This window comes from Paraburkholderia strydomiana (assembly GCF_046030495.1).
In the GTDB taxonomy this organism is placed as follows: Bacteria; Pseudomonadota; Gammaproteobacteria; order Burkholderiales; family Burkholderiaceae; genus Paraburkholderia; species Paraburkholderia strydomiana_A.
In genome coordinates this window covers 1-56,620 of sequence record NZ_JAQQCJ010000029.1, presented here as the reverse complement: position 1 = coordinate 56,620, position 56,620 = coordinate 1, and the positions used below count along the sequence as shown (strand labels likewise).

Annotated in this window: 52 protein-coding genes and 2 pseudogenes (1 of these 54 cut by a window edge); 22 read left to right on the top strand and 32 right to left on the bottom strand. The window is 64.6% G+C overall.

The features are described from left to right. Positions 1-623: the 3' portion of an aspartate/glutamate racemase family protein gene (locus tag PQQ53_RS29320; protein ID WP_408328061.1), read on the top strand. It extends 49 nt beyond the left edge of the window; 623 of the gene's 672 nt are visible here — the last part of the coding sequence; the start codon falls outside the window, past its left edge; its stop codon occupies positions 621-623. Between the two features lie 55 nt (positions 624-678). Here PQQ53_RS29320 and PQQ53_RS29315 read toward each other — a convergent pair whose 3' ends face one another. Together PQQ53_RS29315 and pdxR are read right to left on the bottom strand one after the other, a co-directional pair. Further along, positions 679-1,011, bottom strand: coding sequence for a hypothetical protein (locus tag PQQ53_RS29315; protein WP_121323754.1), 333 nt, complete (start codon positions 1,009-1,011; stop codon positions 679-681). Positions 1,012-1,285: 274 nt separating this feature from the next. Then, complete coding sequence (gene pdxR, locus PQQ53_RS29310) at positions 1,286-2,803, bottom strand: MocR-like pyridoxine biosynthesis transcription factor PdxR (RefSeq protein WP_408328058.1); 1,518 nt, start codon at positions 2,801-2,803, stop codon at positions 1,286-1,288. Between the two features lie 118 nt (positions 2,804-2,921). Between pdxR and PQQ53_RS29305 the strand changes: the two genes are divergently transcribed. Both PQQ53_RS29305 and PQQ53_RS29300 read left to right on the top strand, forming a co-directional pair. Further along, positions 2,922-3,650: a GNAT family N-acetyltransferase gene (locus PQQ53_RS29305; RefSeq protein ID WP_408149645.1), complete on the top strand. Its 729-nt coding sequence runs from the start codon at positions 2,922-2,924 to the stop codon at positions 3,648-3,650. A 164-nt stretch (positions 3,651-3,814) separates the two neighbouring features. Beyond that, on the top strand, positions 3,815-4,477 hold the full coding sequence (locus tag PQQ53_RS29300) for a VC0807 family protein (protein ID WP_408328055.1): 663 nt from the start codon (positions 3,815-3,817) through the stop codon (positions 4,475-4,477). 9 nt (positions 4,478-4,486) lie between these two features. Here the strand turns inward: PQQ53_RS29300 and PQQ53_RS29295 are convergent, their stop codons facing one another. Then, a complete protein-coding gene (locus tag PQQ53_RS29295; RefSeq protein ID WP_408328051.1) occupies positions 4,487-5,353 on the bottom strand; it encodes a LysR family transcriptional regulator in 867 nt (288 codons plus the stop codon). 124 nt (positions 5,354-5,477) lie between these two features. On the opposite strand from PQQ53_RS29295, the gene PQQ53_RS29290 reads away from it, so the two are divergent. The 6 genes from PQQ53_RS29290 (at position 5,478) to PQQ53_RS29265 (ending at position 10,245) form a co-directional block, all read left to right on the top strand. After that, the gene (locus tag PQQ53_RS29290; RefSeq protein ID WP_408154236.1) at positions 5,478-6,431 is read left to right on the top strand and encodes an AEC family transporter; all 954 of its coding nucleotides are present in this window, start codon (positions 5,478-5,480) and stop codon (positions 6,429-6,431) included. A gap of 243 nt (positions 6,432-6,674) precedes the next feature. Beyond that, on the top strand, positions 6,675-7,505 hold the full coding sequence (locus PQQ53_RS29285) for a helix-turn-helix domain-containing protein (protein ID WP_408328048.1): 831 nt from the start codon (positions 6,675-6,677) through the stop codon (positions 7,503-7,505). A gap of 161 nt (positions 7,506-7,666) precedes the next feature. Further along, positions 7,667-8,632, top strand: coding sequence for a quinone oxidoreductase family protein (locus PQQ53_RS29280; protein ID WP_408328045.1), 966 nt, complete (start codon positions 7,667-7,669; stop codon positions 8,630-8,632). 39 nt (positions 8,633-8,671) lie between these two features. Next, positions 8,672-8,848: a DUF1427 family protein gene (locus PQQ53_RS29275; protein ID WP_408142064.1), complete on the top strand. Its 177-nt coding sequence runs from the start codon at positions 8,672-8,674 to the stop codon at positions 8,846-8,848. A 123-nt stretch (positions 8,849-8,971) separates the two neighbouring features. Further along, a complete protein-coding gene (locus PQQ53_RS29270; protein WP_408142062.1) occupies positions 8,972-9,550 on the top strand; it encodes a DUF4337 domain-containing protein in 579 nt (192 codons plus the stop codon). A 77-nt stretch (positions 9,551-9,627) separates the two neighbouring features. Next, a complete protein-coding gene (locus tag PQQ53_RS29265; protein WP_408328042.1) occupies positions 9,628-10,245 on the top strand; it encodes a LysE family translocator in 618 nt (205 codons plus the stop codon). Positions 10,246-10,283: 38 nt separating this feature from the next. Here the strand turns inward: PQQ53_RS29265 and PQQ53_RS29260 are convergent, their stop codons facing one another. The 7 genes from PQQ53_RS29260 to PQQ53_RS29230 all read right to left on the bottom strand — a co-directional run bounded on the left by PQQ53_RS29260 (position 10,284) and on the right by PQQ53_RS29230 (position 15,712). Further along, positions 10,284-11,558 carry an RNA polymerase sigma factor gene (locus tag PQQ53_RS29260; protein WP_408328040.1) on the bottom strand — a complete coding sequence of 425 codons (1,275 nt, stop codon included), beginning with the start codon at positions 11,556-11,558 and terminating at the stop codon, positions 10,284-10,286. A gap of 4 nt (positions 11,559-11,562) precedes the next feature. Next, positions 11,563-11,970, bottom strand: a complete 408-nt coding sequence (locus tag PQQ53_RS29255) for a VOC family protein (protein ID WP_408142056.1) — start codon at positions 11,968-11,970, stop codon at positions 11,563-11,565. A gap of 68 nt (positions 11,971-12,038) precedes the next feature. Next, complete coding sequence (locus PQQ53_RS29250; protein WP_408328037.1) at positions 12,039-12,566, bottom strand: SRPBCC family protein; 528 nt, start codon at positions 12,564-12,566, stop codon at positions 12,039-12,041. Between the two features lie 87 nt (positions 12,567-12,653). Next, a complete protein-coding gene (locus tag PQQ53_RS29245; RefSeq protein ID WP_408142052.1) occupies positions 12,654-13,067 on the bottom strand; it encodes a YciI family protein in 414 nt (137 codons plus the stop codon). A 144-nt stretch (positions 13,068-13,211) separates the two neighbouring features. Next, a complete protein-coding gene (locus PQQ53_RS29240) occupies positions 13,212-13,565 on the bottom strand; it encodes a YciI family protein (RefSeq protein ID WP_408142051.1) in 354 nt (117 codons plus the stop codon). A 338-nt stretch (positions 13,566-13,903) separates the two neighbouring features. Further along, the gene (locus PQQ53_RS29235; RefSeq protein ID WP_408328034.1) at positions 13,904-14,386 is read right to left on the bottom strand and encodes a hypothetical protein; all 483 of its coding nucleotides are present in this window, start codon (positions 14,384-14,386) and stop codon (positions 13,904-13,906) included. A 1,053-nt stretch (positions 14,387-15,439) separates the two neighbouring features. Beyond that, entirely contained in the window at positions 15,440-15,712 is a 273-nt protein-coding gene (locus PQQ53_RS29230; protein ID WP_121319559.1) for a DUF1488 family protein, read from the bottom strand. A gap of 749 nt (positions 15,713-16,461) precedes the next feature. On the opposite strand from PQQ53_RS29230, the gene PQQ53_RS29225 reads away from it, so the two are divergent. Then, positions 16,462-16,935 (top strand): GNAT family N-acetyltransferase, encoded by a 474-nt coding sequence (locus tag PQQ53_RS29225; RefSeq protein ID WP_408142047.1) that lies wholly within the window; start codon positions 16,462-16,464, stop codon positions 16,933-16,935. Positions 16,936-16,990: 55 nt separating this feature from the next. Beyond that, on the top strand, positions 16,991-17,341 hold the full coding sequence (locus PQQ53_RS29220; protein ID WP_408154218.1) for a DOPA 4,5-dioxygenase family protein: 351 nt from the start codon (positions 16,991-16,993) through the stop codon (positions 17,339-17,341). Between the two features lie 32 nt (positions 17,342-17,373). Here PQQ53_RS29220 and PQQ53_RS29215 read toward each other — a convergent pair whose 3' ends face one another. From PQQ53_RS29215 to PQQ53_RS29190, 6 genes are all read right to left on the bottom strand, one after another. Further along, a complete protein-coding gene (locus PQQ53_RS29215) occupies positions 17,374-17,685 on the bottom strand; it encodes a high-potential iron-sulfur protein (RefSeq protein ID WP_408142043.1) in 312 nt (103 codons plus the stop codon). A gap of 50 nt (positions 17,686-17,735) precedes the next feature. Continuing rightward, complete coding sequence (locus PQQ53_RS29210; protein ID WP_408142041.1) at positions 17,736-18,425, bottom strand: nitroreductase; 690 nt, start codon at positions 18,423-18,425, stop codon at positions 17,736-17,738. Between the two features lie 129 nt (positions 18,426-18,554). Next, positions 18,555-23,477: a response regulator gene (locus PQQ53_RS29205; RefSeq protein ID WP_408328031.1), complete on the bottom strand. Its 4,923-nt coding sequence runs from the start codon at positions 23,475-23,477 to the stop codon at positions 18,555-18,557. A 384-nt stretch (positions 23,478-23,861) separates the two neighbouring features. Beyond that, complete coding sequence (locus PQQ53_RS29200) at positions 23,862-24,584, bottom strand: PepSY-associated TM helix domain-containing protein (RefSeq protein WP_408328028.1); 723 nt, start codon at positions 24,582-24,584, stop codon at positions 23,862-23,864. Then, positions 24,581-25,264, bottom strand: coding sequence for a Fe2+-dependent dioxygenase (locus tag PQQ53_RS29195; protein WP_408142036.1), 684 nt, complete (start codon positions 25,262-25,264; stop codon positions 24,581-24,583). Before PQQ53_RS29195 ends, PQQ53_RS29200 begins: the two co-directional genes overlap by 4 nt. Before the next feature lie 71 nt (positions 25,265-25,335). Beyond that, a complete protein-coding gene (locus PQQ53_RS29190) occupies positions 25,336-27,552 on the bottom strand; it encodes a TonB-dependent receptor (protein WP_408328025.1) in 2,217 nt (738 codons plus the stop codon). 461 nt (positions 27,553-28,013) lie between these two features. Here PQQ53_RS29190 and PQQ53_RS29185 point away from each other — a divergent pair, with 461 nt between their 5' ends. Then, the gene (locus PQQ53_RS29185) at positions 28,014-29,009 is read left to right on the top strand and encodes an aldo/keto reductase (protein ID WP_408154208.1); all 996 of its coding nucleotides are present in this window, start codon (positions 28,014-28,016) and stop codon (positions 29,007-29,009) included. 77 nt (positions 29,010-29,086) lie between these two features. Here PQQ53_RS29185 and PQQ53_RS29180 read toward each other — a convergent pair whose 3' ends face one another. The 5 genes from PQQ53_RS29180 to PQQ53_RS29160 form a co-directional block, all read right to left on the bottom strand. Further along, positions 29,087-29,647 carry a YbhB/YbcL family Raf kinase inhibitor-like protein gene (locus PQQ53_RS29180; RefSeq protein ID WP_408328022.1) on the bottom strand — a complete coding sequence of 187 codons (561 nt, stop codon included), beginning with the start codon at positions 29,645-29,647 and terminating at the stop codon, positions 29,087-29,089. 37 nt (positions 29,648-29,684) lie between these two features. Next, positions 29,685-30,464: an ROK family protein gene (locus PQQ53_RS29175; protein ID WP_408328119.1), complete on the bottom strand. Its 780-nt coding sequence runs from the start codon at positions 30,462-30,464 to the stop codon at positions 29,685-29,687. 115 nt (positions 30,465-30,579) lie between these two features. After that, positions 30,580-32,196 (bottom strand): glucose-6-phosphate dehydrogenase, encoded by a 1,617-nt coding sequence (zwf, locus tag PQQ53_RS29170; protein WP_408142027.1) that lies wholly within the window; start codon positions 32,194-32,196, stop codon positions 30,580-30,582. 162 nt (positions 32,197-32,358) lie between these two features. Beyond that, positions 32,359-35,202: an MGH1-like glycoside hydrolase domain-containing protein gene (locus tag PQQ53_RS29165; protein ID WP_408328019.1), complete on the bottom strand. Its 2,844-nt coding sequence runs from the start codon at positions 35,200-35,202 to the stop codon at positions 32,359-32,361. 51 nt (positions 35,203-35,253) lie between these two features. Continuing rightward, positions 35,254-37,230 (bottom strand): amylo-alpha-1,6-glucosidase, encoded by a 1,977-nt coding sequence (locus PQQ53_RS29160; RefSeq protein WP_408328016.1) that lies wholly within the window; start codon positions 37,228-37,230, stop codon positions 35,254-35,256. Between the two features lie 211 nt (positions 37,231-37,441). On the opposite strand from PQQ53_RS29160, the gene PQQ53_RS29155 reads away from it, so the two are divergent. Then, the gene (locus PQQ53_RS29155; protein WP_408142021.1) at positions 37,442-37,750 is read left to right on the top strand and encodes a hypothetical protein; all 309 of its coding nucleotides are present in this window, start codon (positions 37,442-37,444) and stop codon (positions 37,748-37,750) included. A 60-nt stretch (positions 37,751-37,810) separates the two neighbouring features. Continuing rightward, entirely contained in the window at positions 37,811-39,955 is a 2,145-nt protein-coding gene (locus tag PQQ53_RS29150) for a phosphocholine-specific phospholipase C (RefSeq protein ID WP_408142019.1), read from the top strand. A gap of 324 nt (positions 39,956-40,279) precedes the next feature. On the opposite strand, the gene PQQ53_RS29145 is transcribed toward PQQ53_RS29150, so the two are convergent. Then, complete coding sequence (locus PQQ53_RS29145) at positions 40,280-40,507, bottom strand: hypothetical protein (RefSeq protein ID WP_408142017.1); 228 nt, start codon at positions 40,505-40,507, stop codon at positions 40,280-40,282. Positions 40,508-40,743: 236 nt separating this feature from the next. Between PQQ53_RS29145 and PQQ53_RS29140 the strand changes: the two genes are divergently transcribed. Next, the gene (locus PQQ53_RS29140) at positions 40,744-41,007 is read left to right on the top strand and encodes a cupin domain-containing protein (protein ID WP_408142015.1); all 264 of its coding nucleotides are present in this window, start codon (positions 40,744-40,746) and stop codon (positions 41,005-41,007) included. 76 nt (positions 41,008-41,083) lie between these two features. Here PQQ53_RS29140 and PQQ53_RS29135 read toward each other — a convergent pair whose 3' ends face one another. Both PQQ53_RS29135 and PQQ53_RS29130 read right to left on the bottom strand, forming a co-directional pair. Next, positions 41,084-42,199 (bottom strand): succinylglutamate desuccinylase/aspartoacylase family protein, encoded by a 1,116-nt coding sequence (locus tag PQQ53_RS29135; protein ID WP_408328013.1) that lies wholly within the window; start codon positions 42,197-42,199, stop codon positions 41,084-41,086. 40 nt (positions 42,200-42,239) lie between these two features. Continuing rightward, positions 42,240-43,007, bottom strand: a complete 768-nt coding sequence (locus PQQ53_RS29130; RefSeq protein WP_408142011.1) for a transporter substrate-binding domain-containing protein — start codon at positions 43,005-43,007, stop codon at positions 42,240-42,242. Between the two features lie 128 nt (positions 43,008-43,135). Here PQQ53_RS29130 and PQQ53_RS29125 point away from each other — a divergent pair, with 128 nt between their 5' ends. Then, positions 43,136-44,044 (top strand): LysR family transcriptional regulator, encoded by a 909-nt coding sequence (locus PQQ53_RS29125; protein ID WP_408328009.1) that lies wholly within the window; start codon positions 43,136-43,138, stop codon positions 44,042-44,044. A gap of 25 nt (positions 44,045-44,069) precedes the next feature. On the opposite strand, the gene lysA is transcribed toward PQQ53_RS29125, so the two are convergent. After that, positions 44,070-45,308 carry a diaminopimelate decarboxylase gene (gene lysA / locus PQQ53_RS29120; RefSeq protein ID WP_408328006.1) on the bottom strand — a complete coding sequence of 413 codons (1,239 nt, stop codon included), beginning with the start codon at positions 45,306-45,308 and terminating at the stop codon, positions 44,070-44,072. Positions 45,309-45,418: 110 nt separating this feature from the next. Between lysA and PQQ53_RS29115 the strand changes: the two genes are divergently transcribed. Beyond that, positions 45,419-46,348 (top strand): LysR family transcriptional regulator, encoded by a 930-nt coding sequence (locus PQQ53_RS29115; RefSeq protein WP_408328003.1) that lies wholly within the window; start codon positions 45,419-45,421, stop codon positions 46,346-46,348. Positions 46,349-46,526: 178 nt separating this feature from the next. Then, the gene (locus PQQ53_RS29110; RefSeq protein WP_408154186.1) at positions 46,527-47,381 is read left to right on the top strand and encodes an oxidoreductase; all 855 of its coding nucleotides are present in this window, start codon (positions 46,527-46,529) and stop codon (positions 47,379-47,381) included. Between the two features lie 88 nt (positions 47,382-47,469). On the opposite strand, the gene PQQ53_RS29105 is transcribed toward PQQ53_RS29110, so the two are convergent. The 7 genes and pseudogenes from PQQ53_RS29105 to PQQ53_RS29075 all read right to left on the bottom strand — a co-directional run. Then, entirely contained in the window at positions 47,470-47,883 is a 414-nt protein-coding gene (locus tag PQQ53_RS29105; protein WP_408142077.1) for a rubredoxin, read from the bottom strand. Between the two features lie 74 nt (positions 47,884-47,957). After that, positions 47,958-48,170 (bottom strand): hypothetical protein, encoded by a 213-nt coding sequence (locus PQQ53_RS29100; RefSeq protein ID WP_408328000.1) that lies wholly within the window; start codon positions 48,168-48,170, stop codon positions 47,958-47,960. A gap of 255 nt (positions 48,171-48,425) precedes the next feature. Continuing rightward, the gene (locus tag PQQ53_RS29095; RefSeq protein WP_408327997.1) at positions 48,426-49,676 is read right to left on the bottom strand and encodes a Rieske 2Fe-2S domain-containing protein; all 1,251 of its coding nucleotides are present in this window, start codon (positions 49,674-49,676) and stop codon (positions 48,426-48,428) included. A gap of 197 nt (positions 49,677-49,873) precedes the next feature. After that, complete coding sequence (locus PQQ53_RS29090) at positions 49,874-51,325, bottom strand: glycosyltransferase family 2 protein (protein WP_408327995.1); 1,452 nt, start codon at positions 51,323-51,325, stop codon at positions 49,874-49,876. 79 nt (positions 51,326-51,404) lie between these two features. After that, complete coding sequence (locus PQQ53_RS29085) at positions 51,405-52,004, bottom strand: cytochrome b (protein WP_408327992.1); 600 nt, start codon at positions 52,002-52,004, stop codon at positions 51,405-51,407. A 253-nt stretch (positions 52,005-52,257) separates the two neighbouring features. Beyond that, positions 52,258-53,061, bottom strand: coding sequence for a class I SAM-dependent methyltransferase (locus PQQ53_RS29080; protein WP_408141997.1), 804 nt, complete (start codon positions 53,059-53,061; stop codon positions 52,258-52,260). Positions 53,062-53,368: 307 nt separating this feature from the next. Continuing rightward, positions 53,369-53,701: pseudogene (locus PQQ53_RS29075) on the bottom strand (SAM-dependent methyltransferase); the annotation flags it as partial. Between PQQ53_RS29075 and PQQ53_RS29070 the strand changes: the two are divergent. The 4 genes and pseudogenes from PQQ53_RS29070 to PQQ53_RS29055 form a co-directional block, all read left to right on the top strand. Next, positions 53,696-53,830: pseudogene (locus PQQ53_RS29070) on the top strand (LysR family transcriptional regulator); the annotation flags it as partial. The pseudogenes PQQ53_RS29075 and PQQ53_RS29070 overlap by 6 nt on opposite strands. A gap of 195 nt (positions 53,831-54,025) precedes the next feature. Next, positions 54,026-54,229 carry a DUF3562 domain-containing protein gene (locus tag PQQ53_RS29065; RefSeq protein ID WP_408141996.1) on the top strand — a complete coding sequence of 68 codons (204 nt, stop codon included), beginning with the start codon at positions 54,026-54,028 and terminating at the stop codon, positions 54,227-54,229. Positions 54,230-54,397: 168 nt separating this feature from the next. After that, on the top strand, positions 54,398-55,501 hold the full coding sequence (locus PQQ53_RS29060; RefSeq protein WP_408327989.1) for an NAD(P)/FAD-dependent oxidoreductase: 1,104 nt from the start codon (positions 54,398-54,400) through the stop codon (positions 55,499-55,501). Between the two features lie 489 nt (positions 55,502-55,990). Continuing rightward, the gene (locus tag PQQ53_RS29055) at positions 55,991-56,452 is read left to right on the top strand and encodes a GNAT family N-acetyltransferase (protein WP_408154180.1); all 462 of its coding nucleotides are present in this window, start codon (positions 55,991-55,993) and stop codon (positions 56,450-56,452) included. Positions 56,453-56,620: the final 168 nt, after the last annotated feature.

The window sequence follows — 56,620 nt, the reverse complement described above, 5'->3', positions numbered from 1 at the left end:
ACGCGGCCGCGCGCGCCGTCTCGCCCAGGCTCGAATTGACGCATGAGGTCCGCGCGGACCTGCTCGCAGCCGCCGAGCAAGCCGGCGGCCTCACCGAAGCCATCGCGATGCAAACACGGGCATCGCTGCTCGCACTGCGCGGCGGCTCGCACGCCGTCTTGCTCACCTGCTCGACGCTCGGTCCAGCCGTGAATGATGCGCTCGCCAAACACTGCGCGCCGGTGCCCGTTTTACGAACCGATGCGGCCCTCGCGCAGCGCGCGGCCGCACACGGCGGCAAAGTCGTCGTGCTATGCACGGCACCGGCCACGCTCCACCCCACTGCGAGCCTTTTTCTCGAGGCCGCAAAGCGTACCGCCGCGAAGGTCGACGTTCGCCTGATAAGCGGTGCCTGGGGGCTCTTCAAGGAAGGAGATTTGCCGGCGTATTTCTCGGCGATCGCCGCCGCAGCGGACGCCGCTTACGCAGACGGCGCGGATGTCGTCGCGCTGGCACAAGCATCGATGACAGGTGCGGCGCAGCGCGTCACCCGCGGCGCGATACCGCTCACCAGTCCGCAATCGGGCCTCGCCGCCGCCGTCGCAGCAGCCGCGCTTGCCGCCCAAGCAGTCGAACGGAAGTAAAGACAAGCCAAACCGCTCAGGACGGCAGCCTGCGAGCCGCCGCCCCGCGCGTTCATCAATGCGGCGCTTTCCCGTTGGGCACGGCGTCCAGCGGTTTGTGCTGTTCTTCGCCGAGTCCCGGGAAGAACGCGTTCCATGCGGCACGCACGCCTTGGGCCGCCGTGGCTTCGGCGGCGATCGATTCGGTCTCGCCCTCGGCGGCGCCCGATGGGTCCGCGGACAAGCCGCGCCAGTGCGTAAACACCAGCAGCGGCTTTTCTGTCCACGTGCCTTCGCCAAATTTCGCAAACGCCGTGTCCCCGCTCGTCAACTGAACCTCGTACCAGCCATCACGGACGGGTGCGTGGGCGGCAAGCTCAAACCACGGGGTCGGTTCGATTTCCTTCATGTCGTCTCCGGTCAGATGAATCGTCAAAGATAACCCACAACAACAATAGCTTTCTTCATGCCCGGGCCTGACGGCGGCCCGCGACGCGCCTCTCGCGCGATGGTGCAGTGCGGCGCACCAGGCATGCGCTGCGGGCGATCCGCCAAGTCCGGCAGTATCGGACGCATCGAAATCGCCGCGCATAAACGACACGATAGCGCGACATGGGGCGCGCGGACAAACCTAAAAACTTACTCGCGCGACACGGCGGCCGGCGCGACCGTCGAGAGGCCCGTCAGGTGGCTTTCGACACGGCTTTCGGACCGCGTCGCGCCTCGCCCTCCAGCTCGCGGGCGAGTGCGGCCAACGTGTCGACAGCGGGCGCCAGCCGCTCCGCGGCCGTGTTGCCGTAGCCGATCACCAGTCCGTTTGTTTCAGCCCGCTGCTGCAACGCGAAACCGGATAGGGCGCGCGGATTGAGCCCCCTGGCGAGCGCGTGTTCGACGAGGATTCGATCGGCCACCTGCGCAGGCAAGCGCAACGTCAGATGCATGCCGCAATCGCCGCCCAGAATCCGTGCCGGCGCGAAGTGCGCGGTGAGCGCATCGCGCAGCGCCTGCTGACGCTCGCGGTACAGACGCCGCATGCGCCCGAGATGGCGCCCGAACTCGCCGCTGTCGATGAAATGCGCGAGCGCCAACTGCTCCAGCCGATGCCCGCCGCGCAGCATCTCCTGCAACGCGACGGCGGTGTGCTCGGCAATCGCCCGCGGCAAGACGACGAAGCCGATGCGCAGCGCCGGAAACATCGTCTTGCTGAACGAGCCGACGTACAACACCGGCGCGTCATCGACGAGCCCTTGCATGCTGGCGATCGGCTCGCCGGTGTGGCGGAATTCGCCGTCGTAGTCGTCCTCGATCAGCCACGCGCCGCAGCGCCGCGCCTGCGCGATCAACTCCAGACGGCGCGCCACCGACAACACCGCCCCTGTCGGATACTGATGCGCGGGCGACGTGTAGATCAGCTTCGGCGGCTGCGCGAGCCACGCGTCGGCAGGCGCGGCCATGCCTTCGGCGTCGACCGGCATCGGCAGCGTGCGCAGATCGCCGAGATTGAACGCGGCCTTGGCGCCGCGATAGCCGGGGTCCTCGACCCACGCGAGGTCACCGGGATTGGCGAAGAGCCGCACGCACAGGTTCAGCGCTTCCTGCGCGCCCTCGGTGATCACCACCTGTGCGCCGTCGCAGCGCACGCCGCGCGCCATGCGCAGATGCGCGGCGATCGCGTCGCGCAACGCCGGTTCGCCGGCCGGCGTGCCGTAGCCGAGGGCGAGCGGCAATGCGCGCTCCATCGAACGTTCGAGCGCGCGCCGCCACGCGCCCAGCGGGAAGCGGTCCAGCGCGGGCGTGCCGGGCGTCAGCGGAAAAGTGTTGTCGGCATGGGTCTGGGTCGCCGCGAACTGCGCAACGCGCGCCGCGTAGGCCACTTCGGGCGCGGCCGATCGAACCGGCACTTCGCCGCGCGCGGCCGGGCTGGAAAGCGGGCTCACGCGGGTGCCCTTCCTGTCCGCGATCACGTAGCCGACGGCGGCCAGATGCTCGTAAGCGATCACTACCGTGTTGCGCGACACGCCCATTTCCGCGGCGAGCAAGCGCGACGAAGGCAGCAGCGAGCCGGCGGGCAAGCGCCCCGTGAGGATCGCCTGCTGCAAACGCTCGATCAACTGCTTTTGCAGCGGCGCGGGCTTCGTCGCACCGCCGTCGGCGGTGCCTGCTTCGAGCGGGTGAGCAAGCGGGCCTATGATCTCGATCATCGCGGGCTGGATCTATCGAATAGGGTTGTCCTGGATCTTTTGAACATACCACGTTTGCCGTATCGTTCATGATCATTGACGCGCATTCACGAACCTTCACGAACCACGGAGAGCAGACATGGAACCCAGACGTAACGCGTTCGACCAACCGATCGGCACGCCCGTGCCGAACTGGAACGGCGCCCAGGCGCCCGGCCGCGAACCGCTGGTGGGCCGCTATTGCCGGATCGAACCGGTGGACGTCGAGCGTCATGCCGAAGATCTGTACGACGCGTACAGTTCGGCCGCCGATGGCCGCGACTGGACCTACCTCGCGGTGGGTCCGTTCGACAGTCTCGCCGCGTACCGCGAGCATCTGACGCGCGCCGCCGCGTCGACGGACCCGCTGCATTACGCGGTCATCGACCTCGCGACCGGCAAGGCGGTCGGCACGCTGGCGCTGATGCGCATCGACCGGGCGAACGGCGTGATCGAAGTCGGCCACGTCACGTATTCGCCGCGCCTGAAGCGCACGCGCATTGCCACCGAAGCGATGTTCCTGCTGATGAACCACGTGTTCGACGCGCTCGGCTACCGGCGCTTCGAATGGAAATGCGATTCGCTGAACGAGCCGTCGCGCGCCGCCGCGCTGCGCTACGGCTTCACGTTCGAGGGGATCTTTCGCCAGGCGATCGTGTATCGCGAACGCAATCGCGATACCGCGTGGTTCTCGATCATCGATGGTGAATGGCCCGCGCTGCGTGCCAGCTATACGCGTTGGCTCGACGCGGGTAATTTCGATGCGCAGGGGCGGCAAGCCGAGCGGTTGGTGGATCTCATCGGGCGGGAAAGGGCGGCGGGTGGCTGAGCGTTGAGGCACGCGGTGGTCATGCCGGCGTGACAGGCGGCGCACGCTGCACGCGGCAAAGCATGACAGGCGAACAGACTTCGCCCTACACTGCGCTGATACGTTTGCACGAGTTTGCATGAGTGCGCCTCCCGCATCCTTGCCACCCCGTCACCACCCAGCCGATGAAACCCCGCCTGCGCTACCTCAGCGCACTGCTCATCAACGTCGCCCTGCCCTGGCTCGCCTACCGGCTCGCGCTCCCGCACTGGGGCCAGCTCGGTGCGCTGAGCGCGTCGGCGCTGCCGCTGATCGCCTGGATGAGCGTAGACCTGCTGCGCTACCGCCATTTCGACGCGCTCAGCGCGCTCGTGCTGGTGGGCATCGCGATGTCCCTGCTGGTGCGGCTCGTCGGCGGGGATGCGCGCATGCAGTTGATCGAAGACCCGATGGTGTCGGGACTCGTCGGCGCGTCGTTCCTCGCATCGCTCGCATTGCGGCGGCCGCTGGTGTTCTATCTGGCCCGCTCGACGATGTCGCGCGAAGACCATCGCAGCGCCGAGAGCTTCGAGCGGCACTGGCGCGAGCGCCCGACGCTCGCCGCCTATATCCACCTGATGACACTCGTGTGGGGCATCGGCATGGTCGGCGAGAACCTCTTGCGCAGTGCCATCGTCTGGCACTCGCCGAACGACCCGCGCTCAGCGCTCGCCTCCAACCTGCTGCGCTACGGTGTCTATGCCGCGCTGACGCTGTGGACCTTCTGGCTGCGCCGCCGCATCAAGCAGGACGCGCTGCGCTATCCGAGCGATAACGAAGCCCCCGCCAACCCGCTCGCCAGCCCTTGAGCTTTTCCATCACGCCAGTTCAAGAAACCGCGCGAGACAAGGATTGCGATTCGCGGGCGACCACGCCAACACCTGTTCGATGAGCGGCGCGTCGGCCAGCGGCCTGAACACCACGCCCGCAAGTTGCGCCTTGCGCATCGACGACGGCACCAGTGCGACGCCCACCCCTTCATCGACGAGACTCAGCACCGTCTGCTGCAATTGCACCTCGAAGCGGATATCCGGCTCGAAGCCGCCCGAGCGGCAATGGTCGAGGATCGTCGCACGCAGACTCGGCGCGACATCCTCGGACGCGAGCACGAACGGCTCGCCCGCCAGTTGCCCGATCTTCAGACGCCGCGCGCGGGCGCGCGGATGGCTGCGCGACAGCGCGACGCACAGCGGCTCGCTGAGAATCGTGCGGGTGGCGAGGCCCTTGTCGGGCACGTTCGGGAACATGATGGCCGCGTCGATCTGACCGGCGAGCACCTGCGCGGCGAGATCGTTCGACACGACTTCGCGCAGATTCAACGTCACCTCAGGATACGCGACGCCGAAGACCCGCGCATAGCCGGGCACGACGCTATACGCGGAACACATCGTGAAGCCGATCGAGAGCTTGCCGGCGTCGCCGTGCGCGGCGGCCTGCGCATTGCTGACCGCCTGCTCCACCGACGCGAGAATCGCCTTCGCGTCGGCATAAAAGCGCTCGCCGGCCGCGGTCAGCGTGACGCTGCGCGGGCTGCGCTCGATCAACGTGACGCCGAGGTTCGCCTCCAGCGCCGCCAGTTGCCGGCTCAACGGCGGCTGCGACAGGTTCAGACGCGCCGCCGCACGGCCGAAATGGCGCGTCTCGGCCAGCGTCACGAAATAGCGCAGCGGCTTGATATCGATCACGATGCACTCCCGCCGGATGGACGATGCAAAAAAGGTATTATCGAAGCCAAAAAACAGTATTGGATTGTATCAACGCAAGCCACTACGCTGGCGGGTTGTCTGTCCGCTCACACTTTTCCCACCGATGTTAGCCACCCTCGAGATTCTGCTTCCCGTCTTCGGCCTGATTTTCGCGGGCTTTGCGTGCCGCCGCAGCGGCGTGCTCGGACCGAACTCCGCGTCGGAACTGAATCGCTTCGTGGTCTGGCTCGCGCTGCCCGCCCTGCTATTCGACACGATGGCGCACGCCACCTGGCGGCAGTTGTATCAGCCCGCGTTCGTCGCGACCTTTTCGATTGCGTGCGTCAGCGTGTTCGTGCTGATTCTCACGACACGGCTGCTGAGCGGCCAGCATCTCGCCGACGCCAGCGTCGATGCGATTGCGGCGTCGTATCCGAACACCGGCTACATCGGCTTTCCGCTCGGCATGATCGCGTTCGGCCAGGCGAGCCTGACGCCGACCACGATCGCGACGATTCTCGTCGCCTGTGTGCTGTTCGCGTTGGCGATCGTGCTGATCGAAGTCGGCTTGCAGACCGAACGCACGCCGCACAAGCTCGGCCTGAAAGTGCTGGGCTCGCTCGCGCGCAATCCGCTGATCGTGTCGCCGATCGCGGGCGTGCTGTTTGCGAGCCTGCACGTCCCGATGCCGGCGAGCGCGGAGACGTTTCTGAAACTGCTGGCAGGCGCGGCGAGTCCGTGCGCGCTGGTGAGCCTCGGCCTGTTCCTCGCGGAGAAGCGACCGTCGGGTGCAGGTGCTGGTAGTGCTGGTGGCGTTTCGCTGCTGCTGACCGGCGTCAAGCTGCTGGTGCAGCCCGCGCTGACATGGTGGCTCGCCGCGCGCGTGTTCGGCCTCGCGCCGATGCTCGTGGAAATGGCAGTCGTGCTGGCCGCGCTGCCGACCGGCACGGGACCTTTCATGCTCGCGGAGTTTTACCGGCGTGAAGCGCACATCACGTCGCGGACCATCTTGCTGTCGACGGTAGGGTCGGTGGTGACGTTGTCGTTGCTGCTGTTGTTGATGGGCCATCGCACCTGAGCCGCAGCGTACGGCGCGTGAATCTTGATCGCCGTGAATCGAGGCACGGCTAGATCCGATATGCAGGTCGGCGGCACGCGCCTTTAAGCACACCGCCGATTCTATCGTCCTCGCGCTCCCGCCGGCACACGCCGCGCGGCGCCTGCGACGACACACGCCTGCCCCCACCTCGCGCTATGCTTCGCAAACGGGCCGGTCAGGCCCGCGATCCCGACATACGAAGCGAGACCACCCCGACCCGCCGTGCCCAAAGCCCGCCCACCCGAACTTCACGACGACGCCGACGCCCGCTCGCTCGCGCGTCGCTATCCGCGCGGCCTGCGCATCGACCCGCACTCGCACACATGGGCACAAGTGCTGTATGCGGTATCCGGCGTGATGTGGGTCGAAGCCGGCCGCGAAGCGCTCGTCGTGCCGCCGCAGCGCGCGGTCTGGTTGCCGGCCGGCACGCTCCACTCGATCCACATGATGAGCGACGTGGAGATGCGCAATCTCTATCTGCATGAGCGCAATGTCGGTCATCTGAGCCGGCGCAGCGACGTGTTCGAGGTCAACGGCCTGCTGCGCGAACTGATCACGTCGATTGCCGAACATGAGCGCACCCGCGCGCGCGATCAAACCTATCTCGATGCCGCCTACCGTCTCGCCATGCTGGAACTCACGCACGCGCCGCGCTCGTCGCTGCGCATCGCGCTGCCCGATGCGTCGGACCGGCGGCTCGAAGCGCTATGCCGCGCGGTGATCGACAATCCGTCGATCGCAATCAGCTTCGAGCAGCACGCGGCATCGGTGGGCGCGAGCGGGCGCACGCTCGCGCGGCTCTTCATGCGTGAACTCGGCGTAGGCTTTGCGCAATGGCGACGCCAGGTGCAGCTGGCGGTGGCCGTGTCGGGGCTCGCCGAGGGACGCCCGGTCAGCAGCATCGCGCGCTCGCTTGGATTCCAGCCGAGCAGCTTCAGCGACATGTTCCGGCGGGAACTGGGCGCGCCGCCGACCGGCTTCGATCCTGGCGGGACGCTGAGCGAGGCGGCGGCCGATGAACCGCGGGAAGCGACGGGTAATAGCAGGCGTTGAAGAGGCCGCGCCCTGCACACAGCCACAGCCACAGCCACAGCCACAGCCACCCATTGTCCGAAATTCGAAAGCTCTTGTCCTGACGCCCGCATGCCAGTCACCTAGACTACGCTCATCCCGCCACACGGCGCAGCACAAGAATCCACCTGGAGCGACTCACGATGAAAGCGATTCAGTTCAAGTCTTTTGGCAACCCCGAGGTGCTCGAGTACATCGACCTGCCGACGCCGCAGGCCGACGCAGGCAGCGCCGTCGTGCGCATCATGGCGGCCTCGGTGAATCCGAGCGACGTCAAGAACGTGTCCGGACATTTCGAGCACACGGTCCTGCCGCGCACGCCGGGGCGCGACTTCAGCGGTGTGGTGGTCGACGGTCCGCCGGCGTGGCTCGGCGCCGACGTGTGGGGCACCGGCGGCGACATCGGCTTCACGCGCGACGGCACGCACGCGGAGTTCATCCGCATCCCGCTCGCCGGGCTGTCGCGCAAACCGGCCACGCTGACTCATGCCGAAGCGTCCGCGATCGGCGTGAACTTCGTGGTCGCATGGCTCGGCACCGTCGAGTACGCGCAACTGCGGGCCGGCGAAACCATTGCTGTGATCGGCGCGGGCGGCGGCGTCGGCGGCGCGGTGGCACAGATCGCGAAGGCGCGCGGCGCGCGCGTGATCGCCGTCGATCGCCATCCGCTCGATCCGAACACGCCGGCAGGCCGCCTGACCGACGACTACGTGCCGTTCGACGAACACGTCACCGAGCGCCTGCGTGAATTGACCGGCGGCGCGGGCGCGGACGTGGTCTACGACACGGTCGGCGGCGTCGCGTTCGAGACCGCGCTGAGCCTCGTCAAACGGCGCGGCCGGGTGCTCGAAATCAGCGGGACGGGCAAGCGTCGCGTCGAGTTCGATCTGATCGACTTCTATCACAACGAGACCCAATTGCTCGGCGTGGACAGCGCGAAGCTGGGTGTCGCGGAATCGGCGCCGTTGATGACGGCGCTGGTCGAAGGCTTCGAAAGCGGCAAGCTGAGCGGGCCGGCCATCGCGCAGGAGTTTCCGCTCGAACGGGCGCGCGAAGCCTATCAGGCAGTGGCCGGCGGCACGCGCGGCCGCGTCGTCATCCGCATGTGAGTGCCATTGAGGCCCGCCTCCCACAGAAGGACAACGGACATGAAAGCCTATTTGCTCTCGCTTGCCGCCGGGGTGGTGGTCGGGCTGCTCTACAGCGTGATGGAAGTGAAGTCGCCCGCGCCGCCGGCCGTCGCGCTGGTCGGGCTGCTCGGCATGCTCGGCGGCGAACATGTGCTTCCACTCGTGCGCACGTGGCTCGCGTCGGGCATTCACTGAAGCGCCTGCGGCTCTGCTGACACCCGTCCCTTTTCCGTCGCCGCGCGCCACACGTTAAGATTGAGCCCCTCGCGCCGGCGCACGGCCCGGTGACGAAGAAGAAGCATTGCCTCGGAGAATTGGATGTCATCAGAATATGAAGTGCATGGTCCGCACGACCATGCCGTCGAACACGCCGGCCGCCACGACGCGGACCCGTTTGCAAGCCGCATGGCCGTGATGACCGCGATCCTCGCGACAATCGGCGCGCTGTGTGCGTACCAGAGCGGCAACAGCGAAAACCTCGCCCTGTTCTACAAGAACGAAGCCGCGATCAAAAAGACCGAAGCGTCGAACCAGTGGAATTACTACCAGGCGAAGGGCGAGAAACAGAACCTCGCCGAACTCGGCGCGGCGCTGTCCGCGGGCAATAGCGACGCCCACGCGAAATTCCTCGCCGACGTCGACAAATACAAGCAGCAGAAAGCGCCGATCCGCGAGAAGGCCGAAGCAATCGAAAAGGAAGTCGTGGACAATGACAGCCGCAGCGAAACGCTGCTGCACGGCCATCATCGCTGGGCGCAGGCTACCCTGCTGATCCAGGTGGCGATTGCGCTGTCCGCGATCACCTTGCTGACGCGCAAGAACTGGCTGCGCAATCTGTCGTTCGCCGTGGCGGCGGCGGGTGTGGTGACTGCGGGCGTCGCGTTTCTGGCGGCTTGAATTTCACACGGGCATCCGCCGCGCGCGCGTTGTTCGCTCACCGCGCCGTGCCGCAGATGCGCAATCGGGAGTGTCGTATGGTTGATGGCTCCGCCGTTCTCGGCGTTTTCTCGGTGTACATCGCCGGCGTGGTGATTCCCGGCCCGAACTTCGTCGCGGTCGCGCACAAGGCCGCATCGGCGACGCGTCTCGAAGCGCTTGCGGTGGTCGCCGGCATCGTGCTGGTGAATCTGTTCTGGGCGACTTGCGCGATCCTCGGCGTCGGCATCGTGTTCGCCGCGTTCCCGTGGCTCGCGCTCGCGGTCAAGGTGACCGGCGCCGCTTATCTGATCTGGTTCGGCGGGCGGTTGATCGTCAACGCGTCGGCCGGCAAGCCGGCCCCCACGGTGGATGCGCCGGCAGGCGGTTTCCGGCAGGCGTTCGCGCAAGGCTTCGCGACCAACATCGCGAATCCGAAATCGATGGCGTTCTTCGCCGCGGTGTTCTCGTCGGCGGCGCCCGCGCATGTCAGCGTCGGCACGTTTGCCGCGATGCTCGGCATGGTGTGCGTCGTCGCGAGCAGCTGGTACGGCTTCGTCGCGCTGACGCTGTCGCATGCGCGGATCGCATTGGCGTACCGGCGCAGCAAGGCGTGGGTCGATCGCGTGTGCGGCGGTCTGATCGTTGCACTGGGCGTGCGTCAGCTGATCCGCTAGCGCGCTCGCTGACGTTTCAACGCGGTTTCAATGCGGTGTCAATGCGCGAGGCCCCGCGCGCGTTCGAGCAGCAAGTCGCGCTCGCGTGCGTTGCGCGTCATCGCGGCGGCGCGTTCGAACTCGGCGCGCGCTTCTTCAACGCGCCCGAGTTTCATCAGCAGATCGCCGCGCACGCTGGGCAGCCAGTGATAGTTCGCGAGCGCCGTATCGGCGGCGAGCGCGTCGACGATCTCAAGACCTGCAGCCGGGCCGAACGCCATCCCCACCGCCACCGCGCGGTTCAACTCGACCACCGGCGACGGCGCCACCTGCGCAAGCGCGTCGTATAGCGCGACGATCTGCGCCCAATCGGTATCTTCGGCGCGGCGCGCGCGCGCATGACATGCGGCCAGCGCGGCCTGCAACGCGTACGGACCGCTCGCGCCGCCCAGCGCGTGCGACTGGTCGAGCGCGGCGAGTCCACGGCGGATCAGCAGCGGATCCCAGCGGCTGCGATCCTGATCGAGCAACAGCACCGGACGGCCCTGCGCATCGGTGCGCGCATGCGTGCGCGAGGCCTGAATCTCCATCAACGCGACGAGGCCGTACACCTCGCTCTCGCCGGGCACGAGCCCGACGAGCACGCGTCCGAGCCGCAAAGCTTCCTCGCATAACGCCGGACGCATCCAGTCGTCACCGGCCGTGGCCGAATAGCCTTCGTTGAAAACCAGGTAGATCACCTGCAGCACCGACGCGAGCCGCGGCGCGCGCGCGTCCGCCTGGGGCACCTCGAACGGCACCTTCGCCGCGGACAGCGTGCGCTTCGCGCGCACGATCCGCTGGGCGATGGTCGGCTCGGGCACCAGAAACGCGCGCGCGATTTCGTCGGTGGTGAGGCCGCCGAGCAGGCGCAGCGTGAGCGCGACGCGCGCATCCGTCGACAGCACCGGATGGCACGCGGTGAACACCAGCCGCAGGAGATCGTCGCCGATATCGTCGGCGCGCGCGGCATCGAGGCTATCGACGAAATCCGGCACGAGGTGCGCCTCGCGCGCATCGAGATCGTGGCCCAGCTCCTCGCGCTTGCGGGCATGCAGCGCTTCCTGCCGCAAGCGGTCGAGCGCACGGTTCTTCGCGGTCGCCATCAGCCACGCTCCCGGATTGTCGGGCACGCCCGCAGCGGGCCAATGTTCGAGCGCGGCCACGAGCGCGTCCTGCGCGAGTTCTTCGGCAAGGCCCACGTCGCGTACGATCCGCGCGACGTGGGCGATGACCTTGGCGGACTCGATCCGCCAGACTGCCTCGATGGCACGATGGGTGGCCTGCGTCGTCACGGCCTCAACCCGCTGCCTGCGCGTTCGGGTCCATGCAGATCAGCTCCCAGATATGCCCGTCGATGTCTTCGAAGCCGTGCCCATACATGAAGCCGTAGTCCTGTGGCGCGCGCGGCACCGTGCCGCCGGCGGCGAGTGCTCTCGCGACCAGCGCATCCACCTCGCCGCGGCTCTCGCACGACAGACCCACCAGCGCTTCGGTGCTTTCCTTTGGATTGCAAAGCGACTTGCGCGTGAAGGACTTGAACAGGTCCTTGACCAGCAGCATCGCGTAGATGTTTTCGCCGAGGATCAGACAGGCCGCCTGCTCGTTGGTGAACTGCGGCTCGAAGCTGAAGCCGATCGTGCTGAAGAAGGCTTTCGACCGTTCGAGATCGTCGACGGCGAGATTCACGTAAAGCTGCTTGTGCATGACGAAGTCCCTTTAATGCGTTGTGGACGGGGCGCTCAGCGCCGCGCGAATCAGCCAGCCGGTTCGCCTCAACTCGCCTCGGCCAGCGTCTTCAGATGGCTCAGGCCGTCTTCGAAGTCCTCGCCGACCATCCGGTCCATGCTGACGAACACCTGCGCCAGCTTCGACAGATACGGCGCGGGACCGTGCATCGCCCAGGTCACCTCGGTGGCGTCGCCCTGCGGCTTCAATGCGAACTCGGCCACGTTGTGCGCTTCGAACGGCGTGATGATATCGAGCTTCATCGTCACGCTCGACGCGGCCGTCGTATCGACGATTTCCATCTGCCCCTCGCCGAGCTTTTCGCCCTGCCACGCATAGCGCGCACCCTTGCCGTCCGGCCTGCCGCTGTACGTGCCTTGCGCTGTGGGGTCCTTGCGCAGAAACGGATTCCACAGGTTGAACCGGTGCAGGTCGTCGATCAGCGCATAGATCCGCTCGGGCGGCGCCTGAATGCGCACGCTGCGTTCAATCCGGAAGCTGTCGGGCCGGGTCGCCGCATAAGCGAGCAGCAGGGCCACCGCCACTAGTACGACGAGCGCCGAGTTCTTGAGCATGATGGTTCCTTTCGGAGGCGTTGTTCGGCTCGATGCGGGATGCGCATGGAAGCGGCGTGCCGGTCGGCAAGCACGCCGGCTCGCGGCTCATCGCCGCGACGCTTCCAGATTTCGAAACCGCTCCACCTCGGGACCGGGCTCGAAATCGTCGAGTTCGAACAGTTGCCGCACTTCGATTTCACCATCGGCCTGCTCGCCGAACGGCGCGGGAAAACGCCGCGCCCATTCCATTGCCTCTTCTCGCGAGCGCACCTGGATCAGCGTATAGCCTGCGATCAGTTCCTTGCTCTCGGTGAACGGCCCGTCGACGACCGTGCGCCTGCCGCCGCTGTAGCGGATCCGCCAGCCTTTGGAACTCGGCTGCAAACCGGTGGCGTCGAGCAGCACACCAGCTTTGGCGAGTTCTTCGTGATACGCGCCCATCGCGGCCATCAGGGACGCTTCCGGCATGTCGCCCGCTTCGCTGGCGGCCGTCGCTTTAACCAGGATCATGAATCGCATCGCCATTGCTCCTTTTTGTCGAGTGAAGAGCCTTGTGCATGGCCGGCTCCTTACACACACGACGAGCAATGCGCGGCAAGATCGACACGGCTGCCTGCGCCCCAGGGAAAACCCGGGCGCCCCGCAACCGCGAGACGTTGTCGATTACATGAAACACGGTCCGAGCTTGCGCACTTCGACCGTACACCACGACGCCGCCGGGCAGGCTTGCGCGATCGCCACCGCTTCTTCGCGGGTTTCACAATTGAGCAGGAAGAAGCCGCCGATCATTTCCTTCGCTTCGGCGAACGGGCCGTCGAGCAGTTTCGGCTGTCCGTCACGGACCTGCACGCGCACGGCATCGCTCTGGGAAGTGAGGGATTCGACCGCGAGCAGTTTGCCGCGCTCCTTGAGGTCGGCGGCGAAATGCACCATCTGGTCATAGACTTCGCGCCCCGCGGCTTCACCGCGCTCGACGCGCTGATTCGGGGGTTCGACGATGAGCAACATGTAAGACATGGTGTCTCCGATTGATCGCACCGCTCACGGCACCCTCCGGCGGGAGCCGGACGGCAACACACGCGCTGGCGGCAAAGAGGGGAGAGCCAGTCTAGCAAGCGTGAATGACGTCGGCAAACCCGATGCGCCGCGCGCGCCGCCGTTCGGCGTGCTCCTTACGGAGACTCGTAACGGCCAGAGCGGCACCGCGTACGCAGATCTGACGGCGTACGACGAGTGATGCGCGTCGAGCGCGAGGTAATGCAATTGCCGAATGCAAAAAAACGCCCCTTGGGGCGTTTTTTTGCGCTGTGCTGTGCTCTTGCCTTGCATGGAGCCCGCTACGGCGTCTCCGGCTTTCAGACCGCCGCTTCCGCAACAGGCTGCGCCTGCGCGGAGCGCATCAAGCCTTCGATCATTCTTGCTTCCGCGCTCGCAATCTCGCTCAGCGAGGCAGCCGACAGTTGCCCGTCGAGAATCGCCAGCGCCGTACAGAGCTGCGCGTATTCATGGTCCTCGAGGGTCCACTGACCGTCTTCGTGTTCGCGCGTGTCGAGCCGAACCATCGCCGCATGGGCGCTCTCGATGTCCGCAAGCACGTCCTCGCCGACGCCAAGACGCGCCAGTTCCCGCGACACCAGCAGATGCCGGCTCAACGTCGTGTGGAGCGCCCGCGAACCCTGCCCGCGCCGGAATGCGTCGAGGGCCACATAGCCCTGCAGCAGCATGGCCGCGGTGACCGGCTCGTGCGACGTGCGGCTAAAGGTCAGCGCACGCAACAGCGGGGACATGGCCGATTGGGCCGATTGGCCGTGTTTGCGGACTCGCGATTTACTGGACATATCGATTCAACCTCCTTCACTCACTTCCGGCTTCGCCACCGAATTCTCGCGCTCGGGTGATCAACCACCGATGCGCTTGCGGCTCGACAGACTCTAATGTGAGTCTGCATCGCCATCGTGGCAAGCAACTTTTCGTCATACGTGCGCGATCGGACGCCCGCCTGCGCGCGGCGGCTCGCGACACGCGGCCGGCCGATGCCGAGCCGTATCGCAAATTGCAATGCCCGCATATCGGTTCGAAGCCGGCAAATACAAGTGCGTGATGCCGACCGGCAAAAAAAAACCCTGTTCCCGTGAAGGAACAGGGCCGGACAGGATGGAACAGTCGTGCATGCGCGTGGATGCCTGCCGACCTCTAACCACCTAAACCTTATCGAGCTGTTGCTACGTGAATTACTGTATTACCGCCAATGCCGGTGCTGCGTGAACCGCTGTTACTCCAGGATGCTGCCGCTCCAATCACCAGCGTTGCTGCTGTTGCTATCGTTGTTTCCACTGCGACTTTTACTGCCACTGCTGATGTTGCCTGAATCACTACCGCATCGCAGCCCGGTCCTTCGCCTTCGACTACCCCTGGCTGCAAACCCCCTGCTGCTTCGCGCATATCGTGCGGATCGCGCGTCGTTGCATTGCTTCTACTGCCTACTGCCTTACTGCCCTGCCGCGTTCGACAACCACGGCAAACTGCCATCAACGGTACGGTTCAAAACAACGCGGGGGATGACCGCGTCGATGGGCTCGGTGTTTTGTCGCGCCATGGAAAACAGTTTATGCGAGTGCATCCGCACGCAATTGCGCGAAGCGAGGGGCTTTGGCGGCCTAATTTGGCGAATCGGTGTAACAGGGGTTTTCGTCGGAGGTTAGCGACGGCCGGTGTCGGGCGCGGACGGCGGCTGGCAGAAGCGATGGGATCGGGCAGGCGACAAGGAGTACGACAACAAACACGCGTGCGACGGCACGATCGCCGTCGCACGCTTTCAGTTCAAACGTGCGCGCACAGCGGGCTCGCGAGCAGGCCACCCTGCCGCCCGCAAGAGATCGACTCGAAGAATATCAACCACGCGCGGCAAAATCGCTGATCGTCAACAACACTTTTTCACCGGGGCGCGCGAGCAGTTTTCTCTCCGCGACCGCTGTGATGCGTTTGCGGCCGTCCGCGAATGTCTTCAGCACGCGCGCCTCGGCCGCGCCGCGTTGCAGCCAGAAATGCTCTTCCAACGCCTCACGCGTGACGGCGCATTCGAGGTCCCGTCCTCGCGTCGAAAGCTGGAAAATCACCGCGCGTCCGTCCGCAGAGACGCTGGGTTCAAGTTCGACAACTTCCATGGCTCACCTCGCAAAGTTCGTTAAACCGTTCGCCGTATTGAACGAACGTCACCGAAAAAACTGAATGGAACGAAGACCCGCAACCCGACCGCTTCGACTGGGCAATGCGCGCGATTGCGTCGCCGCCACGCCCGCATTGACCGACGCACGCATGCGCGCGTGAATCGGCCAGCACAGCGGCGCATGGACGGGCGAACGTGCCGCCACGCATCCGGCGCCCACCACTCGCGGCCAATGCCACACGTTTGCGCAATGCGCAAACAACCTGTGTCAGGATAAAAGCCGGACGTGACGGCTTCGCCATCGACTCCGCGCATGACAGCGTGTGATTTCGCATCCCGCATTTTTCGTTCTTATGCCAGGCCGGCACCGTTCTCCGGCGTTCCCGCGTCTCGCTCGCGAGAGGCGCAACAAGCTCGGGCCAGCATGACGCGGATGAGACAAAAGCAAAGCACATGCCACCAAGCTTTGGCCGCCTCGCGCTGCCGGCCGCGCGACCCATGCCCGTCGCCCGCGCGCACCCTACGTCGGCTCGCAAACAACGGCCGCGCCTGAAACAGCGCAGCGCGACCCGCACCGCTCCCCAGTCGCACCCATGCCTGTCCGCATGAGCGGGCGGTCGCATGGATCACTGAAGTAGAAAGACGAAAACATAACCGCGTGGTAAAAAAGCGCTGCTGGCGCGACAATTCACGACCATTCTTACTCACCGCCCGCGCGGGAAACGTGCGCGTGGCAACGTTACCGACATGTCCGTTCAAGAACCTGCCCTGACCCTGCGCCCCGCGCATGGCGACGACGAAGCCTTTCTGTTCGAACTGCGCAAGGCCACGATGACGGAGCACCTCGCGCGCGCCGGCGAACCGACGGACGACGCCGAACATCGCGCGCGTCTGCTGCATCGTTATGACACGGCGCGGGTCATCTGTATCGACGGGGCACCGGCCGGCCTGCTGAAGGCGCATCGCACCGACGCCGAATGGGTGGTCGTGCAATTGCAGATCACGCCGGCGCTGCAAGGGCGCGGCATCGGCGAATGCGCGCTGCGTACGGTCTTGCGGGCCGCTCAGGCCGACGCGTTGCCGGTCACGTTGAAGGTGCTCAAGGGCAATCCCGCGAAACGTCTGTACGATCGGCTCGGCTTCGAGATCGTCGGCGAGGATGATGCACAGTTTTACATGAGGCGCGCAGCGCGCGCGTCCGCGGAAACCGAAGCAGAATGAATGTCGGATAAAGACTGATGCCAGCCGATACCGACTCTATGTGATGGACTCTGATATGACCTTTCGCGACACCTCCGCCATCGACAGCTGGCACGCCCACATTTATTTCGATTCGAGCAGCCGCGACGCCGCGTGGACCTTTCGCGAGCAGATCGAAGCGCACTGGGGCGGCCAGTTGCAGATCGGCCGCTTTCACGAGCGCCTGGTCGGCCCGCACCCGATGTGGTCGTATCAGCTCGGCTTCACGCAGGCGCAGTTCGCCGACGTGGTCGGCTGGCTCACGCTGAATCACGGCGCGCTCGACGTCTTCCTGCATCCGAATACCGGCGACGCGCTGCGCGATCACCGCGACGCGGCCGTGTGGATCGGCCGCTCCTACGAGCTGGTGCTGAAGTCGCTGATGTGAGCGGCGCCGCACCGGCCCGCATGCACACGTGCTCACAGAGTCGAGTACGAACTGCACCAGCCGCGCGCGGCGACCTGCTTGTCGCCGAATAGTGTGCAGCCGCCATAGGCATCCGTCGCCGCGCCCTGGAACAGCGAGCAGTTGGCGCACGTTTGTCCGGCCGCGAAGGCGGGATATTTCGCTTTGTCGACCTTCGACGCGTCTTCCACATAACCCACGGCTTTTGCCTTGGGATCGGTTTCGCTGAGCCGGTTCCCGGCGTCGGCAAAAGCGGCTTGCGACAGCACGAGCGATGAGCCGACGCCTACGCTCAGGAGGAGAAAATGGCGGCGCGATGTTTTCATGATGTTCCGATGGAAAGTGGGGGCGCTAACCCGACGTTTTAATGTGCCGATCAATCGAGGAACCGCGTGAACCGTTCAACCGGTTCGCGCTCGGTGCGCAGCGTGTTGACGAGAGCGGCTTCGTCGGCGAAACCGAGCGACATGCCGCACACCAGTTGCTCGTCTTCCGGCAAGCCGAGATGCTGCGCAATCACCCGATGAAACTGCGTGAACGCGGCCTGTGGACAGGTATGGAGACCACGCCCGCGCGCGGCCGTCATGATCGCTTGGAGGAACATTCCGTAGTCGAGCCAGCTGCCGCGCTCCATGACGCGATCGATCGTGAAGAACAGACCCGCCGGCGCGCCGAAAAAGCGATAGTTCTGCGCATGCTGTTCATGCATGCGCGCCTTGTCACCCTTTTCGATGCCGAGCAGACCATACAGATCCCAACCGATCTTGCGGCGCCGGTCGAGATACGGCGACACCCATCGCTGCGGATAGTACGGATATTCCTCGTGATACAGCGCGTCGCGCCGTGGATCGTCGTAAGCGGCGAGCAGATCGCGCGATAGACGCGCGAGCGACCCGCCCGTCACCACATACACTTTCCACGGCTGCGTATTGGTGCCCGAGGGCGCACGGCTGGCGGCTTCGAGAATGGCTTCGATGTCGGCGCGCGGCACCGGCTCGGGGAGAAACGCGCGAATCGAACGCCGCGTCATGAGCGCGGCATCGACGGGATTGGCGGGTGTGGGCATCGGCGGATTCCGGCAGAGGCGGCAAGGTGGCAGTCTGCGAAGATTCTAGCGCGAGCGCACGCTGTTCCGCTTTGCCGCCGGCAAGGCATGTGCGCGTGCATGCGTGAGCGGCGTCGCTCGTTGGCGCGGCTAGCTCAGCGGCGTTTTCAGCGCATCGATCAGATCGAGCACCTCGTATGGCTTGCGCAACGAGATCGCGTGCGGCAAGACCTTGCGTTGCTCCGGCGTCAGCGCGAGATCGTAGCCCGTCAGAAAGATCACGCGCAGATCGGGCCGCTCGCGGCACACGTCCATCGCCAGATCGACGCCCGACTTGCCGGCCAGCCCCACGTCGGTCAGCATCACGTTGATCGCGTGCTCGCTGAGCATCCGCTTCGCGTCCTGCTCGCCTTCGGCTTCCAGAATGTCGAAGTCGAAGGTCCGCAGCAACTCGGCGGTGCTCATGCGGATCATCTCGTCGTCTTCCACCAGTAAAATCCGCATGCGTGCCCCCACGGCAAAACTATCGGCGTCCGCCGCCGCAAACGGCGGATCGATTTGCAAAAGCTGGCGCTCGGCCTCAGACAGTTCAGCCGCCTGCGGGTTCTGCGACTGCAGCACGTAGCGGAACTTGCGCGCCAGCGCTTCGTGCGTGTACGGCTTGCTGAGCAGTTCGATGCCTTCGTCGAGCCGCCCTGCATGCACGATCGCGTTGTCGGTGTAGCCCGATGTGAACAGCACCGCGATGGTCGGCAAACGTTCACGCGCCTTGCGGGCCAGTTCGGTGCTGCGCAACGGACCGGGCATCACCACGTCGGTGAAGAGCATGTCGATCGGCACGCCGCTTTCGACGATCGCCAGCGCACTCTGCGCATCCTTCGCCTTCAGCACGCGATAACCGAGATCCGACAGCATCTCGACCACGGTGGTGCGCACTTCCTCGTCATCCTCGACGATCAGGACCGTCTCCGTGCCGCCCTTCGCGGGACCGGCATCGACATTCGTTTCGAGGTCTTCTTCCTCACGCACGCGCGGCAGATAAATGCGGATCGTCGTGCCGTGCCCCTCTTCGCTGTAGATCTTCACGTGGCCGCCGGACTGCTTGACGAAGCCGTACACCATGCTCAGGCCGAGCCCGGTTCCCTGGCCTTCCGGCTTGGTCGTGAAGAACGGTTCGAACACGCGCTCGCGCACGGTCGGCGACATGCCGGAACCGGTGTCCGTGACCGCCAGCATCACGTACTGGCCCGGCGTGACATCCACGTTGCGCCGGGTGTAGGCGTGATCGAGCGCGGCGTTGCCGGCTTCGATCGTGAGCTTGCCGTGGCCGTTCATCGCGTCGCGCGCGTTGATCGCGAGATTGAGCAGCGCGTTCTCGACCTGGAACGGATCGACCAGCGTATTCCACAGCCCGCCCGACACGATGGTCTCGATTTCGACGCCGTCGCCGAGCGCGCGCCGCAGCATGTCGTCGAGTCCGCGCACGAAGCGGCCGAGATTGACGACCTTCGGCGCGAGCGGTTGACGCCGCCCGAACGCCAGCAGTTGCGACGCGAGATTGGCGCCGCGCGCCACACCGGCCAGCGCATTGCGCACGCGTTGCTCGGGCTTCTCGGCACCGGCGACGTCTTTCGCGAGCAGTTGCAGATTGCCGCCGATCACTTGCAGCAGGTTGTTGAAATCGTGCGCGACGCCACCCGTGAGCTTGCCGATCGCTTCCATCTTCTGCGCCATGCGCAGCGCCTCTTCGGCGTGCCGCAGCGCCTCGGCGGTTTCCTTGTCGGCGGTGACGTCACGGCCCACGCCGTGAATCCGCGAGGTGGCGGGATCGAGCGCGAGCGTCCACGCGACCCAGCGCCACGTGCCGTCGATGCGCTTGAAGCGGTTTTCATAGCGCACCGGCAAACCGGTGCGGCGCAGTTCGGCGAGATGCGCGCTGACGAGGGCGACGTCGTCGGGATGAACCAGATCGACGTACGAGCGCGACATCAGCCAGTGCATGTTATGGCCGAGCGCGCTGCTCCACGACGGACTCACGCGCTGCAGGCGTCCCTCGATATCGGCCACCACCAGCAGGTCTTCGCTCAGCTCCCAGAGGCGGTCGCGGTCGGCCACCGTTTCGATCACGCGGCGCTCCAGCGTCTCGTTCAGATCGTGCAGTGCGCTTTGCGCCTTGGCGCGTTCGGCGATTTCCCTTTGCGCGGCCTCGTAGAGGCGCGCATTGTCGATGGCGATCGCGGCCTGCGCCGCGATGCCGGCCACGATCCGCTCCGCGCGCGCGGTGAACACGCCGGGTTCCGGATGACCGAAGAACAGCCCGCCGACCACTTCGCCGTTGCGTGACTGCACCGGCGCAGCCAGATAGCTGCGCACCTTCAGATGACCTTCCGGCATGCCGCGATATGGCGCGTTGTGGCCGTAGCGCGGGTCCTGCGTGATGTCGTCGACGCGCACGACGCCTTCGCCCTTGAACGTGGGACCGAACACTGCCGTGTTGCGCGGCATCGGGAACCGCTCGAAGGCGTCCTGCGGCACGCCCGACAGCGTGTACAGCATGTAGCTGCCGCCGCTGTCGTCGAGCACGTTGTAGAAGAACGAACCGAACGCGGCGCCGGTCAGTTCGGTGGCGGCGTCGGTAACGATCTGCACGGCGCGCTTCAGGTCGAGTTCGGCCGCCACGGTCGAACCGACGCGATTGAGGATTTCGAGCGTGCGCGATTCCTCGCGCAGTTTCAACTCGGTCTCGCGACGCAGCCGCGCAAGTTGCAGATTGCCCGACACGCGAGCCAGCAGCTCGCGCGACGAGAACGGCTTGGTCAGGTAATCGTCCGCGCCGTGCTCGATGCCGTCGACGAGCGCTTCCTCGCCCGCGCGGGCCGACAGCATCAGCACCGGCGTGTCGCGCAGGAGCGGATCGGCGCGCAGTTCGCGCAGCAGGCCGAAGCCATCGAGCCGCGGCATCATCACGTCGGACAGCACCAGATCGGGCGGTTCCGCACGCGCGGCGTCGAGCGCCGCCTCGCCATCGGCGGCAAGGCGCACGTCGTGGCCCGCCGCGCGCAGGATGCGGCTCATGTATTCGCGCAGGTCCGCGTTATCGTCCACGACCAGCAGGCGCGCGCTTGCCGACTTCGATTCGCCGGCGCCGGCAACCGAAGCGGATACCGGCGCCGAGGCCGCCGTCTCGTCGAGCAGCTCGTGCTCCGGGCTCCAGCGCAACGCGGCATCCACATAGGTGCGCGCGTGCTGGCTCATCGCCGCATGCACGGCGGCGTCGCCGGTGGGCACCAGCATCGCGCCGCGCGGCAGCACGACGGTAAAGCACGCGCCCTCGCCCAAGCGGCTGTCGACCACCACGGTGCCGCCATGCAGCTTCACCAGTTCCTGCACCATCGCGAGGCCAATGCCGCTGCCCTCGACCGAGCGGCCCGGCGCGCCCGCCACCCGATGAAAACGTTCGAAGAGCCGCGGTACTTCTTCTGCCGCAATGCCGATGCCGCTGTCGGTCACGCCGACTTCGACGCCGCCGCCTTCGAGCACGCGAACCGTCACGCGGATCGTGCCGAAGAACGTGAACTTGTACGCGTTCGATAGCAGGTTCATCACGACCTTTTCCCACATCTCGCGATCGAGCTGCACGATCACGGGACTCGCCGGCATCTCCAGTTCGAGGCGCAAGCCGGCCGCCTCGATCGCGGACTGGAACAGCGAGGCGAGTTCGGCGGTGAACGACGCGATGTCGGTGGGCTGCGTGTGAATCTGCATGCGCCCCGCCTCGATGCGCGAAAAATCGAGCAGCGCATTGACGAGCTTCAACAGACGCAAGCCGTTGCGATGCGTGATCTCGATCAACGCGCGGTCGTCGACGTCGGCGCCCGGCTTGTGTGCGTCCGCGCTGACACCGGGCTGCGGCCTCGCGAGCAGTTCTTCGAGCGGGCCGAGCATCAGCGTCAACGGCGTGCGGAATTCGTGGCTGATGTTGGAGAAGAACGTGGTTTTCGCGCGGTCGATTTCGGCCAGCGCTTCCGCGCGCCGCCGCTCTTCCTCATAGGCCCGCGCATAGCCGATCGCCGCGCCGATCTGGCCGGCGGCCAGGTTCAGGAAACTGCGATACGCGTCGTCGTAAAGACGGCAAGGATTGAGGCCCGCGATCAGCACCACCGCATGGGTCGTTTCACTGCCCGGCGATACCGGCAGGATGACCGCCTGCTCCGGCGCGAGATGCCATGGACCGGCCGGCAACGCGCTGCCGAAAAGCTGCGTCAGACCACGCACCATCTGCGGCGCCTGGACCTTCAGCACGTCGGCGAGCGGCCAGCGCGCAGCGCCGTCGATGCGCATCGACTCGGGTGCGCCGGGATGCCCCGGCTCGATGCCGCTCGCGCCGACCAGCGTGGCCGTCGCGCCGCCGGGTTCGACCGCGTACAGCAACGCGAACGGCAGGTCCTGCGCGTTGGAGCGCAGCGCACGCGCGCTCAGTTCACACGCCTCGCGCCAGTCGCGGCCATCGGGGCTCGCCGCCGCCAGTTCCTTGAGCAAGGCGAGTTGCCGCTCGCCGACCACCCGCCGGGTGTCGTCGCTGTTCGCGCAGATGATGCCGCCGGGCTCGCCGTCGTCGCCGGGAATCGGGCTGTACGAGAAGGTGTAATAGGTCTCCTCGGGGAAGCCGTTGCGCTCCATGATGAGCAGCTTCTGTTCGACGAAGGTGCCTTCGGCGCCGGTCAATGCGGTGTGCAACAGCGGCTCGATGTCCGGCCAGATTTCGGCCCACACGACCCGCGTCGGCTGACCGAGCGCGACCGGATGCTTGCCGCCGATGATCGATTTGTACGGGTCGTTGTAAAAATAGAGCAGCTCGTCGCCCCAGCCGATCCAGATTGGCTGCCGCGACGTGAGCATGATGCGGATCGCGGTCTTCAGCCCTTGCGGCCAGGTGTCGGGCGCACCGAGCGCGGTGCGGCGCCAGTCGTAGGCGCGGATCAGCGCACCGAGTTCGCCTCCGCCAGCAAGAAACGACGGCGCGGTCGGACCGGCATGCGGTACATCCGACAGGAAGCGATCCGGCTCTTTCAACGCGATCTCCTCGGCGCGGCAGGTCAAAATTCGTGTGACCGCTGTTGCAAAAGCGGTGCCCGATACGACGGATGGCTAACGATGACGGCGCACTTGTAGTAGCGCGATTCAGTAGCGCGATTCAGTAGCGCGATTCTCGCATGCAGCGGGTTGCCGGAGGAAGAAGAGATGAGCGCCAGGGCTCGAAACGACGGGGTTTGAGCGCCGCGCGCCGACCCATGGGTTGGCGGGGCGGATGGCATCGGTCAATCATGCAATGCGGCGCGGGCAATGCCGGTACAACGCAGGTAAAACGTACCTCGACGCAGGGTGCGCCCAAGGCGAACGTCACGGTCGGGCGGCGAGCGCCGCCGACCGGACTCCTTCAGTCAGGCTAAGCCTGCTTCATATCGAACTCATGCACACGGCGGCGGCAATCGAGCCCAGCACCAGCACCACGCCCACCGTCTTGCGCTTGTTCAACTCCGTCCACAGCAGCACGCCCGTGAGCGACAGCAGAATGAGGCTGCCCGCGAGCGTGTCGATCAGCAGCACCCAGCCGACGCTCAAGCCGACGCCCTTGTGCAGATTCGTCAGCATCGCGAGGAAGGTGTTTTCGCTGCGCTTGACCGTCACGTAACCATTGCCGACCCAGTACTCCGCCGACGTGTTTTCATGCGGCGATGCGAAATTCAGTTGCCAGTGCTCGGGCTGGACGACGCTGCGCTCGCCCCACGCGACCGGATGCGCGGGCTCCTTCTGCACGCGCCCCGGGTTGCCGGCGATCTTCAGTTCGTGCTTGAGCCACTTGCCCAACTCACGCGGCGTATCCGGCGCCGGTTGCGGCAACGGCACCTGCAACACCGACACTTGCGGCTCGCCGGTCGACACTCTCAGCGGCCCGCCGCGATGGTTCAGAAAGAACCCCGTGGTGCCGAACAGCAGGCCGAGCGCCGCGCCCCACAAACCCACCCAGCCATGCACCTTGCGCAGCCATTTGATGAAGCTCGCGCGGCGCGAGCGCTGCTGCCGCGACTTCAGGTCACCGCTGTCGAGTTGTTGCGGCTCGCGCGCGGCGCGGTCCACGCCGGCCGCCGGCTGCATGTCGATCGTGTCGGGGACGCTCACGTTTCACTCCAGGTACGCAGTAGATTGTGATAACAGCCGACGAGGCTGCGGCGTGCGGTGTCGTCGGCATGGGTGGCATTCAGGCGTTGAATCGCGGTGTCCATGTCGAACAGCAGCGCGCGTTGCGTATCGTTGCGCACGAGGCTTTGCACCCAGAAGAAACTGGCGATGCGCGCGCCGCGCGTGACCGGCGTGACCTGATGCAGACTGGTGGCCGGATAGACGATCATGTCGCCCGCCGGCAGTTTCACCTGCTGCACACCGTAGGTGTCTTCGATCACGAGTTCGCCGCCGTCGTACTCGTCGGGTTCGGAAAGGAACAGCGTGACCGACACATCGGTGCGCAGCTTCACGCCGTTGGGCAGCACGCGCACCGCCCCGTCGACATGACTGCCGAACTGCATGCCGCCTTCGTAGCGGTTGAACAGCGGCGGATACACCTGGTTGGGCAACACCGCGCTGATAAAGAGCGGATTGCGCTCGATCGCCGCGAGAATCACGTCGCCGAGTTCACGCGCCACCGGCGTGTGCTCGGCGATCTGCTGGTTGCGCTTGACCGGCGCGCCCTGATAACCGGCGGTCGCACGGCCATCGACCCAGGCGTCGCCGGCCTGCTCGAGCCGTTCGCGCACGAAACGCAAGCGTTCGGCGTCCAGTACTTTCGGAATCTGCAGCAACATGATGTTTCCTTTGCGTCGGGCTCGGCGGTTTCGCCAAAACCGCTGAGCCTACCGTATCCGCCCTGTCCGTATCAGAAGCGGTAGTCGAAGGTCGCCAGCAGCGTGCGTCCGATACCCGGCACCGAGCGGCCGCCGTCCGACGGAATCAGCGCGTCGAAGTACGCCTTGTTGGTCAGGTTCAGCAGGTTCAGACGCACGTCGAACTTCTTCGCGTGATAGGCCGCGGTCGCGTCCCAGCGTGTGTAGCCCGGCACCCGCACGTAGTTGGTGTTCGATGCATAACGCGGCGACATGTAGATCGGGCCGCCGCCGATTTCCCAATGCGGCGTGATCGCATAGGTCGTCCAGAGCGTGAGCGTGTTGCGCGGCGTGTTGGCCGGCGTGTGGCCTTGCGTGCCGTCGAGCGCCTTGAGGATCACCGCGTCCATGTACGTGTAGCCGCCGAACACCTGCCATTTGTCGGTGATGTGGCCGGTCACGCCCGCCTGGAAACCGTCCACGCGGATGTCGCCGGCGAGTTCGTACTCGGTCGGCGAGACCTGCGTGCGGGCGTTGTCCATTTCCTCGCGGAAGAACGCGGAGGTCACGGAGATATTGCCGCCGAACAGATCCCACTTGCCGCCGACTTCATACGATTTGGTCGATTCCGGTGCGAGGTTTTGCGTCAGGTTCGTCACCGTCAGGTTTTCGAGCGACGGGTTGAACGACGTGCCGTACGACACGTAGTACGACTGCCAGTCGGTCGGCTGGTAAATCACGCCCGCGCGCACGCTGGTGAAGAAGTTGGTCTGACTCGCGTAACCCGGCGCGCTGATCGAGTTGGTGATCGATGCCTGGAAACGATCCCAGCGCAAGCCGCCGATCACCTTCCAGTGCTGGTTCAGGGAGACGGTGTCGTTCAGGTACGCGCCGATTTCGGTCGCGCCGGAGTTGGCGTAGTTGCCGACCGTGGTCGTCACGTTGGACGGCGTATCCATGATCGGCGGATTCAGCATCGGCACGATCGGCAGGTTGTTGCGCGTGTACGCCTGGTTCGAATAGCTGTCGTGACCGATCTCGAAGCCGGCGATCAGGTCGTGCTTGATCGGCCCGGTGTCGAATTTGTATTCGAGCATCGTGTCGTTGTAGATCGCGCGGTTCTCGATCACACGGTCATGGCTCTGCAGCTTGATGAACAGCTGCGATGGCGACAGCGTCGTGAAGTTGCCGTTGGTCAACGCGGTGCTCGACGACAGCGGCCCGGTCAGCACCGCCTGCGGCGCGGTTTCGCGCGCATCGGTCTCCGAGTGCGAGAACTGCGTCTGGTTGGTCAGCGTGAGCGCGTCCGAGAACTTGTGCTTGATCGCGGCGGTGAAGATCTGCACATCCTGGATCGTGCGGTCGTCGGTCAGGCCGTAGAAGGTGTTTCTCGGCACCGGCGACGGAGCGCCGTTCAACGCCTGGATGCCGTAGTCGGGCATGTCGTGGTTATGCTGGATCAGCGCGGACAGCGTCACCTCGGTCGGCGTGCCGATGCCGAAGCGTACTTCCGGCGCGATGCCGAAGTCCTTGTTCTTCATCACGTCGCGCGTCGAACCGAGGCTTTGGCCGAATGCGTTCAGGCGAATCGCCGCGGTATCCGTGAGCTGGTGGTTCACATCGACGGTGGTGCGGTAGCGGTCGTCGGTGCCGACCATGCCCGAGACTTCCGCGAAGTCCTTCAACTGCGCCTTCTTGGTCACCTGATTGATCACGCCGCCCGTCGAGCCGCGGCCGAACAGCATCGACGACGGGCCGTACAGCACTTCGAGCGATTCCAGATCGAAGGTGTCGCGATAGTACTGGTTGCGGTCGCGAAAGCCGTCCAGATAGATGTCGTTCTGTGCGGTGAAGCCGCGCAGGTTGATGTTGTTGCCGATCTGGCCGCCTTCGGCGGCGCCGATCGTCACGCCGGGCGCGTTGCGCAGCGCATCCGTAAACGACGTCGCGCCTTGCGAGGCGAGCAGGTCTCGATTGATCACGGTGACGGTTTGCGGAATATCGCGCAATGCGGTCGGCGTCTTCGCCCCCACCGTCGAGCGTTCCGCCTGGAAGTCCTGCTGCTCGGCCTGCGCCGCGACGCCGATGGCGGGCAGCGTACCGCTGTCGGCGATGGCGTTGGTCGATGCGCCTGCGGGTGCGTTTGCCGGATTTTTATCGGCCGTTGGTTGCGACGCGGCTTGAGGCGCGGTCTGCGCGACAGCCGGTGTCGCAAATGGAATGGCAAAAGCTAGCGCTAACGCAGTCGCAAGCGGCGTATGGTTGAACATTGGAAATCCCGTCAGGTGTGCGCTTGCCCATTCGCATGTCTCCCATGGAATAGGTGGCAAGCCGCATTTGGCTGGCTTCCGGTCGCCTGAACTGAAGCGGCAGTGACGGGATGGCTGGCTGGTGGCAATAGTCAAATGAGAATCGCTATCATTCCACATGTCCCAAACCGCATCAATCGCGCGAGGTGTTACCTCGCGTAATGGAATTGTTTCCGTCTTTTACGGACGTATGGATTTCGTAATTTTTATTCCGCTGAAGATAGCATTTTATTACGATATGTAATTCACGATTCGCGGAATTCGAATACCAGCAAGCCGACAATCCTATTGGATTTCCAGTACAAACCTTCAATTAAATAACAAAATATAAGCGCCTACAGCCAACATTTATTCGCAACACCATTTATCATTTTTGCAACACTGTCCCCCCTCCTGTCCCGCTCATTTTGGAGTTGTTGACCATGCAATACCGTCAATTCGGCCGCACCGGCCTGACCGTTTCGCGTCTGTGTCTCGGCACGATGACCTTCGGCCTGCAGACCGAGGACGAAGTCTCGCATCGTATCCTCGACACGGCGGCGGACGCCGGCGTGAACTTCATCGACACGGCCAATGTGTATCCGCTCGGCGGCGACGAGCAGATTGCCGGGCGCACGGAGGAGATCATCGGACGCTGGCTGAAGGGCAAACGCGAGCGCTTCATTCTCGCGACCAAGGCGGTGGGCAAGATGGGACCGTCGGCGTGGGACCAGGGTGCCTCGCGCAAGCATCTGCTCGATGCGATCGACGCGTCGCTGCGCCGGCTCGGCACCGACTACGTGGACCTCTACCAGCTCCACTCCGACGACGCGAACACGCCGCTCGACGAAACGCTCGAAGCTCTCGATACGATCGTGCGCTCAGGGAAAGCGCGCTATATCGGCGTATCGAACTTTCTCGCATACCGGCTCGCGCGCGCGTTGGGACGCGCCGACGTCTTGCGCGTCGCGCGTTTCGTGTCGGTCCAGCCGCGCTATAACCTGCTGTTCCGTCAGATCGAACGGGAGTTGCTGCCGCTGGCCGCCGAGGAGCAACTGGCCGTGATGCCGTACAACCCGCTGGCGGGCGGCTTGCTGACAGGCAAGCACCGGCTGGATGCCGCGCCGGAGAGCGGGCGCTTCACCGAAAGCGTCGGCAAGGCCGGTGCGATGTACCAGGAGCGGTACTGGCACAAGCGCGAGTTCGAGACGATCGAACAACTCAAGACGATCGCGGCGCAGGCCGGCGAGTCGTTGACGCGGATTTCGCTCGCGTGGGTGCTGGCCAATCCGCTCGTGACGTCGGCGATTATCGGCGCGAGCCGCGCGGAGCAGTTGAGCGATACGCTCGCGGCATCCGAACTCGTGCTCGATACGCAGATCAAGACGCAACTCGATGAAGCCAGCGTGCAATATCGCTGGGGAGACGCGGCCAGATAAGCCGCGCCAGTTTCACGGCGGTTCCGCAGCGGCGTGGCGACGCGACCCAGCACCGCCCCGCCGCGAGTCGGGCTGCATCAGCGCCCATATCGCAGCACCGTGCTCGTCGCGGCAATCACGTGATCCTTGATCGCCGCGAGCAACGCATCGCGGGTCAAGCCGGCCGGCAATGCATCGGGCGGCAGATCGAGCGCAAAGACCTGGACGACGTAGTGATGCGGCACGTCCCCGATCGGCGGACACGGCCCGTAGTAACCGGTAGCGCCCGTGCGATTCGTACCGGCGACACTGCCGGGCGGCATGGCCGCACCCGCTGCCAACCCCGTCGTCGACGGCGCGATGCCGTACAGCACCCAATGCACGATGCCCAATCCCTTCGCGCCGTCGGGATCAAAAATCGTGACCGCGAAACTCTTCGTGCCCGCGGGCGCATTACGCCATTGCAGCGCCGGCGACACGTTGCCGCCGCCGCAATTGTTGGCGCTTGCCGCATGGCTCGAATCGAGCGCGCCGCCGTCGGCCAGACCGGGCGATGCGACCGCGAACGCTTCCACCGCGTACGCCTGCACGCTCGCGAACGCGAATACCACGCAGGCACTGGCGCAGCGCAAACGCCGTGCAAAGCCGCTTTGCGTCATTGTGTATCGCCCCTCGTCAGAACTTCACCGCAGGGCGTCATTTGAACGGCCCGCTGCGTTGATTCGCTTCGGGCAACTGCCGCGTTTCGCGCAGCGAGCGCGGATGCCATAAGCGCGCGCCGCCTTCGATACCGGCATCGTTCGAGACGGTTGCCACGTTCGCCGGCAGATCGAAGTTGAGACGCGCCGCGTTGCCGCCGCCGATCCACAACTTGTCGTAGTTCACCAGCGATTCCAGAATCCCGATCACCTTGTGAACGCGCCGGTTCCAGCGCTTGTTCCCCGCCTTCTCGCGCGCGGCCTCGCCGATGTACTCGTCGTACGCGACGCCCTTCTTGCTGACCGGATGATGCGCGAGTTCGAGATGCGGCATCAGCTCGCCGTCGCGGAACATCGCGGTGCCCGCGCCGGTGCCGAGCGTCAGCACGAATTCGAGGCCATGTCCTTCGATTGCGGCGAAGCCTTGCATCTCGGCGTCGTTGATCATGCGCACCGGCAAGCCGCCCAGGCGCTGCGCCAACGCGTCGGCCAGCGGGATATCGTGCCAGCCTTCGAGCCCGAAGTGCGGCGCGGTCAGAATGCGGTTGTTGCGCACCACGCCCGGAAAGCCGATTGACATCAACGTGGGCGGCGCCTCGTCGACGAGCGGCGCGACCAGCTTCGCCAGCGTATCCACCAGCTGATCCGGCGTGCACGGATGCGGTGTGGCCACTCGCACACGTTCGGTTTTCATCTGGCCGTCCGCGTCGATGATCGAGGCTTTCAGGCCGGTGCCGCCGACGTCGATTGCCAGAATCCGCTCGGCGCTGCCCGCCACTTTCGTCTTGCCGGCTGTCTTGCCGGCTGTCTTGCCTGATGTCCTGCCTGATGTCTTGCTTGCTGCCGTACGTTTAGCCACGGTGTCCCCCGTTAAGTTGGTGCGCGTGTTGGCCTTACTTCTTCCCGACTGGATTCCTGTTCAACGGCCGCCATGCATGGCCATCGCGTGCGAGCAGCGCGTCGGCCTGCGCGGGGCCCTCGCTGCCGGCCGCATAACCGTGCACCGGCATGGCGCCGCCGCCTTTCGGATGCAGCACGTCGTCCACCGCGCACCAGCTCGTTTCGATGCTGTCGGCGCGCTGGAACAGCGTCTCGTCGCCGAGCATGCAGTCGTACAGCAGCGTCTCATAGCCGACGTTCGCGCTCGCCGCGAAGAAGTCCGCATAGTCGAACGACGATTGCACCGCGCCGATCTGCATCACCGGCCCCGGCGTTTTCACGTTGAAGTCGAAGCTCGTGCCGTGCGCGGGATCGATGCGCAAGGTCAGCACATTCGGCGTGAGCGCGTCGACCGGCGTATCGCGAAACAGGCGGAACGGCACCGGCTTCAGTTGCACCGAGATTTCCGTGCGGCGCGCGGCGAGCCGCTTGCCGGTACGCAGATAAAACGGCACGCCGGCCCAGCGCCAGTTCTCGACGAACACGCGCGCCGCCGCGTAGGTCTCGGTCGTGCTGCCGGGCGCGACGTCTGGTTCCTCACGATACCCGACACCCGCCGCGCCCTTGTCGTATTGCCCGAACACGACGTCGTCGGGCGTGAGCGGCTGGATCGCGTCGAAGATTTCGGCTTTCTTGTCGCGCACGGCTTCGGCGTCGAATGAATTGGGCGGCTCCATCGCGACCATGCCGAGCAACTGGAACAGGTGGTTCGGCACCATGTCGCGAAACGCGCCCGTCTGCTCGTAGAACTTGCCGCGCCCTTCCACGCCGATCGTTTCCGCCGCGGTGATCTGCACGCTGTCGATATATTCGCGCCGCCATACCGGTTCGAACAGCGCATTCGCGAAACGCACCGCGAGAATGCTCTGCACGGTGTCCTTGCCGAGAAAGTGATCGATGCGATACACCTGCTCTTCTTTTGCATACGACAGGATGTGCGCGTTCAGATCGCGCGCCGAGGCGAGATCGGTGCCGAACGGCTTCTCGATCACGAGACGGCGGAAGCCGCTACCGTCATTCCCCTCGCCTTCCTTGAGCAACCCCGCCTTGCCGAGATGCTCGACGATCGGTTTGAAAAAGCGCGAGCCGACCGCGAGGTAGAAAATCACGTTGCCACCGGGCGACTGCGCGAGCTTCTGCTTGAGCTTCGTGAAGGTGTCGTCAGTTTCAAATTCGCCGGCCATGTATTCGAGGCGTTGCGCGACCCAGTCCCATGCCTGGTCGTCGAGCTTGCCGGCGTGGAAGGTGCTGGCTTTGTCGGCGGCGAATTGCTGGAGCGACTTGTGCAGATCTTCGCGCCACTCGGGCGTCTCGCGCTCGCCGTGATTAACGCCGATGATTTTCATCGCGCCATCGAGCAGGCCGTCCACCGCGAGGTTGTACAGCGCGGGCATCAGCAGCCGCTTGGTGAGGTCGCCGCCGGCGCCGAAGATCACGAGCGTGCAAGGCGGCGCGGGCCGCTTGCCGGGTGGCGACGCCGGTGCATCGTGTGGACTCGCGCTGACCTTGCAGCTCGGCGCCTGAGCGGCGGCGGGATGATCGGAAGCCTGGGTGTTCGGTGTAGTCGACATGGGATTCACTTGAGGAAGCCAATGGAACGGACGTGGCGGTACATGAAAGACCACGCTTGAACCCACACAGTTCAAAAACGATCACGCCAGTTGCAAGATGCGCGGCGTTACAGAGCCACAGGGCCGATCTCATCCCGCAGCGTGCGGGTCGGCCGCGGCCCATTACTTGGTCACTGGAACTGCGACTGCGGGCTCGGGCTCGGGTGCGGGTGCGGGTTCGGGCTTGAGCACGCGTGCCGGGGTTGCGGTTTGTGCCGCAGCCCCAACCGCCGCACCGGCCGCCATGGGAATCGGCGCCCGCTCCGGCTCGCCCGCGAGCGGTACGTTGCCCGATGCCGCCATCGCACGGGGCTGCAGCAGCAACGCGACCAGCCCGCTCCAGCCGGTCTGGTGCGAAGCGCCGACGCCGCGTCCGTTATCGCCGTGAAAATACTCGTGGAACAGGACCAGGTCAGCCGACTTCGGGTCGGCCTGCAACAGCGGATACGCGCCCATCACCGGCCGCTCGCCGTCCTTGTTCTTCAGAAACAGCGTGGTCGCGCGGCGCGCGAGTTCGTCGGCGATTTCGCTCAGCGAGAACTTCTGCCCCGAACCGGTCGGGTATTCGACGCGGAACTCGTCGCCGTAATAACGGTGAAATTCGTATAGCGATTCGATCAGCAGGTAGTTGACCGGCATCCACACCGGACCTCGCCAGTTCGAATTGCCGCCGAACACGCGCGTGTCCGATTCCGCCGGCAGATACTTGACGCAGAAACTGTTGCCGTTGTGATTGAACACGAACGGCTGATCGCGATGAAAGCGCGACAGCGCCCGCACGCCGTGATCGGACAGGAACTCGCTTTCGTCGAGCGCGCGCCGCAGCAACGCTTTCATCCGATGACCGCGTAGCAGCGACAGCAGCAGCGCGTTGCCCTTACCGGGCTCGTTCCAGCGCGACACCAGCCTCGCCAGATCCGGCCGATGCTCGAGGAACCACACGAGCCGCTCGCGCAGGCACGGCAGCTCGCCATGCAGACGCTCTTCGAGCACGTGCACGGCGAACAGCGGAATCAGACCGACGATCGAGCGCACCCGCATCGGCACGTTGCTGCCGTCGGGCAGGCGCAGCTTGTCGTAGAAGAACTCGTCTTCGCTGTCCCACAGGCCCGTATCGCAGCCGTCGTCGCAGCTCACGGCTTCGGCGATATACAGGAAGTGCTCGAAAAACTTCACGCCGATATCGACGAACACGTGGTTCGCATACGCGAGTTCGAGCGCGATGCGCATCAGGTCGAGCGCATACGCGGCCATCCATGCGGTGCCGTCCGCCTGGTCGATGTGGCCCCCGGTCGGCAGCGGCGACGAGCGGTCGAAGATCCCGACGTTATCGAGCCCGAGGAAGCCGCCCTGAAATATATTGTGGCCGTCGGCGTCCTTGCGGTTCACCCACCACGAGAAATTCAGCAACAGTTTATGAAAGACGAGTTCGAGAAAATCGCGATCCGCCTTGCCGGTCATCGCGCGATCGATCTCATACACGCGCCATGCGGCCCATGCATGCACCGGCGGGTTGGCGTCGCCGAGCGCCCATTCGTAGGCGGGCAGCTGGCCGTTCGGATGCTGATAGCGGTCCTTCACCAGCAGCAGCAACTGACGCTTCGCGAACGCCGGGTCGATCAGCGCGAACGCGGCCGCATGAAACGCGAGGTCCCACGAGGCGTACCACGGGTATTCCCACTTGTCGGGCATCGACACGATGTCCGCATTGCACAGATGCCGCCAGTCCGCATTGCGGCCGTGCTTGCGGCTCGCGGGCGGCGCGGGTTGCAGCGGATCGCCCTGGAACCAGCGTTGCACGTCGTACTGGTAATACTGCTTGGACCACAGCATGCCGGCGAGCGCCTGGCGCTGCACGAGGCGCGCGTCGGGATCGGCGATCTCGTGTTGCAGCGCGCCATAGAATTCGTCGGCCTCGGCGATGCGGCGCGCGAACAGTGCGTCCGCGTCGAACTGCACGTCGTCGGGCGCCGACTGCGGACGCCAGCGCAGGTACACCACCGCGCGCCCGTGCGGACCGAATTCGAGCGCCGCATGCGCGCCGGCCTTGGTGCCGCCGTCGTGACGTATCGCGTGCTGGTCGCCATGCACGAGATAGTCGTTGAAGCCGTCCTTGAACGGGCCAGCGCCGTCCGTGTTGAACAGACGCTTGACGTTGGTGTCGTTCTCACAGAAAAGCCACGCGAGCTGCGGCGCGTCCTTCGACCACGCCGTCACGACAATCGGTTCCTGCCCATGCTGACGCCCGATCAAATGCGCGTCACCGTTGTGGTCCGTGCCGGCGAGCAGCGACGGCTTGTCCTTGTTCTCCTTCCACGACCACGAATTGCGTGCCCAGATTTGCGGCAGCACGTCGAGCGACGCGGATTCGTCGGCGCGATTCTCGATCGTCACGCGCATCACGATGTCGTCGGGCGCGTGTTTCGCGTATTCGATCTGCACGTCGAAATAGCGCAGATCGTCGAACACGCCGGTATCGAGAATCTCGTACTCCGGCATGTCGCCGCCGCGGCGCGCGTTTTCCTGCACCAGATCCTCGTACGGGAAAGCGGCGTGCGGGTATTTGTAGAGCATCCGCATGTACGAATGCGTCGGCGTGCCGTCGAGATAGAAGTACAGCTCTTTCACGTCCTCGCCGTGATTGCCTTGAGCGTTGGTGAGGCCGAACAGGCGCTCCTTGAGGATCGGATCCTTGCGGTTCCAGAGCGCGAGCGACACGCACCAGCTCAGCTTGTCGTCGCCGAACCCGGCGATGCCGTCTTCGCCCCAGCGATACGCGCGGCTGCGCGCATGATCGTGCGGGAAGGAGTCCCAGGCGGTGCCGTCCGGGCTGTAATCCTCGCGCACCGTGCCCCATTGACGCTCGCTCAGATACGGGCCCCAGCGCTGCCAGTGGGCGCAGTCGGCCGAGTGCAGGCGGGCGCCTTCGAGAGTGGCGAGCAGATTGGCAGCGCGCAGCGGTGGCATAACGTCGTCCTTGCTTCGGGCCTGGCGGTGGGACACACATCGTAGCGCGGTTTACGCGGCGATGGGCGCCAACCGGGCAAGCAGGTTCTCGATGCGCAGCAACTCCCCGAGCGACCACGCCTGAAACGGCGTACCGGCGGGCGTATGGGGCGCGTCGCCGTCGGCGATTTCGGACAGGTGGTCGAGACCCGTGTGATCGAGATGCGCGTAGAGCGGGTCGAGAAAGCGCGCTTTGGCTTGCGCGCGGGTCTGCTCCGTCACGCCGTGAACTCGCAGCCACGCTTCGACGAACGGGCCGAGCAGCCATGGCCAGACCGTTCCCTGATGATAGGCGCCATCGCGCTCGAACGGAGAGCCGCCGTAGTGTCCGCGATACGCGGGATCGGACGGCGCGAGCGTTCTCAGACCGAGCGGCGTGAGCAACTGCGCTTCGACCTGGTCGAGCACCGCGCGCGCCGGCGCGCCGTCGAGTAACGGGAACGGCAGGCCACCCACCGCGAAAATCTGGTTCGGCCGGATCGCGCGATCTATCGCGCCTTTCACATGATCGACGTCGACGTTATCGAACAATGCCTGCGTGGACGGATCGACGAAGCGTTCACGAAACGCTTGCAACACTCGCTCGGCTGGTTGTTGCCACTGTGGGTTCCATGCTGCTGCAATGCGCAACGCGTTATGCCACAGCGCCTGCACTTCAACCGGTTTGCCGATGCGCGGTGTGACGACCCAGTCGCCGACTTTCGCGTCCATCCACGTGAGCTGCACACCGGGGACGCCCGCGCTCAGGAGACCATCGTTCGCGCAGGCGCGGATGTTCAAGCGCGTGCCGTTCGTGTAGCCGGTGAGAATCGCGTCGGCGGCCTGTTGCAGACGCGCTCGGGTCGCGGCAACTGCATGACCTGTGGCCAGATGATCGTGCACGGCGACGATGAACCATAAGGACGCGTCGACGGAGTTGTATTCCGGCGTATCGCCGTAATCGGGGAAGCGGTTCGGCAGCATGCCTTCTGACAGCGTGGCCGACCATTCGAGCAGGATCGACTCGGCTTCGTCGAGGCGGTTCGCGCCGATCAGCAAGCCGCGCATCGCGATGAAAGTGTCGCGGCCCCAGTCAGTGAACCACGGAAAGCCAGCGAGAATCGTGCGGCCTTCGTTGCGCGAGACCACGTAGGCATCGGCGGAGCGTTGCAGGCGTGAGCCCAGTGCGTTGCGGCGTTGTTGTTCGATGTGGACGAGCTCGGCGGCATGGGTGGCGGTTGCGCATGTGGACGCTGCCGCGCCCGCTGCATTCGACGCGTTGAGAACCATCACCGCTTCACCGTCGCTCAGATCGAAGCTGAACACGCCAGGCGTCGCGAGATCTTCGCTGAAGTCGAGACCGCGTTCCCGCTCGCGCACATAGCAGAAGTTGCGATACCAGTCAGGCGCGTGCATATAGACGCCATTCGTCGCCGCATGAATGGCGGGCAGGCCGTCATACGGTTGCCAACTGACGCATGCGCGATCTCCACTCGTCTGCGCATCGAAATTGAATGCCGCGTTTTCATGATGCAGCGCGTGATAATCACGACCCGACAACAACAGCCTGACCTTCAGCACGGGCGCGCTCATTTCGCCTGCCGCCGCAGCGCTTTCCAGGCGCCAACGCAAAACCGTTTCACGCGTCGCTTTACTGACGAGTACTTCGGCAATCAATACGTTCAACGTGTCGAGCTGAATGCGCCAGGTCGGCCACGGCGCAGTATCGAAGCCGGTGAGACTCGCACTCACATCCGGATAGATCACGTCCGGCACATACCGCTGCGAGCTCAACGGATAACGCCGCCCTCCCGCTTCCAGCCACGCCTCCACACCGTTGACGAGCACGACACGCCCGCCCGGCGCGCGCGTGGCGCTCAGCAGCAACGCGTGATAACGGCGCGTGCGCGACATGCCCACCGTGCCCGATGCGAAACCGCCGAAGCCGTCGGCTTCCAGCCATTCATCTTCGAGACGCGTGATGTCGAAAGGTCGTTGGATGCGTGTCATGGACTAACCGGTTATGCAAAGCCGCGAATCGTTCGGTATGCCAAAAGCATCAGGCAAATGGCATTACGGTGACTATTGTCCTTCTTATCACTTTCCACTTTCTTTCGAAAAACAAACGAATTAACGAAACTTATGCTGCTCGCAAACGTTTCACAATTATTTCTTGAAAGGAATAGAGACTGCACACGCTTTCACTCAACCGGATGCAGACATGAGAAGAGACAAACGCCTCGCGGGCGCCGCCTTGCTCGCACTCGCCACTTTTGCGTTGAGCGCTTGTGGCGCGGATGACTCTCCATCGACGGCAACGTCGTCGGCGCCTTCCGCCGCCGACGATCCCGCGCAACGTCCGGCGACCTTGTCGGCCGCGCTGCCCGACGCGTCCGCCCCGCTCGCGGCGAACCCCGTCGCCGCGTCCGATCCGATCACGCAAAACATGCAAGCCAGTCTCGCTGCCGACAACCAGCAAGTCGCACCCGTCATGCACTACGCCCCCGGCGACAGTGCCAGCAACAACTGACCTGCTTTTCACAGTGCGCAGAGGCGCGCTATTCTTTCCCCCCGCAGAAGGTGATATTCGATGACATCAACTAGCCGTCGCCGTTTCCTGCAGACCGTGGCTTCTTCCGCCGGCGCTGCCGCCGCGCTGACCGCGCTGCCCGAGTCGATCCGCAATGCGTTGGCCGTGCCCGCGTTCTCGCGCACGGGCACGATCCGCGATGTCGAGCACATCGTCGTGTTCATGCAGGAGAACCGCTCGTTCGACCACTACCTCGGCCATATGCGCGGCGTGCGCGGCTACAACGACCGCTTCCCCATTCCGCTGCCGAACGGCAAGCCGGTGTGGTATCAGCCGTCGAAAGCGGACGCCACCAAGCCGGTGCTGCCGTTCCATCTGGACACCTCGACCACCAGCGCGCAGTGTGTCGGCGATCTCGATCACTCCTGGTACAAGACCCACGCCGCGATCGACGGCGGCCGCTACGATCAGTGGCCGGCCAACAAGACCGACATGACGATGGGCTATCACCTGCGCAGCGACATTCCGTTTCACTACGCGCTGGCCGATGCGTTCACCACCTGCGACGCGTACTTCTGCTCGCTGCCCGGACCGACGCACCCGAACCGTTCGTACCTGATGACCGGCATGGTCGATCCGACCGGGACGCTCGGCGGACCGCTGCTCGATAACAACGATTTCGTCGACGGCGACGGTCCGCCGAATTATCAGCTGCTCTCGTGGACCACGTATCCGGAGCGCCTGCAAGCCGCGGGCATTTCGTGGCAGGTGTACCAGCAGGGTACGACGGGCGCCGATCCGTTGAACGGCAACTACGGCACCAACATCCTGCAGAACTTCACGAACTTCATCAACGCGCAGCCGGGCTCGCCGTTGTATGAGCGCGCGCAAACCGTGCGCACCATCGACGACCTGAAGGCCGACGTGCTCGCGAACAAGCTGCCGCAGGTGTCGTGGCTGTGCCCGCCGGCCGCCTACTCCGAGCACCCGCAATACACGCCCGCATACGGCGCCGAATACACGTCGCAGATCCTCGATGCGTTGACGTCGAATCCCGAGGTGTGGAGCAAGACCGTGCTGTTCATCATGTACGACGAGAACGACGGCTTCTTCGATCACATCGTGCCGCCGCAACCGGCGACGACGCCCACGCAGGGCAAGTCGACGGTCAGCACCGAAGGCGAAATTCACAACGTGGTCAATCCCGCGCGCGGCGGCAGCTATACCGCCGACGGTTTGCCGTACGGCCTCGGCCCCCGCGTGCCGATGACGATCGTGTCGCCGTGGAGCAAGGGCGGTTTCGTGTGCTCGCAGGTGTTCGATCACACGTCGGTGATCCGCTTCATCGAAACACGTTTCGGCGTTCACGAACCGAACATCACGGCATGGCGCCGCGCGGTGTGCGGCGACCTGACCACCGCATTCGACTTCCGCACGCCGGACTCGAAAGTGCCGCCGCTGCCGGACACGAGCAACTACAAGAGCATCGCCGACAACCAGTGCGCGACGCAGCCGAAGCCGACCGTGCCCGCGACGCCGGGCGCGATCGATCCGCAGGAAAGCGGGATTCGGTTCGCGCGTGCATTGCCGTACGAACTGCATGTGAATGGCGAAGCGGACGTGAACCGCAACACGTTCGAGATTTCGATCGCCAACACGGGCGACCAGGGTGCGCACTTCTACGTGTACTCGAGCAATCGCACCGATGGTCCGTGGCGTTACACCGTCGAAGCGGGCAAGTCGCTCAGCGAGACCTTCGATCTGACGACGACGAACGGCGTGTACGCGTTCGAAGTGTTCGGGCCGAACGGCTTCGTGCGCAAGTTCGCCGGCAATGCACAGCCGTCGAAGACGCAGAATTCGCACGGTCTGGGCCAGTTTGGCAACAAGCCGGCGCTGCCCGAAGTGAAGACGCAATACGACGTCGCGAACGGCAACGTGTTCCTGAAGTTCAGCAACAGCGGCGGCGGCATCGCGCGTCTGACGGTGACGGATAACGCGTATGGGGCGCGCACGCGTCCGGTGCTGGTGCCGGCCGGCTCGCATCTCGAAGAAGTGTGGGTGCTGGCGGCGAGCCATCACTGGTACGACCTGACGGTGACGAGCAATGACGATGCGAGCTTCTCGCGCCGCTTTGCGGGTCACGTCGAGAACGGGCGGCCGAGTATCAGCGATCCGGCGGCGGTGGCGCCGGTGTTGGTGTGAGGTGAGGGTGCGGGGCTTCGCTGTGGAGGCGGAGCCCTTGTCGAAAGCAATCGGCTGCGCAGGGGGCTGTCGGCTGGCGAGGTTTGTCCTTCGAGGATACGTCTGGCGATAGTTCGTCATCCCCATCACCTGACAACAAATTCGATAGATCCTCCGGCCGCAGTCTCCGCATTGCCTGTTCTACCTTTCTGTCATATCTACGGTCATTCGGCTCGGTCGCCTTTTGTGCTTTGCGCGCGTACTGTTGCACAAAGCGGCCAAGTCGGCCGGCGACGCGAGACTGCTTGGGACGTGAGTTCATCAGGTGAGGAAACGCTGTCTCGCTTAACCCAGGCTAATTATCGAGTCGATCAATTCCGCGCCGCCTTCGATGTCCTCGTGCCCAATGAAGCGAGACACTTCCATCTGCCCGTCAGCGAACACGTCAATCTCAATTCGCTGGCCAACGACGGTTACCGAAACAAGCACGCTGCCCGAGCGTTGACGGCTTAGCGAGTAGTGAATTCGAGCGTCGTCGAGTTTTTCCAGCAGGGCATACAGGGGATGGGTCATCGTGGTCGTCCTATTTCTTGAATCGTGCGCCATTGAGTAGTTTGAGCGCTTTTCGGGCTTCTTTCACCCCATCCCGTCGCTTCTAACGGCGTAGCCCTAGCAGATCACCGCAGTCCTATGTTTTTGGGATCGACAGCTATCGTCATTGGCAGTCCATTGGCATCGCACCCGCCTGCACAAAACCGCGCATCGCGTTACAGTGAGTCTCCCCTTCACCGCACACCGAGACAACTCCCATGAACCGCAACACCTTCACCGAAAGCCTGACGAAAGAAGGCTTCCCCGACGCCGTAGTCGTCACGCGCGAAGCCGGCACGATGGATGTGCACGAGCACCAGTTCGAAGCCAAAGCGCTGATCCTCGAAGGCGAACTGCACATACGCGTCGGCGACGCAGAACGCTTGTATCAGGTCGGCGACGTATTCCACGTGCCGGCTAACAAAGCGCATTCGGAACGCTACGGTCCGAATGGCGTCACGTACCTTGTCGGAAGGAAATAGCAAGGCACGCCGCGAGCGACGTATGCGTTGCTGACTGTTAAACCGCACAACGCATCCACGCCGCCCGCGAAAAAACTCAAGCCCCCAGCAACACGCCGGTCCTGAACGGCCGTGTCCCAGTCACCCGTCCCAACGGCGCCCCTGCCGTCACGAAGCGTATCGCGCGACGCATATACAGCACACCTTCGGTGTTGCTCGTGATCGTGGTCGTCTCGTCGGTGAGCGGATCGACGATATCGAACAGAGCCTGTCCGACGCGAATCGTCTCGCCGATCTTCGCGCGATGAATCAGAATCCCGCTGACAGGTGCGTAAAACTGCTCGCTGCCCGCGAGCGGCGTCGCAGGCGCAAGCAGCGGCGGCAACGGTCGCGCGTCCAGCCGGATCGCATTGCGCCACACAAGATAATCGACAATCGCGTCGGCGTCCCGTTGCGCCACTTCGTACGAGACGTCGCGCTGACCGCGGCATTCCACCGTCACCGCAATCGTGCCGGTGGGCACCGGTTTGCCAGCGGGCATGGCCTGCTGCAAGGTCCACCACAACAGGCTATGCGTCTCGTCGAACGACTCGCCGCCCGAGTTGGTCGCAAGCAGTGACGCCTCGGCGCCGAGATAGCGCGACAAAGGCTCGAACTCGGGCCACGCCGCTTCGCTCGTGTACAGATGCATCGCCGCTTCGAGCGAACAATGCAGATCGATCACGACGTCCGCATCGAACGAGAGTTTGAGCATCGCCAGTTGCAGCGACTCGAATTCGGTCAACGGCTTCTGCTCGGCCAGTTCAGCCGCGATCAACTCGCGAACGATGTGCCGGTTTTCGGTCGCATCCGAACCCAATGCGTCCTTCGCGCGCGCGACCAGCTTCGAGAACTGCAGGAAGTGCCGATTGAAGTTCTTGCCGCTGCCGAGATCGAAGCGTCCGAGAAACTGACCGAGCACGTACTGACCGAGCCCGACCGGATTCGCCACCGGCACCAGCACGATTTCCGCATTCAGCGCGCCCTGCTTCTCCAGTTCCAGCAGGCGGCGCTTGAGTAGAACAGTTGTCAGCATCGCGGGCGTCTCGTCGGCATGCAGCGACGACTGGATATAAATCTTCTGCCCGCTATTCTTGGGGCCGAAATGAAACGACACCAGTTCGCGGTGCGTGCCGATAGCCGGCGAAAGAAGCGGAATCGATTGCCTGTTCATGAGGGGAAAGCCTGGGGAAGAAGAGTCGGGAGTAAAAGAATCAATTGCCGTACGGATCGAAGTCGAAGTACTTCTTCGCGATCTGCGCGTACGTGCCGTCCTTGAGCATCGAAGCAATCGCCGCATTGATCGACGCCTGCACCGCGGTCTCGTCCTTGCGCAAGCCGATGCCCACGCCGCGGTCGCCCATCGACAGCGGCTCGCCGACAAACGCAAAGCCCTTGCCCGCCGGCGTGCGCAGAAAGCCGATGTCCGCTTCCACCGACCCGAGCAACGCGCCGTCGAGGCGTCCGTTCTGCAAGTCGGCGAACACTTCGTCCTGGCTCTTGTACGCGGTCACGTGCGCGCCGAGCGGCGCCCAGTTCTTCAACGCGTAGCCTTCGAACTGCGTGCCCGATTGCACGCCGATCTGCTTGCCGGCCAGCGCGTTCAAGCCGCCCGCAAGCGGCGAGCCTTGACGCGCGATCAGCCGCGACTTGAACTGGAAGAGCTTCGACGAAAACAGGATCTGTTGCTCGCGTTTCTCCGTGATCGCCATCGACGACAAAATCGCGTCGATCTTGCGCGCCTGCAGCGCCGGGATCATCCCCGAAAATTCGAGTTCCACCCATTGGCAGCGTGCGTGAATGCGCCGGCAGATTTCGTTGCCGAGATCGACGTCGAAACCCTTGAAGCTGCCGTCGGGCGCCTTGGCGTCCATCGGCGGATAGCTCGGATCGATGCCGAGGCGCAGCATGCCGGCTTCAGCGGCAAACGCGCCGCTGCTGAAAGTCAGCGCGGCGCTCAGGATCATCAGCGGAATTTTCATGGGAGGCGAAGTGTGGGAGGGACGAAGGACGACCGCGCCATCGTATGACGCCACCGCGCCTCCAAGAAGTCCCGTTCGAACTATCATGATCACTTTTACCGATCACCGGATCATCGAACGGAACCCTCATGGCGTTGACGATCTCCCAACTACGCGCCTTCACGGCGGTCGCCGAGCACGGCAGCATCCGCGCGGCGTCGCGCGCGCTCGGCATCGCGCAGAGCGGCATCACACAGCAGTTGCAGAACCTCGAATCGATGCTCGGCGCAACGCTGTTCATCCGCACGAACCGCGGCATTGCGCTGACCGCGCTCGGCCAGCGGCTGTTGCAGCGGGCCGGCGCGATCATCGGCGAGTGCGAGCGCGCCGAGCAGGAAGTGCGGCAAGTGCGCGGCGACTATGTCGGCGAAGTCACGTTCGGCATGACGACCGAGCCGCTCGTCGACGCGTTCGCGCCGGTGCTGATGGAATTTCGCACGCGCTTCGAGCGAGTCGCGGTGCACTTGCGCACCGGCACGTCGCGCATGATGATTTCGTGGATTCGCGAAGGCACGCTCGACTTCGCGGTCGCGCTGGTGTCGAAGCATACCGACACGGCCGATCTGTCGGTTACGCCGCTGTATCCGTCCGATCCGGTGATCGTGTGCCGTCAAGCGGGGGCGACGTCGCTCGCGGAACTGGTCGACTGCACGTGGGTGGCGACGCGCTCGCCGAATCTCACCGAAGATCCGCACGTCAACCGCCTGAGCCATCTGTTCGAAAGCCACGGCCTGCCGCCGCCGAAAATCATCGCGACGGTGGAGGGCCTGTACGAGACGCTGCATCTGGTCGGCGCGACGGACTGCCTGTCGCTGGAGTCGTCGATCGTGGCGAAACGCGGGCCGTTTGCCAGCGCGCTCACGGTGATCGCCGTGCGCGAGCGGGCGGTCGAACAGCACGTCTGCCTGCTTCAGCGCGCGGCGATCCCGCTCACGCCCGCCGCACAGGAACTCGCGACGATGATCGCGTCATACACGCGCACGGTGCGGGCGCGCTGACTTCGGTGCGATGTCGGTCGATGCGTCAATCCACGGCTTCGAGCGCGATCAATTCGCCGATGCTTTGGCGGCGCCGGATCAACCGCGCCTCGCCCGCGTCGAGCAACACCTCGGGCGCGAGCGGCCGGCTGTTGTAGTTCGATGACATCGACGCGCCGTACGCGCCCGCGTCATGGAACACGATGAAGTCCCCCACTTCGGGCGCGGGCATCGAGCGGCTCGTGACGATGCCGCCCTCGGCCTGCGTGAACACGTCGCCGGCTTCGCACAGCGGGCCGGCTACCGTGAACGCGTCGAGCGGCGCGTCGCTCGGCACGCCGTTGCGTTTCACCACGCTCATCCGGTGGTGGCTGCCGTAAAGCGAGGGCCGCACGAGGTCGTTGAAGCCCGCATCGACCAGCGCGAACTGCCGCGTGGGCCGCCGGCTCAACGCGTGCACTTCGGCGACGAGCACGCCCGCCTCCGCCACCAGAAAACGCCCCGGTTCGATCTCCAGCCGCACGCGATGCCCGACGTGCGCTTCGATCCGCTGGCGCGCCGCATCCCACAGCCGGAAGTAGTGATCGACGTCGATGCGCGGCTCGCCCTCGCGATACGGCACCGACAAACCTCCGCCGGCGGAGATCGCTTCGATATCGTGGCCTAGGCCCGTCACGGCATCGACCATCGCCTCGCAGACGCGCGACAGATGTACATAGTCGACGCCCGAGCCGATATGCATGTGCAGTCCGACGAGCGTCAACCGGTAACGGCGCACCAGCTCGATCGCGCGCGGCACGTCGTCGAGCCAGATGCCGTGCTTGCTGTGCTCGCCGCCGGTGTTGGTCTTGTTGCTGTGTCCGTGACCGAAGCCGGGATTGATCCGCAGCCACACGCGATGGCCTGCGGACGCATGGCGTCCTATCCGTTCGAGCATATCGAGCGAGCCGGCGTTGACCGTGATGCGATGCTCGAGCACAGCGGCGAGCGTGGCGTGGTCAAGCAGGTCCGCGGTGAACACCACGCCTTCGGGATCGCCCCCGGGCGAGAAACCCGCCGCGAGACTGCGCGCGATTTCGCCCAACGAGACCGCGTCGACCATGACGCCAGCCTCGCGCATCAGCTTCAGAATGTGCACGTTCGAACAGGCCTTCTGCGCGTAGCGGATGACGTCGAAAGCGCGGAGTTCGGCGATGCGCTGGCGAATCGCATCGGCGTCGTAGACCCAGAGCGGCGTGCCGTGCTGCCGGGCGAGTTCGACGAGTTGTTCGGGATTGAATGGCATAACGGTGCTTTCGATGTCGAAACATTGCAATGACCGACATGATGCTGAGAACCCGTCATTCAGTAAAATACCTATTCTTCGATTACCCATTCATTTCTGATATACCTGATATGGCGCTCACACACCGGCACATCGAAGTCTTCCGCGCCTTGATGACGGCGGGCAGCGTCACCAAAGCAGCGGAGATGCTTTTCACGTCGCAGCCCACCGTGAGCCGCGAACTCGCACGCATGGAGCAAAGCATCGGCTTCGCGCTGTTCGAGCGCACGGGTGGCCGGCTGCGTCCCACCCTGTCCGCGCTGACGCTGTTCGACGAAATCAAGCGCGCGTATATCGGGCTCGAACGGGTGGCATCGACGGCGGCCAGCCTGCGCGAATTCCAGGGCGGCCAGCTTTCCATCATCGCGTTGCCCGCGTTTTCGCATTCGATCCTGCCGGGCGCGTCGAAACGCTTTCATGACGCGCAGCCGGGCGTGAGCGTGTCGATCGCCACGCAGGAGTCGCCGTTCCTCGAAGAATGGCTGAGCGCGCAGCGCTACGACCTCGGTCTGACCGAACACGGCGCGCCGCCCCCTGGCACGCGCCTGACGCCGCTGCTCGAAGTGGACGAGGTGTGCGTGTTGCCCGAGCGGCATCCGTTGCTGAAGAAACGCGTGATCGAGTTGAAGGATTTCGCGGATCAGGCTTTCATCAGCCTGTCGCCGAGCGATCCCTACCGGCTTCAGATCGACGAAGCGTTCGCGCAAGCGGGCATCGCGCGCCGCCAGCTGATCGAGACACCGACCGCTGTTTCCGTGTGCAGCTTCGTGCGCCAGGGTCTCGGCATCGCAATCGTCAATCCGCTGACCGCCGTCGATTTCGCGGGCCGCTATCTGCATATCCGGCCGCTCGCCGTGTCGTTGCCGTTTCGCGTGAGCGTGATACATCCGGAGCATCGGCCGGGCCATCCGCTGGCTGGTGCGTTCGTCAAGGCGCTGCAAAGCGAAGCCGCCGCGCTGCGGCTACAATTGAAAAACTATACCGGACAGCGGCGCCCATAACGGCGTCGCCCGGCACACTGCGCAAACTCGCGCGAGCCGTCGCGGATGACCTCCGCCGACAACGCCGCGCACGCAACATCCAGAACACCATTAGCACACCGATCGCGGATGCGAACGGCGCGCCTTGCGCCGTAGCGCACGCTTCACTCGTCGTAGACCATCAACAGGAGTTTCCCAAATGATGAATCGAGACAATCCCGTCTGGCTGATTACCGGCTGTTCCACCGGCTTCGGCCGTGAACTGGCGAAGCTGGTGCTGGAGCGCGGCTGGCGCGCGGTGGTTACCGCACGCGATGTATCGAAAGTGAAAGATATCGCCGAGGCCCACGGCGAGCGCGCGCTGGCTCTGCCGCTCGACGTGACGAACCGCGCGCAGATCGAAGCGGTGGTCGCGCAGGCGAAGCAGCGTTTCGGCCGCATCGACGCGCTCGTGAACAACGCGGGTTATGGCTATCTGGCTGCGATCGAGGAAGGCGAGGACGACGAGGTCCGCGCGATGTTCGAGACCAATGTGTTCGGTCTGGTCGACATCACGAAAGCGGTGCTGCCGATCATGCGCGAGCAGCGCAGCGGGTTGATCGTCAACGTGTCGTCGATTGGCGGCATTGCGAGTTTCGCGGCGACCGGCTATTACCACGCGACCAAGTACGCGGTGGAAGGCTTGTCCGAATCGCTGGCGCTGGAGGTGAAGCCGCTCGGCATCGGCGTGCTGATCGTCGAACCCGGCCCGTTCCGCACGAACTGGGCGGGACCGTCGATCAAGCAGTCAGCCACCATGATCGACGACTACGCGGGCACGGCGGGCGAACGCCGCCAGCAGACCGAAGCGCGCAGCGGCAAGCAGGCGGGCGATCCGGTGCGCGCCGCACAGGCGATCATCGACGCTGCGCTGTCGGACCAGCCGCCGCTGCGATTGCTGCTCGGCAAGATCGCGCTCGACCTCGCGTACAAGAAGCTCGATTTCATGCGCGGCGACTTCGACGCATGGAAAGCCACGACCGAGGGCGCGGATTATCCGCAAGAAAGCGCCTGATCACGCCGGAAGCCGGGACCGGGGCGGGGCGGGGCGGGGCAATGGATCGCCGCAACGGCCTGATTCGTTCAAAGCCGTTGGCCGGCTTTCAAAACTCGACCAACGCGAAATCTTCCTTGCCCACGTCGCACAGCGGGCAGCGCCAGTCGGCCGGGACGTCCGCCCAGCGGGTGCCCGGCGCGATACCTTCATCCGGCAAACCGGCTGCCTCGTCGTAGACCCAGCCGCAGATCACGCAGACCCATTGCTTGAAGTCGTCCGCCGACACGGCATGACCGGACGCCTCGACCGCGCCTGCCACAGCAGGCTGCAAGGGCGTCTCATCGAGACTCACGACCAGCGGCGCGACAGTGCCGCCGCCAGCGGCGAGGCGCGCCTGCAGGTTTTCCAGCAAGCGCTGCGCTTCGTCCTGCGTCAGATCGATCCAGTACGGATCGCCCGCGCCGTCGTTGAGCCGCTCGGGGGAAAACTGGATTTCTACGGCTACGCCCTTCTTGTACATGGCATTCGGAATATCGATGAAGCCGGCAACGAGTGCCGGCATGGAGCCGCACGCATGATGCGAAGGCGATGGAACTAGACCAGATGATTCAGCAGGATGGAGGCGATCAGGCCGGCGGCGCCGATGAGGCCAAGCAGTTGCATCAAGGTGAGCGATTTACGCGGTGCGGCGGAGGCTTGTTGCGTGGTCACGAGAGAGAGTCTTGAAAGTTGGAAAAAGCGAAATGGTACACGGGTGTGAGCGCGGCGCATGCCGATTGGCGCAAACCCGCGCGTATCGGGCGACATTATCGCCGCTCGCGCGCGCCGTATTGCCCACCGGGTGGAGATGGATTAATTCGCTGGGAGGGGGAAAGGAGCGTGCGCCGGCGCGTTTCGCCGGGTTTTTCCTGTGGATGCGCCGCATTGCCCGCATGGCGTGCGACTGCGGCGGCAATTCCGGCTCGCGCCGCAGGTTCAAGCCACCAGGGCGGTCAGGCCGATATGACTGACGCGATGCGCCGCGCGCCGCGCCTGCGTGTGCGCGGCATCTCAGCCCGAATCTCAGGTCTTCGCCAACGGATTGCCCTGACGCGAATCCCAGAAACGGATCACCGACGTGTCGCCGGTGCCGGCGCCCACCACCTGATCGGCCGCGCCGCCCTCGCGCAGCAACGCGCGCAGTTCGTTGATGACCGGAAACACCTCGTGATTCCAGTCCGCGCCCTGCGAGTCATGCGCGCGCTGTTCGGCTTCGACGATTTCGCGGTCTTCCTTGAAGATACGCTCGGTGAACCACACGAGCAGCGGCCACGCGAGATTCAGCACGCCGGGAATGCCGGGCTTGCGGATCGACAGCAAACCGAACGTGCGGTTGGTGCGCTGCTCGCGATCGAGCGGCACGTAGACGATCCACAGGTCCATCACCAGCGTCTGCTCGGTCGTGCGGATCTGCAGCGTCTGATACGGATACTCGGTGCGGATCGTCATCACGTCCTTGTCGTTGTCGCCGCCGGTCTTGCGGCTCTGGCCGAACACGATCGCTTCGCCGATCGGCTGCTGGCCGGCCATGCGCGCAAACGTGTAGTCGACTTCGACCCAGCCTTCGCCGCGCCGCCGCCCGAGCGAACGCGCGCGCATCTGTCCCATCTGCTTGCGATGCAGGAACTGATGGTTCATATCCATCAGGTTCTCGTGCATGAACGAATAGTGACAATTCACCGGACGGCCGAAACGGCGCGTTTTGTACTTCCTGTCGCCAACCGAACCGAGCTTGGGCAGCGGCCGCTGTTCGGCCAGTTCGGCATCACCCGGAAACACGAAGATCAGCCCCTCGACTTCCTGGCACGGATAGGAACGTACGCCGTTGGGCAACCGGTCGCGGCCCAGATACGGCACGTCGATGCACTTGCCCGAGCAGTCATAGGTCCAGCCGTGATAGCCGCAACGAATCGACTCGCCCTCGACCACACCCTGATGCAACGGCACCTGCCGATGCGCGCAGCGGTCTTCCAGCGCGAACACCTTGCCGGACTCCGCGCGCGCGAGCACGATCGGGTCCCCGGCGAAAGTCACGCCATGCGTCTTGCCCCGCTTCACTTCATGCGACCACGCGAGCGGATACCAGTAGTCCGGGTGAATGCCGACGCGGCGCAGATCGCGCACCGGTGCGTCGTGAGCGGCGAGGCCCGGCGCATGTGCATGGGCCGCTGCCGGAGCGGCCGCATGCGCGGCATTCTGCGACGCTGTTTCAGCAGGCGCCGCATCGACGGTTGCATCGACGGTATCTTGTTCGAGCGGGGGAACAGCATGCATACGTGAAGCCTCCATGCACCAGCGGATAGAAGGTCGCCGCCCTGCATGTCTTCGAGGCCGGCATCGTCGCCAGTCTACTAGATGCGACCGCCGTCCGGGTCTGACGAGGGCGTCCCGTGCCCCGCGACGCTGCGTTGCGTCCGCCTGAGCGCGCCGGTCCGCGCGCGGCCTACAGTGCCGGAAAACGCGGCGCGCCGTCAGCCCTCGTCGCGCGCCACCAGGCCCGAGCGGCGTTGCACGCCCCACGAGTGTCCACCGCGCAGAAAGTGCAGCCAGCCGAGCGCCGCGCCGACGTGCCGCACGAGCTGAAACGTGAACGGCTCGGCAATCGCCGCGAGCATCGCCATCCACAGGCTGTTGCCGCTGCGCTCGCCGGTCCAGCGCCGATACAGATGAATGCTCCACAGATAGAACGCGAGATCGATCGCGGTCTTCAGGCCGATCACGCTGAAGATCGACACGACAATCGCGCCATGCCCGCCGAACAGAAAACCGAGCAGCAGCGCGAACGCCGTCAGGCCGTAGATCGGCTGCATCGTGTCGAGCGCCTTGACCGGCAGCATCAGCATGCCGAGCGTGCCGTAGCGCCGGTTGCCGGTCATATCGCGGTTCCAGTACTGCGTTTGCAGGAAGCCCGCGAACCAGCGTCGGCGTTGCCGCAGAAAACTGCCGAGGTTGTCCGGCGCGTCGGTGTGCGCATGCGCGTCGCCGACCACCCGCACGTCCCAGCCGAGACCGCGATCGACCGAATAGCGGCGCAGCCGGTGAATCAGCTCGTAGTCTTCGACGAGACATTGCGGATCGAAACCGCCGACGTCGAGCAGCGCGTCGCGTCTGAACGACGCGAATGCGCCTGAAATCAGCAGCAGACTGTCCGCGCGCATCCACGCAAAACGGGCGATGAAGTTGCGCATGTACTCGTAGGTCTGGAACCACTGGAACACGCGGCCCGAGAGCGACCTGCCGCAGACCGGCACCAGAATGCCGGCCGCCGCGACCAGCTTCGGCTCGCTCGCGAAAGCGGCGCGCATGGCGTAGGTGGCGTCGTCGTCGAGCAGCGTGTCGGCATCGACGGTCATCACGGTGTCCGTGGTCATCATGGTGATTGCGGCGTTCAGCGCGCGCGCCTTGCCCCCGTGCGGCACGCGCAGCCAGAACAGGTTCGGATGCAGCGAACTCGCCGCGCTCAGCACGCCGTCGGCGGCGGCCGTGAGGCCGAAGCGTTCGGTGAGCAGGGCGTGCGTGGCGTCGGTGGAGCCGTCGTCGGCAATCACGATCTGCGCCGGGCCGTGCGTCTGGCGCAACAGCGCGGCGAGCGTCACCGGCAGCACCGCCGCTTCGTTATGCGACGCGACGATCACGCCCATGCTCGGCAACCGGCGCTGCTCGTAGTCGGCGTCGAGCGGCGCCGGGCGCCGCATCAGCGGCAGCGATTTCCACGTGACGAACGCGAGCAGCAGCGTGTCGTAGACGACATACACAATCCCGGTCGACCACGCCAACGCCCCTTTAAGAAAGAACGCGCGCGCGAACAGCAGCAGCCACACGGCGACGACGCTGAAGTGAATTAGCGTGCTCGACAAGGCCGCGGGACGCGGCAAGATGCGCGGCGAGGCGAGTGCAAGCGCGTGTTCCAGAGTGTTTTTCAAAATGACTGCCGGGTTTGGGTTCGTCGATGCCGCGCTTATCGGAAAACGAAAACGAGAATGGAAAGCCGCACAGCGGCGCTCACGGCGCCATGCGCCGGAGTACCGACTTGCGATCGATCCACTGATGCTTGAGCGCGCCGCCGATATGCATCGCCAGCAATGCGTAGAGCGCATAGCCGAGCCACGTATGCAACGCGCCGAAGCGGTCGTGCAGGCTCTCCTTGAGCGCGGGATCGAGGTTCATCACATAGCCGATGCGCGGCCAGGGAATCACGTTGAACAGATGCATCGGATGCGTTGCCGCGTCTTTCCATGCGGAGTCGTGCAGCCAGCCGGACAGCGGCAGTGCAATCATCAGCAGATACAGCAGGAAATGCGCGAGGTGCGCGGCGACCTTCTCCCACGACGGAAACTCGCGCGGCAACGGCGGCGGCTTGTGCGACACGCGCCACAGGATGCGCAGCAGCGCGAGACCAAGCACCGTGATGCCGACCGACTTGTGCGTATCGATCACGGGACGCACCCAGTCGTCGGGCAATGAATCGGCGCTCAGGCCGAGCACGACGTTGCCGATCATCAGCAGCGCGATCAGCCAGTGCAGCGTGATCGCCGTGCGGGTGTAGCGCGTCGGCAGCGGCGCGCCGGTCGAATCGGTCAGGGAATCGGCGTGAGTGTTCATGGTGGTTTTGTCCACGAGGACGGTACGTTGCTGCGAAAGCTGTTTTGAAGATCCGGCCCGGCGGCACGTCACACGTTCAAATGCACAACCGTTATCGAACTAACGCCTCAGTGTGCCGTTTTATTCCTCCAGACGCTTAACTGCCTATTTCAGATTGTTTCGCCGGAGCGTGGTGCGCCAGCGCGATTGCCCTCGTTGCCACGCATCGGCCATGCAGCGGCCATGCTGTTGTCATGCGCCTGCCATGTGGCCGTCATTGACCCGCGCGGCGCCGGGCGATCAATGCGGTCGATTCGATCCGCTCGTCGAGCCAGCCATCGGTTGCATGTGCATCGAGCAGTTGGCCGATGCGCGCGAGCAGGTCGTCGAGCCTCGCGCCGAGCCGCTCACGCGACAGGCTCGACATCGACAACGGCCGCGCACTCAACGATTCGACCGACACCCGCCGCGTTTCGACAATCGACACACGCTCCAGCGATGAGAATGCCGACTTCGCCAGCACCGTGTCGTGGCTCTCCCAGTCGTCGGCCTTGCGTTGCATGCGCGCGGAATCGCTCTGCGCATATTCTTCGAGCAGCGCGTGATAAGGCGCGAGCCAGGCGATCGGCGCGTCGACGACTTGCGCCGTCGAGAACAGCGCCACCGCGCCTTCCGGTTCGATCAGCGCATCGAGGCGCGCGAGCGTGTCAGGCCGGTCCATCCAATGAAATGCGCGGCCGATGACCGCCAGCCGGAAGCGCCCCAGCGCCGCCGACAAATCGTACGAACTGCCTGCGCGATACTCGATGTTCGGCGCAATTCCCGCACCCAGTCCGGCCGCCACACGCAGCATTTCCGCTTCCGGATCGAGCGCGAGACCCGCGCCGACCCACGACGAAAACGCCAGCGACAATTGCCCCGGCCCGCAACCGAGATCGAGCAGCCGATGCGTGCCGCTCAGCTCGCACGCTTGCGCGACACGCCGGATCAGTTGCGGCGAATACGCGGGGCGCCCGGCGAGGTAGTGCGCGGCATTGGTCTTGAATCGATCGGGGACGAAGGGGATCGGAGCGGTCATCGGCGTTTCCTGGCGGTGGATGAGAGTGATTGCGAGGCAGCGGAGCATCGGCCGCGACGCATCGGAGCGCACGCAAAAGCCTTGGCCCGGGCTTCTATGCTCGCTGAGCCTGGCCATTCGCTCAAGCTGTCCCGCGTCGGCATGGGTGAAGGTTTGATGCGCGTGCGTCGGCGCAGTTTCCGGCATCCCGATCATTCGCGGGAACAGTAAGCCGGAAAAATTCAATCAAATCCGAATGAAAGACGGCCGGCGCATGCACTCCCTCGCGACGCTGCGCGCCAGTTTAGGCGAATCGGCCGTCCGCCGTTCAGCGCTTCACAAAGCGGTAGTGGCCGACGCCCCACTCGTTGCCGCTCGCGTAGCCGAACAATTCGGCGACCGCCATGTAGAACATGCGCCAGCGCTGCCGCCACACGGCGGCGTCGGGTGCGCCGTATGTGTCGACGAACATCGGCGTCACCTGATCGCGCGCGGCGTCGAGCGCGGCGAGCCAGTGATTCGCGGTGCGCTCGTAATGCGTGCCGCTCACCCACCACTGCCGCTCCATGCGCAGATCGTCCTGGAAGTTCAGCAGCAGCGCTTCGGATGGCATCGTGCCGCCGTCCCGCACCTCGAAGTGATCCGCGCAGGCACGCTGCGCAGCGTGCTCGCGGAACATCTCGCGCACGCGGGACAGTTCTCAGTGGTGTGGCCGTCGAACCGCCAGCTCTCGCCGAAACTGCGGGCGTTCGTGGATTTTCTGTCCGAGCGGTTATTCAGCGACTTGTAAGCATCGGCATGGCCATGGATTTCGCACATCGCCCGCTGCGCCGGCACTCGCCGCAGTGCAAGAAAAAAATCTCTGTGAAACGGATTACACGATAGATCGATTCAATTGGCATGCTTGCGGATCGCATCCTGTAATGAATTTTCTGCTGTCCGCGTTCCGTCCGTCCCAACCCACCGGCCTTATCCGGAGAAATCCATGTCGCAGCCCGAGCCTGATGTCAACGAAGTGGTGAGAAGCATCGCAGAAGAAACCGACACGCCGACCGAAACGGTTTCCCGCATGTATGCGGACACGCTGGCCGATTACCGGCTCGATGCGCGCGTATTCGATTACGTGCCGCTATTCGCCGCGAAGAAGGTCCGCAATCAGCTTCGCGATAGCTCGAATCAAAAACATTGACACGATGGCGCGCGGAGACCACCGCCTTTCACCACGACGCTGGTGATGACGCTTGTGACGACGTTTCGCATCGGCTCGCCGGCTTGCGCGCCGATTCTCGCGAACGCGTATCGAAGATATTTTCCCGCTGCTAGACTCTGAGCCTGAGTCATGACTCGGGGGATCTGAATGCGAGTGACAATCGTAGGCGCGGGTATCACCGGCTTGAGTACGGCGTGGTCACTCACCAAGCTCGGGCACGACATCACCCTGATCGAGCAGGGCTCGATTCCGAATCCGCTCGGCGCGTCCGGTGACCGCCATCGCATGATCCGCCGTGCGTACGGCGATGCCGACGGCTACGCGCGCACCATCGCCGAAGCCCTGGATAGTTGGGATCTGCTGTGGAACGACCTGGGCGTGTCCCACTATGCCAACTGCGGCGTGCTCGGTATTTCGCAATTTCCCAACGATGGCGCCGAACAGTTCCGCGCGGGCCTCGACCGGATGGGCTTCGAATACGAACGGCTCGATGCGCGCGAAGCGGCCACGCGTTATCCGTTTCTCGACCCCGATACATTTCGCTATGCGTACCTCGACCGTGACGGCGGTGCGCTCTTCAGTGAACGCATCGCGCGCGACATGAAAGCGTGGCTCAAGATGCGCGGCGCGGACATTCGCATGCATACCAAGGTGCTTGCAGTCGATCCGCACACGGCGTCGGTGCGGCTCGGCGACGATATGATCGTGCGCGCCGACCGGCTGGTGGTCGCCACGGGTGCGTGGACGCTGCAGCTGTTTCCCGCGCTCGTCGACAACCTGATGACGTACCGCAACGCCGTCGCCTACCTGGAACCGCCCGCGGATCTCGAAGAAGCGTGGTCGAATGCGCCTGCGATCGTCGACATTGGCGGCCAGAGCGACGGCTATGTGCTGCCGCCGCTCGACGGCATCGGCCTGAAGTTCGGCGCCGGCGTGCATAAGGCTCGCGCGCCGGACCCCGACGCCGATCGCGCCGCCTGCCCCGACGAGGGCGAGCAGATACGACGGCTGTTTGCGCCGCCGTTCAGGCGAATCGACGAATATACGGTGACCGAAGTAAAGACCTGCGCGTACACGTTCACCGCCGACCGGCGCTTCTTTTCGAGGCGCATCGGCAATACGCTGGTGGTGTCGGCGTGTTCGGGGCATGGTTATAAATTCGGCGCGGCGGTGGGCCGGCGCGTCGCAGAAGCGCTCACGACCGACGACGACGCGACGCTTGCGCGCTGGCTCAGAGCCGAGATGGTTTGAGCGATTTTCGTTCTGCACCACACGCGGCAATTTCAACGCACGCCACGATGTCCGACGCCAACGCGCTGTTCATCCCCCAGCAGGACGAGATCGTCACACCGCGTATCAGGAACGGCGGGTGATTTTGGTTAGTCCTCGCAAGGGCCAACTGCGCGTGGTGTATTCGTGCAATCGCGCGGACAGTTCGATCATTACGCAGCATCGCAATGTTTGGATCGTGACGTGACGTCACGTGGCGGGACGGATGCTGGGGGATCAAGCAGCGTTCGTATCGAGCGCGGTGTCGCATGCGTGACGCTCATCAGGTTCATACAAGGCGCGGCGCGATTGATCGCCGCCACATCCAGCTCGTGGCTCCATGTTTCGCTCGCGTCGTGGAGCTAACAATGCAGGCGCAAATTTCTTATGCTGACGGGCCGGAAACCGTTATCCGCCTGGCCATAACGGGCCATTCGCAATGGCATCGTCCATGAACAAGGAGCCACCAGCATGTCCGCCCCGATTCAGATCCGCCCCGTTACCCGTGAAGATTTCGACGCATGGCTGCCGCTCTGGGACGCCTACAACGCGTTCTACGGCCGCTCGGGCGAAACGGCATTGCCGCGCGACATCACGCAGATCACATGGGGACGCTTCTTCGACGGCTACGAGCCGATCCACGCGATGGTTGCCGAACGCAATGGCCAGTTGGTCGGCATCGTGCATTTCCTGTATCACCGTCACACGACGATGGCGGGCCCGATCTGCTATCTGCAGGATCTCTATACGCTCGAAACGGAGCGCGGTAAGGGCGTGGGGCGAGCGCTGATCGAAGCGGTCTATGCGCGCGCGAAAGCGGATGGTGCGCAGCGCGTGTATTGGCAAACGCATGAGACGAATCACACGGCGATGAAGCTTTATGACGGTGTGGCTGACAAGTCGGGGTTTGTGGTTTATCGCAAGGCGTTGTGAGGGGACGGTGATTCCGCGCGAGCGGCCGGTGCATCCGGCCGTCAAATGAAGGAGATCCATTCTCAAGGGATTGGGCAGAGTTGAAGCCCTTCATCGCGGTCAATATTCGGCCCGGCGTTGTGACCATGCTGCACCAGCCTATATAGAAGGGCCGCGAACGCGGCCCTT

Coding starts and splice junctions, on each gene's coding strand:
- PQQ53_RS29315 (WP_121323754.1), bottom strand. CDS start 1,011: ATGAAGGAAATCGAACCGACCCCGTGGTTTGAGCTTGCCGCCCACGCA.
- pdxR (WP_408328058.1), bottom strand. CDS start 2,803: ATGATCGAGATCATAGGCCCGCTTGCTCACCCGCTCGAAGCAGGCACC.
- PQQ53_RS29305 (WP_408149645.1), top strand. CDS start 2,922: ATGGAACCCAGACGTAACGCGTTCGACCAACCGATCGGCACGCCCGTG.
- PQQ53_RS29300 (WP_408328055.1), top strand. CDS start 3,815: ATGAAACCCCGCCTGCGCTACCTCAGCGCACTGCTCATCAACGTCGCC.
- PQQ53_RS29290 (WP_408154236.1), top strand. CDS start 5,478: ATGTTAGCCACCCTCGAGATTCTGCTTCCCGTCTTCGGCCTGATTTTC.
- PQQ53_RS29280 (WP_408328045.1), top strand. CDS start 7,667: ATGAAAGCGATTCAGTTCAAGTCTTTTGGCAACCCCGAGGTGCTCGAG.
- PQQ53_RS29275 (WP_408142064.1), top strand. CDS start 8,672: ATGAAAGCCTATTTGCTCTCGCTTGCCGCCGGGGTGGTGGTCGGGCTG.
- PQQ53_RS29270 (WP_408142062.1), top strand. CDS start 8,972: ATGTCATCAGAATATGAAGTGCATGGTCCGCACGACCATGCCGTCGAA.
- PQQ53_RS29265 (WP_408328042.1), top strand. CDS start 9,628: ATGGTTGATGGCTCCGCCGTTCTCGGCGTTTTCTCGGTGTACATCGCC.
- PQQ53_RS29255 (WP_408142056.1), bottom strand. CDS start 11,970: ATGCACAAGCAGCTTTACGTGAATCTCGCCGTCGACGATCTCGAACGG.
- PQQ53_RS29250 (WP_408328037.1), bottom strand. CDS start 12,566: ATGCTCAAGAACTCGGCGCTCGTCGTACTAGTGGCGGTGGCCCTGCTG.
- PQQ53_RS29245 (WP_408142052.1), bottom strand. CDS start 13,067: ATGCGATTCATGATCCTGGTTAAAGCGACGGCCGCCAGCGAAGCGGGC.
- PQQ53_RS29240 (WP_408142051.1), bottom strand. CDS start 13,565: ATGTCTTACATGTTGCTCATCGTCGAACCCCCGAATCAGCGCGTCGAG.
- PQQ53_RS29235 (WP_408328034.1), bottom strand. CDS start 14,386: ATGTCCAGTAAATCGCGAGTCCGCAAACACGGCCAATCGGCCCAATCG.
- PQQ53_RS29230 (WP_121319559.1), bottom strand. CDS start 15,712: ATGGAAGTTGTCGAACTTGAACCCAGCGTCTCTGCGGACGGACGCGCG.
- PQQ53_RS29225 (WP_408142047.1), top strand. CDS start 16,462: ATGTCCGTTCAAGAACCTGCCCTGACCCTGCGCCCCGCGCATGGCGAC.
- PQQ53_RS29220 (WP_408154218.1), top strand. CDS start 16,991: ATGACCTTTCGCGACACCTCCGCCATCGACAGCTGGCACGCCCACATT.
- PQQ53_RS29215 (WP_408142043.1), bottom strand. CDS start 17,685: ATGAAAACATCGCGCCGCCATTTTCTCCTCCTGAGCGTAGGCGTCGGC.
- PQQ53_RS29210 (WP_408142041.1), bottom strand. CDS start 18,425: ATGCCCACACCCGCCAATCCCGTCGATGCCGCGCTCATGACGCGGCGT.
- PQQ53_RS29195 (WP_408142036.1), bottom strand. CDS start 25,264: ATGTTGCTGCAGATTCCGAAAGTACTGGACGCCGAACGCTTGCGTTTC.
- PQQ53_RS29190 (WP_408328025.1), bottom strand. CDS start 27,552: ATGTTCAACCATACGCCGCTTGCGACTGCGTTAGCGCTAGCTTTTGCC.
- PQQ53_RS29185 (WP_408154208.1), top strand. CDS start 28,014: ATGCAATACCGTCAATTCGGCCGCACCGGCCTGACCGTTTCGCGTCTG.
- PQQ53_RS29180 (WP_408328022.1), bottom strand. CDS start 29,647: ATGACGCAAAGCGGCTTTGCACGGCGTTTGCGCTGCGCCAGTGCCTGC.
- zwf (WP_408142027.1), bottom strand. CDS start 32,196: ATGTCGACTACACCGAACACCCAGGCTTCCGATCATCCCGCCGCCGCT.
- PQQ53_RS29165 (WP_408328019.1), bottom strand. CDS start 35,202: ATGCCACCGCTGCGCGCTGCCAATCTGCTCGCCACTCTCGAAGGCGCC.
- PQQ53_RS29160 (WP_408328016.1), bottom strand. CDS start 37,230: ATGACACGCATCCAACGACCTTTCGACATCACGCGTCTCGAAGATGAA.
- PQQ53_RS29155 (WP_408142021.1), top strand. CDS start 37,442: ATGAGAAGAGACAAACGCCTCGCGGGCGCCGCCTTGCTCGCACTCGCC.
- PQQ53_RS29150 (WP_408142019.1), top strand. CDS start 37,811: ATGACATCAACTAGCCGTCGCCGTTTCCTGCAGACCGTGGCTTCTTCC.
- PQQ53_RS29145 (WP_408142017.1), bottom strand. CDS start 40,507: ATGACCCATCCCCTGTATGCCCTGCTGGAAAAACTCGACGACGCTCGA.
- PQQ53_RS29140 (WP_408142015.1), top strand. CDS start 40,744: ATGAACCGCAACACCTTCACCGAAAGCCTGACGAAAGAAGGCTTCCCC.
- PQQ53_RS29135 (WP_408328013.1), bottom strand. CDS start 42,199: ATGAACAGGCAATCGATTCCGCTTCTTTCGCCGGCTATCGGCACGCAC.
- PQQ53_RS29130 (WP_408142011.1), bottom strand. CDS start 43,007: ATGAAAATTCCGCTGATGATCCTGAGCGCCGCGCTGACTTTCAGCAGC.
- PQQ53_RS29125 (WP_408328009.1), top strand. CDS start 43,136: ATGGCGTTGACGATCTCCCAACTACGCGCCTTCACGGCGGTCGCCGAG.
- lysA (WP_408328006.1), bottom strand. CDS start 45,308: ATGCCATTCAATCCCGAACAACTCGTCGAACTCGCCCGGCAGCACGGC.
- PQQ53_RS29115 (WP_408328003.1), top strand. CDS start 45,419: ATGGCGCTCACACACCGGCACATCGAAGTCTTCCGCGCCTTGATGACG.
- PQQ53_RS29110 (WP_408154186.1), top strand. CDS start 46,527: ATGATGAATCGAGACAATCCCGTCTGGCTGATTACCGGCTGTTCCACC.
- PQQ53_RS29105 (WP_408142077.1), bottom strand. CDS start 47,883: ATGTACAAGAAGGGCGTAGCCGTAGAAATCCAGTTTTCCCCCGAGCGG.
- PQQ53_RS29100 (WP_408328000.1), bottom strand. CDS start 48,170: ATGTCGCCCGATACGCGCGGGTTTGCGCCAATCGGCATGCGCCGCGCT.
- PQQ53_RS29095 (WP_408327997.1), bottom strand. CDS start 49,676: ATGCATGCTGTTCCCCCGCTCGAACAAGATACCGTCGATGCAACCGTC.
- PQQ53_RS29085 (WP_408327992.1), bottom strand. CDS start 52,004: ATGAACACTCACGCCGATTCCCTGACCGATTCGACCGGCGCGCCGCTG.
- PQQ53_RS29080 (WP_408141997.1), bottom strand. CDS start 53,061: ATGACCGCTCCGATCCCCTTCGTCCCCGATCGATTCAAGACCAATGCC.
- PQQ53_RS29065 (WP_408141996.1), top strand. CDS start 54,026: ATGTCGCAGCCCGAGCCTGATGTCAACGAAGTGGTGAGAAGCATCGCA.
- PQQ53_RS29060 (WP_408327989.1), top strand. CDS start 54,398: ATGCGAGTGACAATCGTAGGCGCGGGTATCACCGGCTTGAGTACGGCG.
- PQQ53_RS29055 (WP_408154180.1), top strand. CDS start 55,991: ATGTCCGCCCCGATTCAGATCCGCCCCGTTACCCGTGAAGATTTCGAC.